The following is a 57,671-nucleotide window of genomic DNA, read 5'->3' as shown; positions in this document are numbered from 1 at the left end:
GAATGCTATTCAAAATAAAATTGATACAGCTTCTTTCTTTGCTGGTGATATGAAAAAGCTACTTACCCAAGAATTTATAGAACAACATGGTAAGCCTCAGGTCGTAATTACGGATCCACCAAGAGCTGGGATGGATGAAGATGTAGTGCGTCAACTTTTACAGGTTCGACCAGAAAAAATCGTTTATGTAAGCTGTAATCCAGCTACCCAAGCACGTGACATTGCATGGTTAGATGAGGCCTATGAGGTGGATGTGGTGCACCCAGTAGATATGTTTCCCCAAACCCACCATGTGGAAAACATCGTCCGTTTACGTTTAAGAAAAAATTAGAAAGGTTCGTTTAGCGGATCAAAGTCGGCTGGAGGCAAATTCATTTTGCTTCCTTTAAATACTGCGTCGCTATTTCCTTGTTCAAATTGAGAGGCTGTATCACCTAATTCACTTAAATTAAACACTCCGTTGCCATTTCCATCAGCAAATGGTTGAAAATCTAAGTCGCAGTATTTCGTGAACTTACCTATGAACTTCAACCATACATTTTCTAATGAACCAGAACGGTTTTTAGCCATGATGATCTCTCCCATCCCTGCAATGGAATTACCCTGCTCGTCAGTCGTTATACCATAGTATTCCGGACGATAGATAAACATAACCTGGTCAGCATCTTGCTCAATGGCTCCTGATTCACGAAGGTCAGAAAGTTGAGGTTTTTTATTGCCACCACGCGTTTCTGTTGAACGATTTAACTGTGACAAAGCAATGACTGGTACGTCTAATTCTTTCGCCAGTTGTTTTAAAGCACGAGAGATTTGAGCAATTTCTTGTTCACGGTTACCACTTGCCCCTTTCCCAGAGGTATCACCTGTCATTAATTGTAAGTAGTCAATCACAATCAGCTCAATGTTTTTCTGAGCTTTCAAACGACGGCATTTGGCCCTTAATTCCAAAATGGATAAGGCGGGCGTATCGTCAATATAGATAGGTGCTTGAAATAATTTATCAATCTTGGTATGCAATTGTTGCCATTCATGTGGCTCCAATTTCCCTTTTCTTATCTTTTCAGCTTCAATCTCCGCTTCGGCAGATACAATACGATTCACCAATTGTATGGAACTCATCTCCAGCGAGAACAAGGCTACAGCATGACCAAAGTCTAGGGCTGCATTTCTACAAGCTGAAACCACAAAGGCGGTTTTTCCCATACCTGGACGAGCCGCAATGATGATTAATTCCTGTTTTTGCCAACCTGAGGTATGACGGTCTAATTCAGTAAAACCAGATGGAATTCCAGTCAGTCCACTTTTTTGCTTTTGTTTCTTCTCTAATTCATCAATGGCCTTCTTTAGAATGTCCGACATACTCTCGTAATTCTTTCGAATATTAGATTCGGCAATGGAAAACAATTCTTGTTCCATTCGATCCAAAATTTGAAATACGTCGGTGGTATCCTCATAAGCCAATCGCTGAATTTCTGAGGATACATGAATCAATTGGCGTTTGATGTATTGCTCAATGATAATCCTAGCGTGAAATTCAACGTTCGAGGTTGAACTTACTCGAGATGTTAATTGGGCTAAATAACTCGTGCCTCCTGCTTTCTCTAGATCTCCGTTTATTTTGAGGTAATTGTTGACTGTTAGTAAGTCGACAGGTTGAGAAGCTTGAAACAAACCTTGAATGGCCTGAAATATTTTTTGGTGAGCCTCTTTATAAAAGGTTTCAGGTTTTAATAATTCAATAACATTGGCCAAGGGTTCCTTTTCCAACATCAATGCTCCCAGCAAAGCTTCTTCTAGCTCAGGCGCTTGTGGAGGAAGCTTTCCTAAGCCTAAATCACTTAATCGTGCTGGTTGATTCGTACGATTATAGCCAGAATTTGCTTTTTTAGAAATTGATGAGGGATTGTTTGATTCCATAGACTACAATTTTACAATATTTTGATAAAAATATCATTCTAATCAGCCGATTAAATTTCAATTATTCTCTATTTTAGTAAATATTTTTCACCTTAACTTTTTCATACTTGTTAGAAAAAATTATTGCCTTAACGGATGTGTCTCTGGTAGATTTTCTCGGAGTCTCAAATTCCAACTTAACCTTATTGACAGAAGCTTTTCCTCAGACCAAAATCATTGCTCGCGGAGATCAAATTACGGTTCGTGGTTCAGATGATCAAATTTCTTTGGTAGAGGCCATTGTCAATCAATGTATCAAGCATTTAGAAAAACATAGTTCTTTGTCGGCCAACCACATGAAGGCCTACATTGATTTGATCTTAAATCCCACCGGAGAGGAAAATGAAACTCCATGGGTGGAAGATAAAGACGTGTTGCTTTTTGGGACCAAAGGTTTAGTCATTAAAGTCAAAACCCCCAATCAACGAAAATTAGTAGAAGCAGCTAGTAAAAATGATATTGTTTTTGCGATTGGCCCTGCGGGAACCGGTAAGACATATACGGCAGTGGCTTTAGCTGTCAAAGCGCTCAAAAACAAAGAAGTCAAAAAGATTATCATCACCAGGCCTGCGGTAGAAGCAGGAGAAAATCTGGGTTTTTTACCTGGAGATTTAAAGGAAAAAATTGACCCTTATTTACGTCCAATTTACGATGCATTGGAAGATATGATTCCTGCAGAGAAATTGAAATTTTATATTGAGAATCGAACCATTGAAATAGCTCCTTTGGCCTATATGCGTGGTCGTACCTTGAATAAAGCATTCATTTTATTGGATGAGGCGCAGAATACCACTTCCATGCAGATGAAAATGTTTTTAACTCGTATGGGTATTCAATCAAAGACTATCATAACAGGTGATAAATCTCAAGTGGATTTACCTAAAAACCAGGTTTCAGGATTGGGGGAAGCAGCACATATATTAAAAGGTATAGCAGGGATATCATTTGTTGAATTAGACGGTTCTGACGTCGTTCGTCACCGCTTAGTTCGTGAAATCATTGAGGCCTACGGAAAACAAGAAAAATAAGATGGTTGAAATTATTCAAGCCAAATCACTAGAGGAAATTCACCAGGTTTTTGATATTAGAATCCAAGTATTTGTTGTAGAACAAGCTTGTTTGCCCTCAGAAGAATTTGATGAATTGGATGCACAAGCCCAACATTACCTACTTCTGGAGGATGGAAAACCTGCGGCTACAGGCCGTTTTCGTAAAACCGAAAAAGGAATCAAAGTCGAGCGAATTGCCACTTTGGCAGATGCTCGTGGTAAAGGATTTGCCAGTCAAATGGTTCGGCATATCCTGCAAGAAGCTCGAAATACTTATCCTGAGTGCACTTATTTCTATTTACATTCCCAACAAACTGTCATGCCCTTGTACGCAAGTTTAGGATTTGTTCCTTATGGTGAAACTTTTATAGAGGCAGATATTGTTCATCAAGCAATGGCTCTGATAATAAGTGATTAGTTCTTATGGTTTTGTGATTAGTGGTAGGTTTTTTCTCCAAATATAAAGATGAGTATGACAAAGAAAGTCGAATTAATATACCCTCCCGGAGAGGTACATTTTGTAGGTGATGGATTTAGAGTGCATAATTTTATTCCAAGCCGCTACGGTCTGGATATGCAACGAATGAGTCCTTTTATCATGTTGGATTATGGTTCCAAACATTACTTCTCTCCTTCTGCTGAAGCAAGAGGCGTAGGAGTTCATCCCCACCGAGGTTTTGAAACTGTAACCATAGCTTATAAAGGTCGTGTAGCTCACCATGATAGTAGTGGTGGCGGAGGAATCATCGGGGAAGGTGATGTGCAATGGATGACAGCAGCTTCAGGAGTATTACACAAAGAATACCATGAAGAAAGTTTTAGTGCTGAAGGAGGTGATTTTCAAATGGTACAGTTATGGGTGAATTTACCTGCCAAAGACAAGATGTCAACACCTAAATATCAGGCTATTTCGAATCAACAAATCACCAAGGTTGATTTAGGAGAAAATGTTGGCCTAGTTGAAGTTATAGCAGGTGAATACCAAGGTCATAAGGGCCCATCATCTACATTTACTCCAGTCAATATGTTGAATGCAAAACTGAAAGCAGGTGCTCAAGCGAGTTTCTCCTTTCCTGCAACCTATAACACTTGTTTATTAGTCATTGAAGGAAGTATCACCATCAATGGAACGGAAGAAGCCGAATTAGATCATTTGGCCTTGATGGAAAATGAAGGAGAAGAATTTAGTTTGGAAGCTAAAGAAGATAGTATTGTTTTGATTCTAAGCGGAGAACCTATTCATGAATCTATCGCAGCCCATGGACCTTTTGTTATGAATACTCGTCAAGAAATCATGCAAGCTTTCCATGATTTTAATTCAGGAAAATTTGGGTTTTTGGATTAGAGACCTAGCCATGCTAGGTCTCTATGATGTTATGCCAATTGATTTTTAAAAAGGAAGGTCATCTCCAGATTCAGCTTCCAATGGAGGAAACTGATAGCCACCACCAGCTGAAGGAGCTACATTAGGAGGAACTGACGGAGCCGACCCAGAACGATCTAAGCGATAAGCTCTTATTTCTGTATACCAGCGATCATTATATTCTCTAGATTCTACATTGAATTGTACTTTCACTATTTCACCTTCTTGTACCGGAGCTAAATCTTGAGTCTTGTCACCCCAGACCGACATACATACTTTTTTAGGGTATTGATCTTGAGTTTCAATAACAAATTCTTGCTTAATCCAATTGGTTCCATTGCGTCCTGTACCGGTTACCTCAGGAAGTTTTTTAATTAATTTTCCGCTGATTTCTAAAGCCATTCTGTTTATTCAGATTTGATGAAAACTTGATTTCCTTGCAAGTAAGCAAATATTTGGTAATTTTGCTAACCATTTTGGCGATGTGGTGGAATTGGTAGACACGCTACTTTGAGGTGGTAGTGCCGTTTTAGGTATGGGAGTTCGAATCTCCCCATCGTCACTTATTTTTTTATTCATAATCTGTAAATCATGTTGAAGATGAAACCTTACAGTGTGTTGCTTTACTATAACTACACCCCTGTGCCAGATCCTGAGGCTTATCGGGAAAAACATCACCTTTTTTGTATTGAAAACAATATCCTGGGCCGCATAATTGTAGCATCAGAAGGATTGAATGGTGCCGTCTCAGGCCTCAAAGAAGATTGTGAAAAATACATGAGGTGGCTGGAAAGTGATCCTATTTTTCAGGGTACTGACTTTGACTTTAAAATTGAAGAATTTGATCAGCATACGTTCAATAAATTACATGTACGTGTCAAAAAGGAAATAGTTCATTCTGACTTGCCTGTAAATCCATTAGAAAGGACTGGAAAGCATTTGAAGCCCAAGGAATTCAAAGAATTACTTAAAAACGATCCCAATGTAGTTTTAGTGGATATGCGTTCAAATTATGAACATGAATTAGGTCGTTTCAAAGGTGCTTACACTTTTGATATGGAAAACCTTCGTGACCTACCGGAACATGTACATGAAATTGAACATCTAAAGGATAAAAAAGTCATAACCTATTGTACAGGAGGTATTAAGTGCGAAAAAGCCTCTGCCTATTTATTGGAGAAAGGTTTTAAAGATGTGTACCAATTGCACGGAGGAATTATAAAGTATGGATTAGAAGAAGGTGGAGAGGATTTTGACGGTTCTTGTTATGTATTCGATAGTCGGGTAGCTACGCCTGTAAATCGTGTAAATCCAATGGTTATTTCCAAATGCCATGTATGCCAAGAACCTTCTGATCACATGGTAAACTGTGCTAATCCAGAATGTAATGAGCATTTAGCTATTTGCCCAGCATGTTTGAAGGAAATGGATGGGGCCTGTTCGCCTGAATGTAAAGATCATCCTAGAAAGCGGCCTTACAATGAAAAAGGATATTATTCCAAACAATCGGTAGGCTACTCTCCTATTCTTGGATTTAAGTCTTTCAGCAGAAATGCCAAAATTGAAGAAAAACAAAAAAAGGCTCATTCTTGAGCCTTTTTTATTTCATATAAGTGAAATTCTTGAATGAGTGCTGGGTTTTCAGGACTGAGTGTGAAACTAACCTCTAAATCCCCTTTTTCTCCTTCGATTCTGAATTTTCCTCTTAATTGGTTCTCAGGTACCATTTCATGTACTTTTTTTATTTTTCCAATTTTGCCAAATAAAGTTTCAGCCTCTTTTTTCAAAACAGGGATGAAATAATCTGAGAAAAAGTTAACGGCAAATAAGCCGCTTGATTCCGCTTGATTCCAGTGTGGCAATAATTGCATTATTTCACTTTGTCTTTGCTTCAAAATCGCCGAAATAGGTAAATCACGCTTGGGTAATGCCTTAGAATTAATCAAAGAATCAATAATTTTCAAGTTGATTCTGCCCATATTGGCATACGTCAAATTGCTGAAGGAAATAATGCCAAGTTGATAGTCAGGGAAAATTCGCCAATTACTCCCAAATCCTGGTAATCCGCCTGAATGTGATACCGAGGTTCTATTGGCATAATCTTTTGAAAAGCTTAAACCATAGGCATAGGCACTAAAGTTTAACCCTACCTGTCCGTTGGGGTATTTTTGTTGGGCATTCACTCCAATGAAATTCCACGGGAAATGCATTTCTCTCACAGAAGATCGCTTGATTGGTCCCGTTTCAGGGTCATTTCTTTCTGGCCAAGCAGATAAGTGAAAGGCTACATATCGACTAAAATCCTCCATGCTTGTAATTAAACCTCCCATGGCCCCATAAGCTCCGTCGTGTTCCAAAGGTTGCTCTACCCATGTGTCATTGATCCATCGATATCCTAATGCTAATTTGTTTTTAGGTATATCAGCATATTCCCAATAGGTGTCATTCATGCCTAAGGGCTTCAAGATTTGCTCTTTAATATAAATTTGATAGGGTTTTCCGCTTACTTTTTTTATGATGCTACCTAACAAAGCAAATCCCATATTGCTATATTCAAAACTTACCCCAGGGTTAGTTGAAAAAGAAATACCTTTGCTAAGCATCTCAGAAAAGGCTTTTTCAGAAATGCCCAATTGTCTATCGCCCCAGGGATTATCTTCTGGAAAGCCCGCTGCATGGGTCATTAAATGCCGAATGCTTATCTCTGGAGCATCTTGAGTCACATATCGTTGATTTTTTAATTCTGGAATGTAATGATGGGCCGGTTCATCCAATTGCAATTTCCCTTCATCACGTAACTTCAAAATGGCCATGGTTGTAAAACTTTTGGTCATAGAAGCTATTCGGTAATCCATCTGAGTACTTGCTGGAATTTTTTCCTTCAAATTGGCAAGTCCTATCGAATGGCTATGTATCAATTTGCCTTGATAAACTATTCCGTAAACCACACTAGGTAATTTTTCTTGCTCCGCATATTGTTTAAATAACTGGTCAATTGTTGGAATAAATGCTTTGATTTTTTCCTCTGAACCTTGTCCCCAAGCGATTTGAACACATAATGAAAGTAGGATAATACTTGAAAGTCTTTTCATCATGTTGAATTAATAAATGCCTTGAATGTGAATTTTTTGATCTCTTAAATAGATAAACTCCCCTACTTTCTTTCCTAAAAATAGGCTACCAATGGGTGATTCCGGTGAAATAACAAAATAGTCTGCCTGGTCAAAGGTCATTTTTCCAATACCCACCAACATATAATAAATTCCCTTGTCTGTTTCAATGATCGCTCCCTTATCAATGTTTTCATAATTTCGATGCAAGGGTATATGCTGGATAATTTGGAGTAAATGATTGTTTTGATCCATCAAAGCTGAGCATTTATCCATTTCTCTTTGCATCATTTCTCTACCCGTTTCATACTTGTCCCCAGCAGAACTCTTGGTGTCCGAATCCCGGGATTCCTTTGCTTGAGCATAGGCTAATTGAGCCTCTTGGATATTTTGTTCCAAACGCTGTATAACTTCTTGATAAATTTGAGATTTAATGCTTACCCAATCGCGCATATCCTTGATGTTCCAATGATTCTTTTGGGAAATTATCAATAAATTTGCTCATGACCTATTTCTCACCGACCGACTTGATTATAAATCCTGATGGAAGTTCTTACCATTTGAACATTCGTCCCGAGCAACTAAGTGATACCATTTTCATGGTAGGAGATCCTGAACGGGTTGAAAAAGTATCCTGTCATTTTGACCGTATTCATACCAAAATCCATAAACGGGAGTTTATCAGCCATTTTGGAGAATTGGCCGGAAAGCCAATTGGAGTTCTTTCTAGTGGTATTGGGGCTGATAATGTTGAGATAGTCATGAATGAATTAGACGCTTTGGCTAACATTGATTTTTCAACTAGACAAGAAAAAAAGGAAAAGCGTTCTTTGAATCTGATTCGAATGGGTACTTCTGGTTCCATTCAAGAAGACATTCCTGTAGATTCGGTTTTAATTTCTCAGGCGGCTATCGGTTTCGATAATTTGGCTCAATTTTATGATTTTAATTCAGATAAAAGCTTATCCCAGGCCGATTTACAACACTTTTGTCAGCAAATAGCTTACCCTCTACCCATTTATGGCGCGGCAGCGTCTGAAACACTATTGAATTTGTTTTCGCAGGATTCTTATTTTAAAGAAGCATATCGAGGTATAACACTAACTGCGCCTGGTTTTTATGCTCCGCAAGGACGTACTGTCCGTATGGAATCCATTTTACCCAATTTCCTGCAAGATTGCTCAGAAGCGTTTCTTGGTCCTGCTAAAATCACCAATATTGAGATGGAAACATCGGCATATTATGCTTTTTCTGGGGTTTTAGGACATGAAATGATTTCAATCAATGCTATTTTGGCAAATCGTAAAACGCATCAATTTTCACAAAATCCTGAAAAACAAATTACTCAATTGATTGAAAGAGCTATAGCACTCTTTTCATAATGTAATCATTCATGTAATAGCCCTCTCCTACGTGCAAATCAATTTCTTGGTCGATTTGAAACCCTCTTTTTATATAAAATTGAACGGATGAATTGTGGCGATTGACGTTTAATAGTAATTCCTTTTGGCCATTTTCATGCGCAAATTTGGCCACGAATTCCAGTAAGTAGGTTCCTGCGCCTTTACTTTTTTGTTGAGGCCTCAAATAGATTTTATGCAGCTTACCTTCATTTTCATTGACTGCCTCATAAGCAGCAAAACCAATGGCTCCCTCCTCCGTTTCTAACATAAAAAAATGGACATTCCCTTCCATTTGATTGCTTAAAACATCAGTTCGATACATCATGTCCAACATGTAGACACATTGCTCTTCACTCAAAATAGCACCATAGGTTGGCCGCCAAGCTTGAGCAGCTATTTCTTGTATGGTCAGAATATCAATTATTTCAGCTTTTCGGATTTGCATCGTGCAAAATTAAGGGAGCAAATTTGTAAATTCGTTAAAATTAATAAAATATGAGTCAAGAGAAACCACTTATTCTAATAGCTAATGATGATTCCATACATTCCAAAGGAATCAAAGTATTAACTGAGATTATGTCAGAGATTGGTGAAGTAGTGGTTGTGGCACCTGATAGCCATCAATCTGGCATGGGCCATGCCATCACTATGGGAACTCCTATTCGTGTGACAAAGACGGAAACTTTTGGTCCAAATATTCAATCTTATAAATGTTCTGGTACCCCTGCCGACTGTGTTAAGTTTGGTAAACACTATATTTTAAAAGGAAGAAAGATAGATTTGATGGTTTCTGGGATCAATCATGGATCCAATGCTTCCATATCAGTTTTGTATTCTGGCACCATGTCAGCAGCTATTGAGGCGGCTATGGAAGGAATTCCTGCCATTGGATTTTCTCTTTGTGATTATGCGGGTGATGCTGATTTTAGTCACTGCCATGATTTAATCATCAAAATAGCTCAGCAAGTATTAGCGCATGGTTTACATGAAGGCTTAACCTTAAATGTTAATTTCCCCGCCAAAACAGATGCTCCTATTCAAGGAATTCGGGTTGCTAGACAAGCCAAAGCTGTCTATCGCGAGTTTTTTGAAGAGCGAAAAGATCCTTATGGCCAACCCTATTTCTGGATGGATGGCTTTTTACATAATGAAGATCAAAACAATGGAACGGATTTAGATTGGCTGTCAGAAAATTATGCTACAGTTGTACCCGTTAAGTATGATTTGACTGATTATCAGGCTTTAGAAGAAATGAAACATTGGGATTTTACGATATAAGGGCTTTAACTTTTAGTATGGTTAATAGGCTTAATGCATCTTGAATTTCCCCATTTTCTGCCATTTGAAAGACCTCATGAACAGGAAGTTTCTTAATTTTTAAAGATTCTGTTTCTTCGGGTGCTGCAACTCCCATCTGTAGACCCTGAGCTAAAAACATGTACGCTTTTTCATCTGTGACCGAGTTGGATAGGTAACAAGTCCCCAATTCTTTCCAGTCTGTTGCTTTAAATCCTGTCTCTTCTTCTAATTCCCTTTTGGCAGCCTCTAATGGTATTTCTCCATCTTGAATGAGACAGCCACCTTCCGGTAACTCCCATGAATATTCGTCCAAAGTATAGCGAAATTGCCCTACCAAATAGGTATTTCCCTCTTGATCTATTGGAAAAACAGAAACGGCCGTATTTTTAAAATGTACGAGGCCATATATCCCTGCTTTATTGGATGGATTAATGACTTCATGATGTTCTATTCGAATCCAAGGATTATCATACACGGTATGCTTAGATAGTGTTTTCCAAGGCTTATCTTGTTCTTTCATTCCGTAAAAATAAGAGGAATTGATGTATCTTTGTGCATAATTTCTTCCCATGAAACAGCGGCTGCTGCTTATTACGTTTTCGGTCAGTGTCCTGATTTTAATTGGGAAGTTTTATGCCTATTACCTTAGTGGTTCCACGACCTTATTAACCGATGCCCTTGAATCCATCATTAATGTTGTCGCTGGTGCATTTGCCTTTTATTCGGTGTATTTGGCGTCTTTACCTAAGGACTTAAATCATCCTTATGGACACGGTAAAATTGAGTTTTTTGCCTCTGGATTAGAAGGTGTTTTGATTTTACTGGCTTCAGCCTATATTTTCCTTCATGCCTCGCAGCATCTTTTGACTAAGCAAGAAATAAAAAGTTTAGACTTGGGTATGGCCATTTCATTAGCTTCCTCAGCTTTGAATGGCATCATGGGGTATTTCTTGATTCAATCAGGTAAAAAAGAACATTCTCCTACCATGGTTGCTGATGGGAAACATTTAAGATTAGATGCTTATAATAGTTTATTGGTCGTATTAGCCTTGGCAATCACCTATTTTACCAATTGGCTTTGGGTCGACTCGGCTGCTTCTATCTTATTCGCAATTTTTATGTGTTGGCAAGGTATCCACCTTATTCGAACCTCGGTGGCTGCATTGATGGATGAAACCAATCCTAAGGTTTTTCGAATGGTAATTGAATGGATTACTAAAAACCAGCGCGATGAGTGGATTGATTTACATAATTTACGCGTGCAACAATATGGTGGAGATTTACATATTGACTGTCACTTAACTCTTCCCCGATATTGGGATTTACATCACGTTCACGAAGAAATTCATGCTTTTGAAGGTACCTTGTCTCAGGTTTTACCTACCCACATTGAAATTTTCGTGCACGCTGATCCATGCTTGGATGAGTGCTGTGCCCACTGTCAAATAGCAGATTGCCCTATCCGAGCTCATGCTTTTCAAGAAAAAATTGAATGGAACAATGTCAATTTAGCTTTAAACCAAAAGCATTTTTTAGAACAATTAAACCGTTCTTAAGCTTCCAATTCCTCCGTCAACACCTATTATTTGTCCTGTAATCCAAGAGTTTTCTGGTTTTAACAAGAATACCCCCAAATTAGCTACATCTTCGGCTTGTCCAACCCTACCTAGTGGATGACGTTTTCCTCCAGCCTCTACTTTCTCTGGAGTACTCAACAGGTTTTGAGCCAATGGTGTTTGCGTCAAGGATGGTGCAATGGCGTTAACACGAATTTTGAAGCTACTTAATTCTGCTGCTAAAGATCGAGTAAGACCCTCAATAGCGCCTTTTGAACTGGCTATAGATGCGTGAAAGCCCATACCCGTTTGTACTGCAACAGTACTGAACATGACTATGGAAGCACTTTCAGATTGTTTTAATGAAGGTAAAATGGCTTGAATTACCCGAACGGCTCCTAATACATTGATTTTAAAATCTAATTCAAAATCTGCTGTACTTAGTCGATGAAAAGGTTTTAAGACAATACTACCTGGGCAATAAGCCAGACCGTCGATAGGCCCTTGAATAGAAGCGAATACGCTATCATCTTCTTGGAGTGCATCCCATGTATAATTTTCAAGGCCTGGTAAATTAGATGCTTTTCTAGAAAAATTAAGTACACGATGACCAGCAGCACTCAATTGCTCGGCTATGGAGTAACCAATCCCTTGGCTAGCTCCTACTACAACATAGACTCCCATTATACCGACTGAATACTACCTAAAAATTCTTTTTTAGTAGCCTCTTCTTGAAATTTACCTCCGTAAAAAGAGGTTATAGTTGATGTAGCATCGTCTTTTACACCTCTAGATGAAACACATAAATGTTTAGCATCAATGTAAATGGCAACATGTTCTGTCTCCAACACTTTTTGCAAATGTTTGGCAATTTGCATCGTCAAGCGCTCCTGAACTTGGGGTCTTTTGGCATAATATTGAACGATACGGTTCAATTTCGATAAACCAATTACCTTACCCGAAGAAACATAAGCAATATGCGTTTTACCAACTATAGGTACAAAATGGTGCTCACAATTTGAGTAAAAACTGATATTTTTCTCAATAAGCATTTCATTGTAGCCGAATTTGTTTTCAAATAAAGCTACCTGAGGCTCATTCTTTGGATTTAAACCACTGAAAATTTCCTCTATATACATTTTAGCTACTCGCTTGGGTGTACCTTTTAAGGAGTCATCCGATAGGTCTAAACCTAAAGTCAACATGATTTCTCTGAAATGACCTTCAATTTTTTGGATTTTTTCTGCATCAGAAAGATCAAATGCATCCGATCTCATAGGCGTTTCTATCGAAGTCGCTATGTGATTATCCCCAATCTCATCATCTGTGAAATGGAAATTTTCCGTATCAATGAGCAGGGAATTCAACAAAATTTCTTTCTGTTTCATATAATCTAATTTTTAAGTCAAGGTTGGTGGCCAGTTCAGCTCTAATTTTTTGATAAATAATATAAGCAATGTTTTCAGCCGTAGGGTTCAAATGGGCAAATTCAGGAACATCCAAATTTAAATTCTTGTGATCGAATTTCTTGATAATTTCCCTTTGAACTAGATTGGAAACTTCTTTCATATCTATCACATAACCCGTTTCAGGATTAATTGTTCCAGTAATTTGCACAATTAATTCATAATTGTGTCCATGGAAATTTGGATTATTGCACAAACCAAACACTTCTTGGTTCTTTTCATCTGTCCAATTGGCATTATATAATCGATGGGCAGCATTGAAATGCTCTTTCCTAAATACACTTACACGGGGAAGCTCTATCATTTTTTTAAATTGGATATAAATTTACAGCCATATTTTGATTAAATTTCAATTTCATTTTCTAAAAACCGTTTAACTATTTATGAAAAGGCGAAACTTTATTTCTAAATCGCTGCTATATACGTCGTCTGCTGCCCTATTTCCAACTATTTTAAAAGGCATACCAACAGAACAAACAAAAGTGCGTTTAGGTTTCATTGGTGTTGGACTTCGAGGAAGAAATCATCTGGAAATGGCAATGTACCGTCCCGATGTTGAAATAGTAGCTATCTGTGATATTGATCCCAAAGCCATACAGATTTCACAAAAAATGATTCGTGATAAAGGCCGCCCAGAAGCAGCTGTTTATCAAAAAGGTGATCATGATTTTGAAAACTTAGTTAAACGAAATGATATCGATGGTGTCATTATTGCTACTCCTTGGGAATGGCACGTACCTATGGCCTTAGCCTCCATGAAGGAAGGAAAATATACGGGAGTCGAAGTCTCTGCTACCGTAACTTTGAAAGAATCATGGGATTTGGTGAATATGTATGAAAAAACAGGAGCCCATTGCATGATTTTGGAGAATGTTTGTTATCGAAGAGATGTATTGGCCGTTTTGAATATGGTTCGTCAAGGTATGTTTGGGGACTTAACCCATGTTCAATGTGGTTACCAGCATGATCTAAGAGAAGTTAAATTTAATGATGGGGTCAAAGCCTATGGCGGTGGAGTTGAATTCGGGGCTAAAGGTTTTTCGGAAGCTAAATGGAGAACCCAACACTCGATTGATCGCAATGGTGATATATACCCTACGCATGGTTTAGGTCCTGTGGCTGAGATGCTCAATATCAATCGCGGAAATCAATTTTTACATTTAACATCCATGGCTAGTCCAGCCTTGGGTTTACATAAATATGTGGTGGATAAAGGAGGGAAAGATCATCCTAATGCCAAGGTTAAGTTTAAATTGGGTGACGTAGTGACTACCTTAATTAAATGTGCGAATGGAGAAACCATCATGATTTCTCATGATACCAATTCGCCGAGACCTTATTCTTTAGGATTCCGTGTGCAAGGAACTAATGGTTTATGGATGGATGATAATAAATCGATTTATTTAGAAGGTGTTTCTTCCAAGGCACATAGTTGGGAACCGTTTAAACCTTACCAAGAGAAATACGATCATCCACTATGGAAAGCTCATGCCCAAGATGCTGAAAATGCAGGTCATGGTGGTATTGATTATTTCGTTTTAAGAGCTTTTATCGAGTCCATTAAAAATAAAGTAGCCCCTCCTATCGACGTTTATGATGCAGCTGCTTGGTCAGCTATTTCTCCACTTTCAGAAGAATCCATTGCCAAAGGATCGGCCCCTATTAAAATACCTGATTTCACTCGTGGAAAATGGAAAACGAATCAACCTATTTTTGCTTTACATGATAACTATTAAACCTTTATGACAACTACAAACAAACCTACCAACACCTCTGCTGCGCTATTAATCATCGGAATACTCTTTTTTGTATTTGGATTTGTGACATGGGTAAACTCCGTATTAATTGCTTTTTTCAAAGCAGCTTTTGACTTAAATAATTTTGAATCATTATTAGTTACCTCTGCGTTTTTTATTTCCTATTTTGTCATGGCTATTCCTTCTTCTTGGGTTTTAGCAAAAACAGGATTTAAAAATGGTATGTCCTTAGGTTTGATGGTCATGGCTGTAGGAACTATTTTGTTTGTTCCTGCTGCTCAAATGTCTAATTACCCCATGTTTCTTTTAGGACTATTCGTTATTGGTACAGGTTTAGCCCTTTTACAAACAGCTTCCAATCCTTATGTAACCATCTTAGGATCACCTGATTCCGCAGCCAAGCGTATTTCTGTAATGGGAATTTGTAATAAAGTGGCTGGTATTTTAAGTCAATTTATTTTTGGAGGTTTATTATTATCATCCACCACAGATGCCAAAGATTTAAGTATTGTGGTGACTCCTTATTTAATTATGACGGGAGTTTTGGTAGGATTAGCTTTATTGGTTCGCTTTTCTACCTTGCCCGAAGTGGAAGCAGAAGAAAGTGAAGAAGCTGCTTCAGTGCAACACGCTAGCGTTTGGGCTTATCCCAATTTAGTATTAGGTCTGGTAGCATTCTTTTTATATGTGGGTGTGGAAGTAATGGCAGGTGATACCATCATCAATTACGGTGTATCGCAAGGTATAGATATGGAAGTAGCTAAAACCTTTACCACATATACATTGTATGGTATGTTGGCAGGGTATGTAGTGGGTATCTTATTCATTCCTAAAGTTTTGTCTCAACAAAAAGCCTTGAATTACTCTGCCATTTTAGGGGTTGTGTTTTCATTAGGAACAGTTCTATTAGATGGTTATTATTCAGTGATGTGTCTGGCACTTTTAGGCTTAGCGAATGCTTTGATGTGGCCTGCATTATGGCCTTTAGCTATTAATGGTTTAGGTAAATTCACCAAATTAGGCTCTGCGTTGATTATTATGATGATTTCTGGTGGGGCTTTGATTCCATTATTGTATGGAGATATTGCCGATAGAATCCAAGATACCCAATTGGCTTATGTCATTATGGTTCCTTGTTACTTGTTTATTCTATTTTACGCAACAATCGGTCACAAAAAGAGTTCTTGGTAATAACATGAATGAAAAAGAGCCTCATCTTATTTTCATGAGATGAGGCTTTTTGTTTGTATTTCGTAAATTTGAGATAAATATACTACCTATGTCAAACCTCCTTCAGTCGTCTTCTGCTCATTTGATAAGCGATGGGAACATCTACGCTCCTACTTTATTTGGCTATCAACGGAGAGAAACGATACCTGTTTCCATTGGAGATCTGATGTTAGGTTCTGATTTTCCTATTCGAATACAATCCATGACCACCGTGGATACCATGGATACACATGGTTCCATTGAGCAATCCATCCGCATGATTGATGCTGGTTGTGAATTGGTCAGAATTACCGCTCCATCGGTTAAAGAAGCCCAAAATTTAGAGAATATTCGTAAGGGTTTACGTGCCAAGGGCTATAAAACGCCCCTAGTAGCAGATATTCACTTTACTCCCAATGCTGCTGAATTAGCTGCTCGAATAGTGGAAAAAGTACGAATTAATCCCGGTAATTATGCAGATAAGAAGAGGTTTGAAACGATTGAATATACGGAAGCTTCCTACCAGTCAGAACTAGAAAGAATTCGGGATAAATTCTTACCCTTGGTTAAAATTTGTAAAGAATACGGTACTGCCATGCGTATCGGTACCAACCATGGATCATTATCAGATCGTATTTTAAGTCGATATGGCGACACACCTTTAGGTATGGTGGAGTCAGCATTGGAGTTTTTGCGCATCTGTGAAGATGAAAATTATTTCAATATTGTACTTTCCATGAAAGCCTCTAATACTCAAGTGATGGTAGAAGCCTATCGTTTATTGAGTAAGAAGCTAGCAGACGGTCGATTTAAAGCTTATCCTTTACACCTAGGTGTTACCGAGGCTGGAGAAGGCGAAGATGGTCGAATTAAATCCGCGGTGGGAATTGGTACTTTATTGGAAGATGGTTTGGGAGATACCATACGCGTTTCTTTAACTGAAGATCCAGAATTTGAAATACCCGTAGCCAAGGATTTAGTAGAGCGTTATGTAGGTCGAAATCACGCCAATGCTCCTATCCCAAGTATTTCTAATCTAAGTCAGGGATTTGATTCTCCCATAAATCCATTTGCCTATACACGAAGAAAAAGCGTAGAGCGAGCTAATTTCGGAGGGCATCAGGTTCCACGTGTCATTGCCGACTTCTCTCATATGAAAAGTATTGGCATGGATGATCTAAAAGGTATAGGTCATTTTTATTTGCCTGAACCCGATAAATGGGCAATGAATGATTTGGGGGCGGATTATATATTTACCGGTTCGGTGGATTTGGATTTCATGCTACCCAATGGTCTAAAGCAAATTCAATCGGCCAAGCATTGGAGTCAATCCAATCCTTCAGAACATCAATTCCCTTTGTTTGAAGCAGCGGATTGGTTATCAAACTCCAAGAAGCATGAATCCCTTAATTTTGTTCATGCAGATGCTGAGGAAATTTGGACCAATGAAGTTTTAATAAATGCGCTTAAATCGGCTCAAAATGAGGTGCTTGTACTATCTTCAAGCTTTTCAAACCGAATGGCGGCAATTCGTCGAGCCTTTTTTGAATTAGAAAATCAAAGTATTTCCATTCCAGTAATTATACGGCTGAACTATCAAGATATTCCAGCCGATCAGTTTCAGCTTTATGCTCCTACCGATGCCGGTGCTTTATTGATTGATGGCTTTGGAGATGGGTTGATGTTGTCTCTAAAAGGCCTTCACGCACCAATATTCCTGATTAATTCTACCAATTTCGGTATCCTGCAAGCCTGTCGTGTTCGTATTTCAAAAACAGAATATATTTCATGTCCTTCTTGTGGAAGAACCCTATTCGATCTCCAAGAAACAACAGCAAGAATCCGACAAGTTACCGATCATTTGAAAGGTGTGAAAATTGGCATTATGGGCTGTATTGTAAATGGCCCAGGTGAAATGGCTGATGCAGATTATGGCTATGTGGGTATAGGAAAAGATAAAATTGCCCTATATCGTGGGCAAGAAGTTGTTAAAAAGTCGGTTCCAGCAGATTCTGCTGTGGATGAATTAATTCAATTAATCAAAGAAGACGGAATTTGGAAAGATCCGCAAGAAACGAACAACTAACATGAGTAGACTAAGAGAACAATTCAGAATTGGGGAGGTTTTTACTTACTTCATTCGGGTATTTCAAAAACCAAAACCAGGTGCACCAACGAATTTTAACATTCGTACGATGCACACGATTAATAAAATATCGATAGTGATGTTTCTGTTTTGTGTAGCTGTGATGATTTACCGCGCTGTATTTCGCTAGAATTATTTCATTCCATATTTGCACCACTGTGATTTAGCATAAGCCAAAGCCTTTTTATCTTTGGTTTTACCATTCACATAATCGCATAAATATTGGTACTCCTTGGGTCCTGGAGCATTAGGAAGCACAGCTAATAGTTTTTCAATCACTTGAATGGCTTGTGTGGCCTTCTTTTGTTTGAATAACAAGGAACTTTCAACCATCCACATTCTCCTTTGAATCGAACTGGCATCTAAACCCGCCTTGGTCATTTGATTCTTTATTTTTTGAATATCTGCCAAGTTGAGTTTATTTGCCTGAGAACTCGTCAAAACTATTTGAAAAATATTCTCATAACTCATTCTTACAGGATTCGCCTCATAAATTCTCTCATATGTTGGAATGTTATTGATGAAATAATCAAATAAGGCATTGTTATTATTCATCATCACCATCTGAATGGCATTGAAAGTACTTTGAGAGGTATATTGACTTGGATTTAAAGTCTTAGCAAATTCTTTAAATGCTAGGATATTCGAAGTCGTATCTCCAACAATTCGTGCGTATTCAGCGTAGTTTAATAAGAACTGTGGATTTTTATCTCCTGCCTTTAATCTTTTCCCATAATTCTGAGCATGCTCAGCAGGATTTATCGCCTTCTGAGCAATAGAATTCACATTAATGACGGAATTATCTCGCTCTCCAAAAATCTTTGCCCCTACAATTTGTAAGGTATTGGGATCTATGAAAATGAAAGTGGGAGTTGCATTAATGATGATTTTAAGCTTTTTCAACAGCTTTTGATTTTCCGGATTTCGAATATCCAACTGAAAATTGACAAATTTGGCATTGTACAATGCACCTACCTGGGGTTGAGCAAATGTGCCTTTAAATGCGTTGCAAATATGACAGTCAGGCGCATAAACTTCCATAAATAAAAGTTTATTCTGCTGTTTGGCCGCCGCTATTGCCGTATTAAAATTGCCTGTTTTAATAAAGTTTATTCCTTTTTGTGCCATGGATGGCAGGGTAAGGAATAGCAATAGGGCAATAAATGAAAATGATACTTTCATGTTGATGGATTATTGGCCTTTCTCAGCCGCAATGATTTCTTTCTTCAAATGACTCGATAAAGTCATGCACACTTGTTCAATTTCCTGAGAGAAAAAGGTATCACCAGTAGCTTGCAATGAAGCTTCTGAAACTGTCCCCAAAATTTCTATGAAAAAACGTTTCATGTCTAATACTTCCATGTCTTTGGTCCAAAGAGGCAAAGTTAGAGTGCCTTTATGATAGGGATCCCAAGTGGCCACTAATATGGCTTTGGTCTCCTCAATACCTTCGTTAGGGTTATCAGTAGCCGACCAAGATATTTGTTCAGGAATGTTATTGTCGTCTAAACTTATTTTGAAATTTATCTCAGATTGTTTCATTGCTTAATTTGAATTGTTTTTCGATTCAGGGATTAAATTCTATCCCAAATAAATCGTATTTTCGTACAAAAGTAAGAAAACTTAATGGTTCGAGCAGAAATTATTACGATTGGAGATGAGATTCTTTATGGGCAAATATTGGATACTAATACCCAATGGATTAGCCTTGAATTAGATAAAATTGGAATTAAAACCATACGGAAGTCGTCCGTAGGCGATCAAGAAAGCGAAATTTTAAGCATTTTAGAGGAAGCACAGCATCGGGCTGATATTGTATTTATCACAGGTGGCCTAGGCCCAACCAAAGACGATTTAACCAAGAAAGTCTTAGCTAATTTTTTTGGATGCGATATGGCTTATCATCCTCAAGCATTGGAAGATGTTCGTGTTTTCTTTGAAAAAAGAGGTAGAGAATTAAGCGATTTAAATCGGGATCAAGCCTTATTACCTACCAAAGCACAGTATGTGCAAAATAAACAAGGTACAGCTCCAGGTATGTGGTTTGAAGAAAAAGGAACTGTTTGGGTTTCCATGGCTGGAGTTCCCTTTGAAATGAAGGCCATCATGGAGGAATTGGTTTTACCACGTGTGGCTCAGCATTTTCAAACACCTACCATTGTTCATAAAATAGTTAAAGTAGTAGGAATCGGTGAATCCTATTTATCGGATATGATTCAAGATTGGGAATTATCTCTTCCAAGCCACATTAAATTAGCTTATTTGCCTTCATTGGGCATTGTTAAACTTCGCCTGACAGGATTTGGAGATAGTGTTGCTCAATTGAATCATGAAATACAACAAGAGATTGATCGTGTCATGCCCATCATCAAGCCATTTGTTTTTGGTTATGAAAAAGATGAATTATCTCAAGTCATTGGACAATTATTGGTCAAAAATTCGGCAACGATATCCTTAGCAGAAAGCTGCACAGGAGGTTATTTATCGCATTTATTTACAGAAATACCCGGAAGTTCTGCTTATTTTAAGGGCGCTGTCATTTCTTATGCCAATGAAGTGAAAATGGATAGTTTAGGAGTATCTCCAGAGATTCTAGAGAAACATGGAGCTGTCAGTGAAGCATGTATAATGGCCATGGCTAATGGCGTTAGAGAGAAATTACAAAGTACTTTATCATTGGCTAGTTCTGGAATCGCAGGACCAGACGGTGGAACGGAGGAAAAGCCTGTAGGTACAGTCTGGATAGCCTTATCTCACCCTCAAGGTGTGATTACTCGAAAATTACAACTAGCGGGCACCAGAAAGCAAATTATACACATGACGGCCCTCAACTGCCTGAATTTAGTTAGGAAATTTTTGTTAAACGAATTGACTCAATAGTTATGGCCATCATGGAAGTCATCATGCCTAAAATGGGTGAAAGTATCATGGAAGCGACCGTTTTAAACTGGTTGAAAAAACCAGGTGATTATGTGGAAGCTGACGAATTTATATTGGAGGTTGCTACCGATAAAATTGATACTGAAGTGCCAAGCCCCGTTTCAGGTTATTTACAAAAAATTATAATTTCAGTTGGTGAAATAGCTACCATTGGCAAGCCAATATGTGTGATTGATTCTACTGAAAATTCAGCAGACACCTCTCCTAGCCCTTCTACAGCCAATTTGTTTCCAGAACATGCGGAATTGGCTTTATTGACCGATGTAAGTTTAGGTATTTTAGGCCAGAATGAGGAAAAATCAAATCCTTGGATTTCACCTTTGATTAAACAAATTTGCCTACAGGAAAATGTCACTCAGAGAGAGTTAAGTACGATTAAAGGCTCTGGATTGGATCAACGCGTGACTAAAAAAGACGTTTTAAATTACATTGCAGTACGTAATTCCAAACGTATGATTGCCTCTGGAACACTGAGTCAAGGTCCCGGTTTACGATTACCAGGTGATGTCGTAGTGGAGATGGATCGTATGCGTAAAATGATTTCTGAGCGCATGGTTGACTCTAAGCGTATAGCTCCTCACGTTACTTCCTTCTTGGAAGCAGATATGACTGCTATGGTTACGTGGCGAGAGACAGAAAAAGCTAAATTTTTGGCTAAATATAAAGAGCCTATTACCTATACTCCTTTGTTGATAATGGCCACAGCGAAGGCCTTGAAGGATTTTCCCGGTATGAATATATCCGTGGAAGGGAATTACTTAGTTCAGCATGAACAAATTAATATTGGCATGGCAGTGGCATTACCCAATGGTAATTTAATCGTCCCTGTTATTCATGAAGTTGATAAATTATCACTTTTAGATTTGACCAAAAAAGTAAATGATCTTTCTAATCGAGCTAGGTTGAATAAATTAACTCCTGCGGATTTAGAAGGAGGTACTTTTTCTATCTCAAATATTGGATCCTTTGGTAATTTGATGGGAACACCGATCATTGTGCAGCCCCAAGTAGGTATTCTAGCCTTTGGAGTAATAGAAAAGAAACCAGCTGTCATTTCAGGTCCTCAAGGAGATCAGATTGCCATCCGTCAAAAGATGTTTATTTCCCATTCATATGATCATCGAGTGATCGATGGTTCTTTGGGAGGTGGTTTTCTGAAACGAGTTTCAGACTATTTGGAGAAATTCAATATTGACGATCACGAATTATAATCACCCATGGTTTAAAAGAAGCTCAGGATTTAATTCTGAGCTTTTTTTATGAATTTATCATGTAGTGCATAAAAAAAGCCCTGAATGAATCCAGGGCTTTCTGTGTATGTAAGGTATTAAAACTTAGCGTTCGGGTCCTTAACGTTCGGACGAATAATTTTCAACCAGGTTAATAATTTAACCATTGGATAGGTCGGATCAATTTCAAACCATTTGGTAGCAAAATTAACACGATTAGGTAATTTGTGGTGGTTATTTTGAAACAACTCTCCCATCATTAATACATCAACAACCAATGAGTTCTTGGAATGATCATGGTTGTCATAATTTTGATAACCATATTTATGTCCAGACCAATTTACAATAGCTCCGTGAACAGGCCCCATTAAAAAGTGAACAGGCAATAAAAAGAAGAATGCCCAGTGCATATCAAAATACTTATAAGCTACAATGTAAAAAGAAGAATAGGCAACTCCCCAACCAATGCGAGAAAGCCAAGAATCTCCAATTTTTTCAATTGTTTTTGAAACTGGGTAATCATGTTCAAAGCGATCTTCTACTTTTTGAGAACGGTTTAAAACAGCATTATAAATGTTTTTTGTTTTCCACATCATAGTAAAGACATTGCTTGAGAACATCGGTGAATGTGGATCTTTCTTTGTATCAGAGAACGCGTGATGCATTCTGTGTAAAATAGCATAGGCTCTAGGACTTAAAAAAGAAGAACCTTGAGATAAATAGGTAAGAAAATAGAAAAATTTCTCCCAGAACTTGTTCATTAAGAACATTTTATGCGCTGAGTAGCGGTGTAGGAAGAAAGTTTGACTAAAAAGGGATACGTACCAATGGATAATGAAAGCTGGAAGTACTAATTGCATAAATTAATAATAAATATTTGTACAAATTTAGCTACGAAAAGTTAAAGAATCTCTAGTATTTCAATATACTTTTATGATTTTTATCAGTTATGGATTCAGGAAGGCGTATTGAAGGATATTTACCCCCATTTTAAGGGCTGCCTCTCTTTTTTCAGCTGGATCATGATAAATACTTTCGTCTTCCCAGCCATTACCCAAGTCACACTCATAAGAATAAAAACAAATTAGTCTTCCTTGATAAATGAGGCCAAATCCTTGCGGAGCTTTACCATCATGCTCGTGGACTTTAGGTAAACCTTTTGGGAATGGGTAGGCTTGGGAGTAAATGGGGTGAGTAAAGGGTAGCTCAATAAAACTTAATTCAGGAAAAACTTTGGCCATCTCTCTACGAATGGATTTATCCAATCCATAGTTATCATCTATGTGTAGGAAACCTCCGCCCAATAAATATTTCCGTAGATTTTTTTGCTCTTCTTTATCAAAAAGCACATTTCCGTGCCCTGTGAGATGCAGGGAAGGATAATTCCAAAGCAAGGGGCTCGTCAATTCTACCGTCTCAGGTGTAGGATCTATACCCATTTTCTTTTGTTGATTGGCAAATTGAATGAGATTGGGCAAGGAAGTCTTATTGGCATACCAATCTCCTCCCCCTTTATATTTCACCTTGGCAATTTTAAACAAGGGATTTTGGCCATGGAGATTATTGGCAAATACGAGCAAAAAGAAGAGAAAAACCTTATTTTTCATGTAATAAATGAATGGCGTGGGTTGCGGCTAGTCCTGCTGTTTCTGTTCTTAAAATGGCCTTTCCTAGGCTAAATGGCGTCCAATCGCTCGATAATAATAATTCACTTTCTTCTTTAGAAAAATCTCCTTCCGGCCCAATCAATATATGATAAGCATGATTCAAGTGAATACTTTTTCCCAAACTGAGACTAGGAGGTTCAGAAATATAGGCAAAAAGTCTTTGTTCTTGTTCTTTTGGTCCTATCTGTTTGAGCAAATCTTTGAAAGATACAATGGGGTAAATTTGGGGCAAAAATAGATTTTTCGACTGTTTTAATGCAGAAATGACTATTTTCTCAAGGCGATGGGTTTTGATTTCTTTCCTTTCAGAGTACCTGGAATGAAAGAAACCTATGGATTGAATTCCAAACTCCGCACATTTTTCAACCATCCATTCCATCCGCTCCATTTGTTTGGTAGGTGCTATCCAAAGATGGATGGAATAGGCAGCTTTTTCCGATTTTTTAATTTCACGTAATTGATGAAAAGTCGTCTTTTTACTGGTTGATTGCTCAATTTTTGCTTCAAATTTTTGACCTAAACCATTTAAAATAAAAATCGGATCCCCCGCTTTTAGCCGGAGGACCCGATGGGCATGAATGGATTCTTCTTCGCTTAAAAAAGGGCTAGCAGTAGGATTTGGCTCATAAAAAACCGGAATACTCATGCTTACTCTTCTTCAGATTTAAACGAATATAAGGAAGTGTCTAATTGTAAAGCATTCGCGTTGAAATCAAGAATAAATTGTTCGATAACTTCATCCGTCAATGCAGGTACATAAAGAGCAGCTTCTAAGCCAATTCCAAAATCAAAATCTTTATCAACTTCTACATATTCACTAACCTTGATTTCATCATTTTCTTCCATTTCTTCGATGATTTCTAAAACCATCATTTCTACTTCTTCATCCAATGAATCGTTGGCTTGATATGTTTCATCTCTATTTTCAATAGGGACATACAGAGGGAAATGCTGGATGGCTTCTCTTTCCGCCGCTTCATATAATAAGCTAGAATAATGTAATTGAAGCGTACATAAAATTGCATCAAAGATAACCTCTTTTTGCTCAAAATGGCCCACAAATTGTATGTGGACCATTTCTCTATCATTGCTTACCGGAAGATCTTCGTCTTCGATCAAAACAAAAGTACGTTGTTCTGCAGCACAAAGCTCTTTCAAACGTTTGATTTCCTCGGGAGAAAATCCGGGATTGCTAATTTGTGTCATAAGGTGACAAACTATTTAATCATTAATAATTCTCTGTACTTTGGCAATGGCCACTCATCGTCGTCAATGATTAACTCAAGTTTATCCACTGCATAGCGAATCTCTTCGAAATAACCTTTAACCTTGGAGCCATACAAGAACGCTCTTTCTTCGATATTTTCCACATTATTTGCCTCTTTTCTTGCTTCCGTCATATCATTTTGTAATAAAACGATTTTCGAAGTGTACTCGGAGATTTTTTTAATCATTTCAATCGTCGGCGCATAATATTGAGGATTTATACCAATTTCCTTTTGTCCTTTTACATTTTCTACCAATTGAGTTTGGTATTTCAATGAAGTCGAAACAATGTGGTTAATTGCCATATCACCTAATACGCGTGATTCAATCTGGATTTTCTTGATATAGTTCTCTAATTCGATTTCATAACGAGCATGCATTTCCTCCTTGGAATAAATGCCATATTTTGTGAATAATTCGATCGATTCTGGGCGAGTATATACTAATAGGGCCTCAGGTGTGGTTTTCATGTTGGATAAACCTCTCTTTTCTGCTTCTGCTACCCATTCATCCGAATAACCATTTCCTTCGAAACGGATTTTCTTGGATTCTTTAGCATAACGCTTCAATACATTCATGATCGCCAACTCTTTCTTTACTCCTTTTTCTAATACAGCGTCGACCTCTTTGCGGAATAAGATTAATTGATTTGCAACAATCGTATTCAAAATGGTCATTGGAGCTGCTGAATTGGCAGAAGAACCAACAGCACGGAATTCAAATTTGTTGCCAGTGAAAGCAAATGGTGAAGTTCTGTTACGGTCTGTGTTATCCAAAATCAAGGAAGGGATTTTGTTGATACCCAATTTTAGGTATACGTTATCTCCTTTTTCTAATTGGAATTCCTCGATATCCTTCATGTTTTCTAGGTCATCCAAAACATTGTTCATGGTAGAACCTAAGAATACAGAAACAATCGCTGGTGGGGCTTCATTCGCTCCTAAACGATGCTCATTTCCTGAAGAAGCAATGGAGGCACGTAGTAAATCAGCATTGTCATGTACCGCCTTCACTACGTTTACGAAGAAGGTTAAGAAACGTAGATTTTCTTTTGGTTTAGATGATGGTCCTAATAAATTAACTCCCGTATCTGTTCCTAAAGCCCAGTTATTGTGTTTACCTGATCCATTGATACCAGCAAACGGTTTCTCATGGAATAATACCTTCAATTTATGTTTTACAGCTACTTTCGACATTAAGTCCATCAAAAGTGCATTGTGATCACATGCTAAGTTAGCCTCTTCAAAGGTTGGAGCAACTTCAAATTGTGCAGGAGCTACTTCGTTGTGACGAGTACGAACTGGCATACCTAATTTCAAGGCTTCAATTTCAAAATCAACCATAAAAGCATTCACACGAGTTGGAATCGATCCAAAATAGTGATCTTCTAATTGTTGACCTTTTGCAGGAGCGTGTCCGAAAACCGTTCTTCCAGCCATCATTAAATCTGGACGAGCATTATAAAGTGCTTCGTCAACTAAGAAATATTCTTGTTCGATACCAACAGTAGGAACTACCTTAGTTACATCACGGTTGAAATATTCTTTCACAACTGCAGTAGCTGCTTTATCAATTAATTCAATCGATTTCAATAATGGAGTTTTGTAGTCCAATGCTTCACCTGTATAGGATACAAATACCGATGGAATACATAAGGTAGCTGTTCCAGCAGCATTTTCCATGATAAATGCTGGCGAAGATGGATCCCATCCTGTATAACCACGTGCTTCAAACGTAGAACGAATTCCTCCATTCGGGAATGAAGAAGCATCGGGCTCTTGTTGAACTAAAGCTGAACCTTTGAATTTTTCTACCGCCTTTCCTGTACTTAAATCAATATCAAAAAATGAATCGTGTTTCTCAGCTGTAGTTCCTGTCAATGGTTGAAACCAGTGAGTATAGTGTGTCGCACCTTTAGAGATTGCCCAGGATTTCATCGCTGCTGCCACCTCATCAGCTGCATCACGATCTATTTTAGACCCCGTGTTAATGGCTGTTGTAATCTTTAAGTATGCTTCAGGTGATAATAATGAGCGCATCACCTCATCATTAAATGTCATATTGCCGTAATAATCACTTACTTTTTCAGTAGGGATTTTCACAACTGCAGTAGCTCTACTTTGAGCTAATTCAAGCGCTTTAAATCTGGTTATTGCCATGGTTGAAATTAGGTTATCAGTAACGTAAAAATAGGATTTTTGCGTGTTACTTGAAACAAATTTAATCTCTTTTTCCCGTATATCTTGTTATTTCATATAATTGCCATGTTTTTTATTTTAAGGATTACATGTGATAAAATTGTATAATTTTTATTTCAAAAAATTGTTTTTCTTAAAAACAGGTTTATTTTTGCATTGTATTTGGTACAAAAAATGAATTTTTAATAAAAACACGTTTAAAATCATGGCAAAATCTAAACTTGAATACATTTGGTTAGACGGTTACAAACCTACTCAGAGTTTGCGTTCTAAAACTAAGATTGAAAATAACTTCAGTGGTAAACTAGAAGACTGCGATATGTGGTGCTTTGATGGCTCATCTACTGAGCAAGCCCCAGGTGGTTCTTCCGACTGTCTATTGAAGCCTGTGTTCATTTGTCCAGATCCTGCTAGAAAAAATGCTTATTTAGTTATGTGCGAAGTATTGAACTCTGATGGTTCAGCACATGAGAGTAATGGTCGTGCTACTATTGAGGATGATGATAACGATTTTTGGTTTGGTTTTGAGCAAGAATATTTCTTGTGGGATCCAGAAACCAACAAGCCTTTGGGTTTCCCTGCAAACGGATATCCAGCACCTCAAGGACCATACTATTGTTCAGTGGGTGCTAAGAATGCCTATGGCCGTGATATCGTAGAGGAGCATTTAGACATTTGTTTAGAAGCTGGTTTAAATGTGGAAGGTATCAATGCTGAGGTGGCTGCTGGACAGTGGGAATTTCAAATTTTTGCTAAAGGTGCTAAAGAAGCGGGAGATCAAATTTGGGTAGCTCGTTATTTATTAGAAAGATTAGGTGAGAAATATGGTGTTGCTATCAACTGGCACTGTAAACCACTTGGCGAACTAGATTGGAATGGTTCTGGTATGCACGCTAACTTCTCCAATACTGCATTGCGTACTTGTGGTGAGAAAGGAACTTATGATGCCATTTGTTCTGCCTTTGCTCCTGTGGTAAAAGAGCATATTGAAGTTTATGGTGCTGATAACCACTTGCGTTTAACAGGTAAGCATGAGACTCAATCCATTCACCAATTCTCTTATGGCGTTTCTGACCGTGGTGCTTCTATCCGTATCCCTATTGCTACAGTAGAAAAAGGATGGAAAGGTTGGTTAGAAGATCGTCGTCCAAATTCAGCGGCAGATCCATACAAAGTAGCTTCAAGAATTATCAAAACTGTAAAATCAGCTAAGTATTAATAAAAGAGCTGTATAATTCTATAATTGCATGAAAATGGCGGATTTATCCGCCATTTTTGTTTTAAATTTGCAGCTTATTATTTTGCATGAAGAAGTTAGCTTTTTATACCTTAGGTTGTAAATTAAATTTCGCCGAGTCCAGTACCATTGCTCGCTCTTTGGAGCCCATGGGATTTGAACGGGTAGAATTCCAGCAATCTCCTGACCTATTTGTTATCAATACTTGTAGTGTGACAGATCAGGCCGATAAAAAATGCAAGAAAGTAGTCAAAGAGGCAAAAAAGATTAATCCAGATTCAGTTGTGGTTATTTTGGGCTGTTATGCTCAATTGAAACCCGAGGAAATTGTACAAATTCCAGGGGTTGATTTAGTCTTGGGGGCCAATGAAAAATTTCAATTGCCGGAAATTATTTCTCCTTATTTCTCCTCAGAAAAGAAAAGCACTTTACCCAAAGTGATCGCCTCAGAAATTCGATATGATTTAGATTACCATGCCTCCTATTCGGTAAATGACCGTACTAGAACTTTTTTGAAAGTTCAGGATGGTTGTGATTACCCTTGCTCCTATTGTACGATTCCTTTGGCGCGTGGTCAAAGTAGATCCAGTAGCATAGAAAATGTGCTAGGCTTGGTGAAAGAAATTGCTGATAAAGGTGTCAAAGAAGTTGTTTTAACGGGAGTTAATATAGGTGATTTTGGAATTCAGCAAGGTAAGCGAGTAGCTTCGTTTTTTGAATTAGTAAAAGCTTTGGATCAACAAAACGATATGCGTCGTTTTAGAATATCTTCTATTGAACCTAATTTATTGCATAGTGACTTGCTCCATTTTTTAGCTGATTCACAGCATTTTGTGCCTCATTTTCATGTGCCATTGCAATCGGGTTCTAATGCTATTTTGCGTTTAATGAAGCGTAGATACCAACGAGAACTGTATGCGGATCGAGTTCGAGAAATCAAATCACTTATGCCTCATGCTTGTATCGGAGTTGATGTGATTGTTGGCCATCCAGGTGAAACGGAAGAAATGTTTTTAGATACCTATCATTTTCTGAATGAATTAGATATTTCTTATTTGCATGTATTTACCTATTCGGAAAGGGCTAATACTTATGCGGTAGACATTCACCCTAAAGTAGATGTGAAGGTAAAGTCAGAGCGTTCAAAAATGTTACACATATTATCTGACAAAAAGCGTCGTGCTTTTTATGAAACCCAATTGGGTCTACTAGGAAAAGTGCTTTTTGAAGAAGCAAATTCGGACGGATATATGGAAGGGTTTTCAGAGAATTATGTGCGCGTTAGGGTGCCTTATGACCCTTTGCAAATCAATACCATTCAGCCAGTTCGCTACAAATCCATCAATGAGGAGGGAAACATGCGCGCAGAAATCTTAATTGAGCAATTCGTTTAATTTTTAAAACAAAAAAGCCGGAAACTAGGAGTTTCCGACTTTTTGATTGAAACAAAACCACAAGAACCATTACTTGCGGCTTTGTCTGTATGTTAGACTATTCCGAGATTGACTCGTCGTGCTGCGAAATGTCTAAACCTAATCTTTCTTCTTCCTCATTAACACGTAATGGAATGATCTTGTCCGTTACAATTAAAAGGATATAAGATACACCGAATGCAAAAGCAGAAACGATGGCAAGAGCTAAAATATGTTTTACGAATAAATCTGTTTCTCCGTAGAATAAACCGTTTCCTGCTACAGCTGAGTTAACAGCGCTTGTTGCAAAAATACCTGTCATTAACATACCCATCATTCCACCTACACCATGGCAAGGGAATACATCAAGGGTGTCATCTAAATTCGATGATGCTCTCCAGTGTGCAATGATGTTAGACACTAAAGCAGCAATAACACCGATGAAAATGGCAATGGGTAAGGTTACAAATCCAGCAGCTGGAGTGATAGCAACTAAGCCAACCACAGCACCAATACAGAAACCTAAGGCTGATACTTTTTTACCGCGAGTTACATCAAATAAAATCCAAGATAAACCAGCAGAAGCAGCAGCAATGTGCGTAGTAGCAAAAGCGGTTACTGATAAGGAGTTTGCCCCTAAAGCAGAACCAGCATTAAATCCAAACCATCCGAACCAAAGTAAGGCAGTTCCTAATAAAACGTAAGGAATGTTAGCTGGAGGCAAAATGTTAGATTCGATGTGGGACTTTCTACGACGTAAGTAAAGAGCACCTGCTAATGCAGCCCAACCTGCAGACATGTGAACTACGGTTCCACCAGCGAAATCCAATACACCTAAATTGAATAGGAATCCATCAGGATGCCATGTCCAGTGAGCTAATGGTGAATATACACAGATGCAGAAAAGCACCATGAATAATACGTAAGCTTTGAAGTTAATTCTTTCTGCTAATGCTCCTGAAATCAAGGCAGGTGTTATAACTGCGAATTTCATTTGGAAAAAGGCAAAAAGAGCAAAAGGGATAGTGAATTTTATTTGGTCAGCAGATCCTAAAGATAATTTGTGGTCAAACACGTTGTTGAACATAAAAAAGGTAGTTGGGTCACCAATCCAGCCTCCAATGGAATCTCCAAAAGCTAAACTGAATCCAAAAATCACCCAAATGACGCTGATTACACCCATAGCAATGAAAGATTGCAACATGGTAGAAATTACGTTTTTATGATTTACCATTCCTCCATAGAAATAAGCTAATCCAGGAGTCATTAGAAGAACTAAACCAGAAGCTACTATCAGCCAGGCTGTGTCACCCGTGTCAATTCCTTCAGTAGGAATTGACCCCGGAAGATCGGTAAACAATGCAAGTACCGCAACGGCAAGTAATACAAGAAGCGGAATCCAAGTTGGTTTTTGTGTTGTCATGTCCGTAAGTTTTAGTTAAATTAAAATTTGTATATAAAGACTGTTCCAAATGTGGCTTGTGATTTTTGTGCCATTCCATCACCATCGATGAATTGAGCTGTTTTGTAGGCGTCGGTTCTTAATTCAGGCTTGATTAAAAGGTGTCCCTCAGCAGTAGTGAAAGTAGCTGTTAATGTAAATGAACTTACATCTGTACCTACGGTCTCGCCAGCGGCATTGATTCCACGTAAAGCTCTAGCTCCACTCGTATTATCAAATACTTCGTAACGACCGCCTAAGCTGAAGTGATCGGTGAATGCATAGTTTGAATAAAGTGCAACACCACCCCATGTTTTGCTGTCGCCTACGCTACCACCACCTTGGAAATCTCCTGTTTGAGAACCGTAAGCGGCATTTAAGCCAATTAAATATTTAGGGCTAATTTGGTAGGATGTGGTTAAGTCTAATAAATTGTAACTGCCTGAATCGTCTTTTCCACTAGCTAAAGGAGCTGATTCGTTAGAAGTGATACCGTTGATGTATACATTCCAACCTTCTTTTGGAGCGAAAAAGAATTGGCCTATTAATCCTTTTGAAGAGTTGTTGTCATTTAAATTGTCTACGTTATTCACTATACCTAACATCAAGGCTGATTTAGAAGAGAAGGCGTAGTTGGCTTTTGCTCCTATATGGTAGAATGGACCATTGTTGAATAAGTTAGATAAGGAATAATTGTAATTCACTGGAGCGTCAATGACCTCATATCCAATGTGTGTTCCGAATTGTCCCACAGTAAAGGTCCATTTGTCGCTAGGCTTCCAGTTAAAATATGCTTGTTTGATAGCCAATGCTGTAGAAGCCTTTCCTGCTCCTAATGGTCCAACTACGTTTCCGTATTGACCAAGATCGGCATTGGGGCCGAAAGTTAAATCAACCACTACATCAGATGTTTTAGTCGAGTAGCCAAATTTGGTTTGTACTAAACCTAAGGAGAATTGACTTGATTTTTGATCAAATGCTCTTTCGTATCCTGAGGTACCTAAATTGCTACGATTAGTCGGATTGTTAAAATTTAACATATAGTACGAATCGATGTAACCCGAAAATGTAAATTTTGAACTCTCAGCTTCTTTTTCTTGGGAAAATCCCAAAAAGCTAATTCCTGACAATAAGAGGGTAAAGATTGATTTTTTCATATTCTTTAAATTTTAATGGGAAAATAAATGCTTGACTACGGGACAAATATTGTTTGAAAAAAAATACAAAACAAGAATTATTGATAAAAATTAAACCTAAAAATGATAAAAAGTTAAAAATATTACAATTTGAGGTTAAAAATTAAACCTAAAATTTGAATAATTACAAAAAATGGTAAAAATGAGATTAAAACAGAAACCTGTTTTTATGAAAATTGAAAAATTTGATTCTGTAATCTTAGAATAATATAAATTGTTAATGGGGATACTTGAAATCGCCGTTTGGATTAAACTGAGGGCAAAAAAAAAGACCCGCACTAGGCAGGTCTTTTCATTTATGCATATTGGTGTTAATTATTCCGCATGTAACCAGGCTTTTTTAGCCAATAAGGTTTCTTTATCCTCCACGTGATCTGGATCTGGAACGCAGCAATCAACTGGGCAAACAGCCGCACACTGTGGCTCCTCATGAAAACCAGTACATTCTGTACATTTGTCTGGAACGATATAATAAAATTCTTCCGAAACGGGTTCTATTGGAGCCTTAGCATCCATCGTAGAGCCATCTCCTAATTCTACTTCTGTTAAGGCGGTACCTCCAGCCCATGTCCATTCTACACCACCTTCATAAATTGCTGTATTGGGACATTCTGGTTCGCAAGCCCCACAGTTTATACACTCATCAGTAATAATAATAGCCATAATCTTTTGTTTAAGACCTTAATTGTCCTTTTTGAAAGAAATTTGTGCAATTTACATCCAAAATTTTGAATACTATATATTTTTAAAAGACTATTGCAAAATTTTTAGAACTTTGCATTCCATTTGCATGCTAAGAACCCTTTCATTTATGAGAAAAGCGTCATTTTTACAGCTCATTGCCTTTTTGGCTGACTATTTCACAAAGTCATCTAACAAGGAAAAAATAGAACTATTTATAGATAGAGCAAAAAATGAGAATCCTTGGTTTTCTGAGCACCTCATCCGAGAAGCTATGGAAGCGGTTCAGAAGCAATTTTTTGATGTGAAATCTTGGGAATTATTTTTTGAAGAACATCCTCTTCAAGTTTCAAATCCGAAAAAAGTTGGTTTGATTTTAGCTGGAAATCTTCCTGCCGTAGGAATACATGATGTTTTGATGACTTTAGCTAGTGGAAACGAGGCTTGTGTCAAATTAAGTTCTCAGGATAAATCCATCATGCTGCTTTATATACAAGCCATCCAAGAATTTAGTGTCGAAGTACCCATACAATTAATAGAGCGATTGCAAGGTATGGATGCTGTGATTGCCACGGGAAGCGACTTTTCTGGTTCTTATTTTGCGCATTATTTTGCCACAGTTCCGCATATAATTCGAAAAAATAGGACCTCCATCGCTATCATAGACGGAACAGAAAGCCAAGAGGATTTTCATGAATTAGCCAAGGATGTATTTTCTTATTACGGCCTAGGTTGTAGAAATGTATCTACCATTGCTTTACCTGCGCTTTTTGACCCAACTCCGCTCTTTGACGTATTAACTCAGTATCACTGGGTTTTGGATCACACCAAATATTCCAATAATTACCAATACCATAAAACCTTATTCCTATTAAATCAGATTCCTCATTTTGATTTAGGAAACTTATTAATTCAAGAAAGTGAGGATTTAGTCTCTCCCGTTGGTGTTGTATACCTGAAAAGATATCATTCCAAAGAGGAATTACAAACTTGGATTCAAACCTCGGAAGAGAAAATCCAATGTATCGTAGGATCTGAATCCTCTTTCACCCATCCCATAGCTTTTGGAAAAAGTCAGCAACCTGGTTTAAGTGATTTTGCGGATGGAATTGATACTTATGCCTTCCTTATTAGTTTGTCATAAATGACGTATTTCAGGAAATAAGCTCCTAAGGTACCCACTAGTGCTCCTGTTAATACATCCAAAGGATAATGTGCTCCAAGGTAAATTCTACTATAAGATACGAGTATAGCCCATACCAAAAGTAGGTTTCTGGCTTTTTTGTTCTGTGTCAATAAGTAAAATCCAATGGCTAAAGCAAAAGAATTGGCTGCATGTGATGAGCAAAATCCATAAAGACCTCCACAGCCATCCGGTAGGTGTATCCAAGACCTAAATACCTCTTCATGGCAGGGTCTTAATCTTTGAAAATAAGGTTTTAATATACTGGAAGAAACTTGGTCAGCCCAAACGATACAAAGTATCAAATAAGTAAGTGAAAGTAAAAAAATACCTTTCTTTTGTTGATATAGCGTATAAATCAAATACAAGTACAAGGGAATCCAAATCCAACGATTGGAGAATAGTACCATAATTTCATCTAAACCAGGCGCATGTGCTTGGTTGATCCATTGAAATACAATACTATCCCATTGTGGCCACATGACTAAAACTGAAAGATTTCACGTACTCGTTGGATAGTTGCTTCAGCGATGGGTTTCACTCTAGCCTCCCCTTCTTCTAATTTGGCCTCAATCTCCATTGGATTGGCCATGTAGTAGTCGAACTTTTCTCTAGCCTCTTTGAAATATACCAGCATGGCCTCAAATAAGGCTTGTTTGGCATGTCCGTATCCATAACCACCACGCAAATAATTCGTTTTCATTTCAGCCACTTGCGCTGGCGTGGCGATCAATTGATACAATTTAAAGGTGATGTCCTCATCTGGATTTTTAGGATCTTCCAATGGAGTGGTATCCGTAACAATCTTTTTGATTTGTTTTAGTAAATCCTTCTCTGGCAAAAACACATCAATGTAATTGTTCAGCGATTTGCTCATTTTTTGCCCATCAATGCCCGGGATGGTCATGACATGCTCCGATATTTCGGCTTCAGGGATGACAAAAATATCTTTTTGTGTCAATCGATTGATCACCCCTGCCATATCCCGTGTCATTTCAATATGTTGACGCTGATCTTTTCCAACCGGAATTAGCTCCGCATCATACAATAAGATATCAGCGGCTTGTAAAACGGGATAGGTAAATAGTCCTGCATTGACATCGGCCAATTTATTGGATTTGTCTTTGAAACTATGGGCATTGGCTAACATCGGGAAAGGCGTCACGCAACTTAAATACCATAATAATTCGGTATGAAATGGCGCTAGTTTCGACTGGCGATAAAAATAGGTATGTTGGGTATCTAGACCACAAGCTAGCCAAGCGGCCGCAATGGATAAGGTATTGGCACGGATGGTAGCCCCGTCTTTTAAACTTGTTAATGTGTGTAAATCCGCTATAAAAAGAAATGATTCATTGCCAGATTTCTTAGAAAGTTCAACAGCTGGAAGAATGGCTCCTAGGATATTTCCTAAGTGTGGTCGACCAGAAGATTGAATGCCCGTCAGAATGCGCATGCTTTAAAATTTATTGTTTTACAAAAATCAAGAAAATAGCGCGAAACTCCCAAAGTTTAAGGGTAAGTATTGACTTATTTATTTAAATTCGTTTATAAATTTTGTTTCAAATGCCCATGTCCATTCCTTCCTCTCTATTAAGCTTTTTATCTGATTTAAAAAATAACAATACGAGAGAATGGTTTGCAGAAAATAAGGAAAGATTCCTGGAGCAGAAGTTGGCATTTGATCAATTTACCATTCAATTGATTTCCATGTTTGCTGAGTTTGAAAACATGGATGGTGTAGAATTAAAGCATTGCTCCTACCGTATTTATCGGGATGTTCGGTTTTCTAAAGATAAGGCTCCTTATAAAACCTGGTTTTCAGCCAGTTTCTCAGAAGGTGGTCGTAAGTCGGGTTTAATGGACTATTATGTCCACATTGAGCCAGGAGGAAAATCGTTTTTGGGTGGAGGAATGTATGATCCTACTCCGGAACAATTGGCTTTATTTCGACAAGAGATCGATTATAATGCTAAGCATTTAAAAGGAATCATTCAGTCACCTACTTTTTTACAGGTATTTGGTGAACCGGTTGGTGACTCCTTAAAAAAAATGCCTAAAGGTTATGAGGTAGATCATCCCGAAATTGAATTGTTAAAAAAGAAACAATTATTTTTTTGGCGAAAATACAGTGATTCAGAGCTCACAAATCCCCTATTTGCCGATATGCTTATCAAGGATGCACAGGTCCTAAAACCTTATTTAGATTTCTTGAATGCCATTTTTTTTGATAAAGAACCCTTTTCTATTAACTAATTTATGCAGTTTTCGCATTTGCACAATCACTCTCAGTTTTCTCTTTTGGATGGTGCGTCCAAGATATCTTCCATGTTTAAAAAAGCTAAGGCTGACAATATGCCAGCGGTGGCTATTACTGACCATGGTAATATGTTTGGGGTATTCCAATTTGTAGCTGAAGCAGGAAAGCACGGAGTGAAACCCATTGTAGGATGTGAGTTTTATTTAGTGACGGATCGGCATAAACAAAGTTTTACGAAGGAACAAAAAGATAAAAGGTACCATCAACTCTTTCTAGCCAAAAATCCAGAGGGATACCAAAATTTGGTTAAGTTATGTTCCTTGGGATTCATGGAAGGAATGTATTCCAAATACCCTAGGATAGACAAAGAGTTAGTGTTGAAATACCATAAAGGTTTGATTGCCACGACTTGTTGTCTAGGAGCTAGTGTTCCTCAGGCTATCTTACGCTCCGGTGAAGAAGAGGCTGAAAAGGAATTTAAATGGTGGTTAGATTTATTTGGAGAGGATTATTACATTGAGGTTCAGAACCATCATATTCCAGAACAGCAAACGGTAAATGAGGTATTATTACGTTTTGCCAAAAAATATAATGTTAAAGTTATAGCCTCGAATGATAGCCATTATTTGGATCAAAAGGATGCCAATGCCCACGATATTTTATTGTGCATTAATACAGGAGAAAAGCAGTCTACTCCTACTTACAAGGATATAGAAGGCGATTTTGACATGAAGGGAAAGCGTTTTGCTTTTTATAATGATCAATTTTATTTCAAGACTACGGAAGAAATGACCCAATTATGGTCGCATATTCCTGAGGCCATTGACAATACCAATGAGATTGTTGGTAAGGTGGAAACCTTGGAATTGAAAAAGGATGTATTATTACCCAACTTCCAAATTCCGAGCACTTTTTTAAGTCAGGATGATTTCTTGGAACATTTGACCATGGAAGGCGCTAAAAAGCGCTATGTGGACATCAATCAGGAAATTGAGGAAAGACTTCGTTTTGAATTGCATACCATCAGAACCATGGGTTTTGCTGGTTATTTCTTGATTGTAGCCGATTTCATCAATGCCGGGAAAGATTTAGGCGTTTATGTTGGTCCAGGTCGTGGCTCTGCTGCAGGTTCCGTAGTGGCCTATTGTTTGGGAATTACCAATATTGACCCCATAAAGTATAATCTGCTTTTTGAGCGTTTCTTGAATCCAGATCGTAAATCATTACCCGATATTGATACGGACTTTGATGATGAAGGTCGACAAAAGGTGATTGATTATGTGGTTGAAAAATATGGTCGTAATCAAGTAGCACATATAGCTACCTATGGAACGATGGCTGCCAAAATGTCCATCAAAGACGTGGCTCGGGTTCTGGATTTACCTTTATCAGAATCCAATGCTTTGGCCAAACTAGTACCGGATAAGCCTAAAATATCCCTTGAACGTGTAATCAATGCACCATTAACTGGTGATGGCAGTTTGGCCGACAAAGAAAATTTGTCGAGTGAGGAATTGGAACAAGTGAAGCAATTAAGGCAAATAAAGGCTGATGGAGGATTGGCCTCAAGAGTTATAGAAAATGCTTTGGTCTTGGAGGGGTCGGTTAGAGGTACAGGTATTCATGCTGCGGGTATCATCATTGCTCCCAATGATTTGACGGACATTCTTCCTGTTGCTACCTCCAAAGACGTGAGTTTATTGATTACTCAATTTGATGGATCGGTGATTGAGAACGCAGGTGTAATTAAAATGGATTTTTTGGGCTTAAAAACCTTGTCTATTTTAAAAGAAGCCATACGATTAATCAAGCAAAATCATGGCATTACGATTGATTTAGATTCACTTCCATTGGATGATATTAAGACTTTTGAATTATATCAAAGGGCCGAAACCAATGGAACCTTCCAGTTTGAATCTCCTGGGATGCAAAAGCACCTGAAAGATTTAAAGCCCGATCAGTTTTCAGATTTGATTGCTATGAATGCCTTGTTTAGACCTGGTCCCATGGTCTATATTCCTAATTACATTGCTAGAAAACACGGTAGAGAAAAAATTGAATACGATTTGCCAGAAATGGAGGAGTATTTAAGTGATACCTACGGAATTACCGTATATCAAGAGCAAGTAATGCTTCTATCTCAGAAACTAGCCAATTTTACCAAAGGAGATGCCGATGTATTGAGAAAGGCCATGGGTAAAAAAGATAAGGCTACCATCGACAAAATGAAAGGTAAATTCATGGAGGGTGGTCAAACGAATAGCCATCCAGCTGATCGATTGGAAAAAATTTGGACCGACTGGGAAGCATTTGCTCAATACGCCTTTAATAAATCGCACTCAACTTGCTATGGATTAGTGGCTTATCAAACGGGGTATTTGAAAGCCAACTACCCTTCTGAGTTCATGGCAGCGGTACTTTCTAACTCTTTGGGAAATATTGAGAAGATTACCTTCTTTATGGATGAATGTAAACGCATGGGTATTCCTTTATTGGTACCTGATGTAAATGAATCAGAGAGGGTATTTGCTGTCAACAAAAAAGGCCATATTCGTTTTGGATTAGGAGCGATCAAGGGTGTTGGTGAGGCAGCCGTAGATGCCATTGTGGAGGAAAGAGCCAAAAATGGAGAATACACGGATATTTTTGATTTTGTTTCGCGAATCAATGTTCGCCAAGTCAATAAAAAGAGTTTAGAATCTTTAGCTTTGGCTGGTGCCTTTGATTGTTTTACGGAAATTCCTCGTTCTCATTATTTCCACGTAGATCAGGAAAATACCACATTCATAGAAAAGATTGTTCGGTATGCATCTCGAATGGCTGAATTGAAAGCTAGTGCTACCCAGTCCCTATTTGGTGAATTGGGAGCAGGAACCGGAAATGATATCGCCAAACCTAGGCTTCCCACCGCTGAACCATGGTCGGTTATGGAGCAATTGAAAAATGAAAAGGAAGTTGTAGGCGTTTATATTTCTGGTCACCCGCTGGATGAATACCGCATAGAAATCAATAATTTTTGTAATTCAAGTGTATCGCAATTGGAACTTAAAGGAGGCAATGTTCAATCAATGGCTGGAATAGTTACCAAAATGAATGTGAGAACTTCAGGGAATGGAAATCAGTTTATGATTTTTAGCTTGGAAGATTTTTCAGGAACTACGGAGTTCGCGTTATTTGCCAAGGATTATATTGAATTTGAACGCTTTATCGGCCTGGATCGATTGTTATTTATTCAAGGAGTTTATAAAAATAAAAACTCTTATTCGGATCAAAAAGCCTTTAAAATTCAATCCATTGAGCTATTGTCAGAAATTTTATCTTCGCGGACCAAGGAAATGAAACTTTCTTTGAACTTACATAGTTTAAACAAAACTTCATTGGAACAATTATTGGAGACTTTGGAAAGACATAAAGGAAACAAAAAGTTAGTGATTGAGGTTTACGATGAAGAAGAACGATTGCAACTAGATTTTATGTCGAGAAAAATGCAATTAAATATTGAAAAGTCCTTAATGGATGAATTGGCAGAAATAGACAATATTACGGTGAAATTGATATCTTAATTAGCCTGTTTTTCCAATAAAAATAATAAAAATGTTAATTTTGAATCTTAATAAAAATAAATCATGGGAAAATACGTAGAGGCAACTGATGCCAATTTTCAAGAGTTAATAGGATCTGATACACCTGTATTAGTAGATTTTTGGGCTGAATGGTGTGGTCCATGTAAAATGATTGGACCCGTTGTAGAGGAATTGGCAGGTGAAGTAGAGGGTCAAGCGATTGTTGCGAAAATGAATGTCGATTTAAATTCAGCTGTACCAGCATCTTTAGGTATTCGTTCTATCCCTACTTTGATGGTTTTCAAAAATGGTGAAATGAAAGAGCGTTTAGTGGGCGGTAACTTACCAAAATCAGTTTTAGCTGAGGCTTTGTTGAAGCACGCTTAATTTATTGATTAACTTCTTGAATAGCCTGTAGCAAAATGTTGCAGGCTATTTTTATTTCCTCTTCTGTAATCACCAAAGGTGGTGCAATACGGATGGAATAATCACAAAATAAAAACCAATCGGTTATTAAACCTTGCTCAATACAAGCATCGATCACAGCCTTGACAGTTTTAAAAGAATCTAATTCAACGGCCAGCATGAGGCCTATTCCTCGCACTTCTTTGATGCTGGGATGAACCAAAAGGTCTTTAAATAATTGACTTTTCTTTTCAACCTTCTCTAATAATGCTTCCTCAAAGATAGTTTCTAAGGTAGCCAAAGATGAGGCACAGGAAACAGGATGTCCTCCAAAAGTAGTGATATGCCCCAGAACAGGTCTTTCTGTTAAAGTTTGCATGATTTCCTCTGGAGCAATAAATGCGCCTATAGGCATTCCCCCTCCCATTCCTTTGGCTGATAATAAAATATCAGGTTCTATTTCCATGGCTTGAAATGCCCAAAAGGTACCTGTTCTTCCAAAGCCTGTTTGTATTTCATCTACAATCAATAGGCAGCCGGTTTCCTGGCAGCGCTGTTTTAATGCCCTAAAATAAGCTTTGGAAGCTAATCTTACACCTGATTCCCCTCCTACTATTTCTATGACAATAGCAGCTGTTTTATGAGTGATTTGTGTTAAATCTTCTACTGCTCCATGACGAATATGGCGAATGTCAGGAAGCAAAGGACGAAAACTATTTTTGAAATTTTCATCACCTGCCAGGGATAAAGCCCCTTGCGTAGCTCCATGATAGGCTTGAAAACATGAAATAATTTCTGTTCTACCGGTATATCTTTTAGCCAATTTCATTGCGCCTTCCACTGCTTCAGTTCCAGAATTGGTAAAATAAACTTGATTCAATCGGGTTGAATGTGTTGATTTTACTAGAGCTTGGGCAAGTAGGACTTGAGGACTTTGAATGTATTCTCCATACACCATTAAATGCATATACTGATCTAATTGCTTTTTAATGGCGGAGATCACCTTTGGATGACGGTGACCTACATTGGATACGGCAATACCCGAAATTAGATCCATATAGGATTTTCCTTGAACATCATATAAGTAAATATGCTCAGCTTTTTCAATTTCCAAGGCTAAGGGTGCATCAGAAGTTTTAGCAAGATGATCAAGAAAAAGTTGTCTATGAGTAATGGCCATAATCAAAAGAAAAACAAATTTATCTTCTTTACGTTAGGAATGGTAATTCTATTCACTACTTTATTTTACCCTTTGTCATAAATTCAGTTTACTTATCAATTCTGGAACTATTTTTGTTACAAAATCCCTAAGATGAAATTTATACAACTACTTTTTAGCCTTTCTGTTATCATTCTTTTTGGTTCTACAATACGCGCGCAGCAAATTCACGGAACGATTCGAAATAAACAAGGTGAAGTGATGCCATTTGCTACGGTTTGGGTATCGAATTTGAATAAGGGTACCGCTGCGAATGAAGAAGGTAATTATTCCATTAAAACAGGAATAGGAAAGCACACATTGGTGTTTCGGTATTTAGGGCATAGTCCAAAGACCTTCAGCATTGAATTAGAAACATCCAATTCAGATAAATTATTGGATGTGATACTAGAAGAACAAGCCGTGGCTTTGGCAGAGGTAAATGTGGGAGGTTTAAAGGAAGATCCAGCCATTGGCATTATGCGGAGGATGATTGCAATGGCGCCATTTCATTTAAAAGAATTAGATGCCTACGAAGCCAAAGCCTATGTTAAAGGCTCAGGGAAAGTAACTGAAGTAAGTTCCTTAGTGAAAATGTTAGGTGGGAAAAAAATTGAAAAAGAAATGGGTGTTAAAGTCGGCAGCACCTATGTTTTGGAAGGAATAAATCAAGTTAGTTATCAAAAGCCCAACCGATTGCAAGAAAAGGTAATTTCCAACCGGAATAACCTTCCTCCTGCTTTAAATCAAGGATTGAACTTACGCGTTACGCAAACGAACTTTTATCGACCTAAAGTATGGGGAGGTTTATGGTCGCCCTTTGGTCCACAGGCATTTCAACTTTATCGGTTTGCCTATTTAGGTAGTTTTACACAAGACGGATTGACTATCAGCAAAATACAAGTGCAACCTAAGGCCAGTTATGATGATTTATTTGAGGGGACAGTTCAAGTAGTAGAGGATACTTGGAGCATTTATTCCTTCCAATTAAGATTTAAAGATTCCAATGGGTCTTATGGATTTACACAACAAAATGCCCAGTTTCAGGGAGTTTGGATGCCTATTCAATATGATTCTCAAGTTAATTTTGATGCATTCGGGATTAAGGCAAATTTTAGATACATCACTCAAATCAAACAATATCAAATAAAGGTTAACCCTGCTTTTTTAGTAAAACCTGCCATCATAGAAGAGAGATTAAATAAAGAACTAGCCAAAGAGATAAATCGAGAAAAGATTAAAGATCCCAAAATGGCCTTGGGGAAAGAGCTGACTAGGAAAAAGTTAAAAGAGGTTTTAAAGAAAGTAGACAAGGAAGAAAAGAAGGAAAATCTGGTCAAAATGGATGGTTTGACATCTGATTATACCTTTGAAGTGGATTCTACATCAAAAAATAAACCCGAGAGTTTTTGGGAAGAAGAACGACAAGTACCACTAACCGAGGCTGAGAAAGTGGGATATAAGGAAGCAGATAGTTTATGGATTGCTGGTGCAGATAAAAGAAGGAAGGATTCTATCAATGCTTTACCCACGTTCAAATTTGGTCATTTGCTTTACGGTAAATTATATAATTATGAAAAGAATTTCATCGGTAAAAGTTTGGATTTAAGCTCCATAGGTGGGGGATTTAATGCAGTAGATGGATTTTACCTGGATAGAAGCATTGTATATAGAAATCGATTTGGTAGAAATAATTACCTGACTTTAGGGGCAAATATGCGATATGCCATAGCTCGTTATCATTGGAATGGAGATGTGTTTATGGAGCGTAATTTTGATGAGAATAGGCAGTATATCAAAGCTGAACTTGGTAGTAATGTCTTCCAAATTAATCGAAGTAACCCTATTTCGCCATTTTTGAATATGTTTTACTCTGTCATTTTATCAGAAAACTATGTTCGATTATTTCAAAAGAACTATGTGAGTTTAAATTATCAATACCAATTTACACCTAGCTTACGTTTCCTTTCCTTGTTTGAATATAGAAATAGAGAAGTTTTAAGCAACTCAGTGGAACATGGATGGTTAAATCAAGATAAACATTTTGAACCCAATATGCCTGAAAATGTAGCTTGGGGAAATCAAATTCCTGCAAGAGCTAATCAGTGGGCTAGTTCTCTTGGATTTCGATGGCAACCTAAAGCCACTTGGAATCGATTCAACGGCGTTAGGAGAATAAATAATAATGAAGGCCCATCTTTTAATTTTATCTATGCATTTGGAACGGGTGATGATCAATTTCAACGTTTGAACTTTGATTATAGTCAATTCATCAATTTAGCGCGATTAGGTACTTTGAATCTTCAAATGTCCTATACTACTTATTTACAAAAAGCTACTAATTTTTTAGATTATAGCCATTTCAATGGGAATCAAACCAATTTTATAAGTGCAAATGAACAATCATTCCGGTCCTTGCCTTATTATGCTTTTAGTACTACAGACTCTCATATTAAACTGTATATGAAATGGGAACCAAGAAAATTACTATTGAGTCAGTGGAATATCTTAACCCAATATGGCATTAGAGAATATGCCGTGTACAATCGACTTCAAATTCTACAAGGAGTCAATCAAGGTGCTTATCAGGAGCTTGTTTATGGAATTTCGGGCATCGGTAAATTTTTGGGTTTAGAGCTTGCTTATCCTATGAGCAATTGGGTTCCAGAGCGCTTCAAGCTCTTGCTTAGATTTCCTTTTTAGTTGTTTTTTACGCCAAAATTCTTATTTTTGTGACAAATTTTTTTGGAATAATCTAACACACACTTTATGGATTCAATTGTTTACTTAGTTCCTGCTTTTGGTATAGTAGGATTGTTGTACACGGCTTGGAAATTTAGCTGGGTATCGAAGCAAGATGCTGGAAATGACACAATGAAAGAGCTTTCGGGATATATCGCAGATGGTGCGATTGCCTTTTTAAAAGCCGAATGGAAAATATTAGCCTATTTCGCAATTCCCACTGCGATATTATTGGCGTGGTTAGGAAATCAGGAAGGTCCTGGATTTCACTCTTCTCCCTTAATTGCCGTTGCCTTTTTAATCGGAGCCATATTTTCAGCAACTGCTGGTTATATCGGTATGATTGTAGCTACGAAAGCTAATGTTCGTACGGCAGAAGCTGCTAGAACTTCTTTGGCTAAAGCATTATCTGTTTCATTTACAGGAGGTTCTGTTATGGGAATGGGTGTTGCAGGTTTGGCTATTTTAGGCTTAGGTGGCTTGTTTATTACATTTTATCAAGTTTTTGCTCAAGGTCAAGCTTTGACTTCGAATGAGATGAAAACAGCGATTGAAGTATTAGCAGGTTTTTCATTAGGCGCTGAGTCAATCGCTTTATTTGCTCGTGTAGGTGGTGGTATTTACACCAAAGCTGCAGACGTTGGAGCAGACTTAGTAGGTAAAGTAGAGGCAGGTATTCCTGAGGATGATGTGCGTAATCCTGCAACTATTGCGGATAACGTGGGTGACAATGTGGGTGATGTGGCTGGTATGGGTGCCGATTTATTTGGTTCTTATGTGGCAACAATTTTAGCAACCATGGTATTAGGCCAGGAAATTGAAGTAAGTGACAACTATGGTGGCTTCTCCCCTGTTTTATTACCTATGTTAATTGCAGGGGTTGGTTTATTAGCTTCTTTGGTTTCAACTTTCTTTGTACGAATTAAAAATGAAACTGATTCTGTGCAAAATGCCTTGAATACAGGAAACTACTTATCGATTGTCATCACTTTTGTAACCTCTTATTTCTTGGTGAAGAATATTTTGCCAGAAACATTGGTATTACGTGGATTCAGCTTTACTGCTATGGATGTGTTTTATTCCATCATTGTAGGCCTTATTGTAGGAACCTTGATGTCTATCATCACTGAGTACTATACGGCTATGGGAAAACGTCCAGTGGACTCCATCGTTCAGAAATCAGGTACAGGTCATGCGACTAACATCATTGGTGGTTTAGCTGTAGGTATGGAATCTACTGTTTTACCTATTTTGGTTTTAGCAGCAGGTATTTACTTTTCTTATTTCTTTGCAGGAATTTATGGTGTATCCATCGCGGCAGCTGGTATGATGGCAACTACGGCTATGCAATTAGCGATTGATGCTTTTGGTCCGATTGCAGACAATGCAGGCGGTATTGCAGAAATGTCCCAATTGCCTGCTGAGGTTCGTGAGCGTACAGACAATTTGGATGCAGTGGGTAATACCACAGCAGCAACTGGTAAAGGATTTGCTATTGCTTCGGCGGCTTTGACTTCATTGGCCTTATTTGCTGCTTTCGTTGGTATTTCTGGTATTACGCAGATTGATATTTATAAAGCAGATGTATTAGCCGGTTTATTTGTTGGCGGAATGATTCCTTTCATTTTCTCTGCATTATGTATTTCAGCTGTAGGTAAAGCAGCTATGGAAATGGTGAACGAAGTTCGTCGTCAGTTCCGTGAGATTCCAGGTATCATGGAATATAAAGCTAAACCAGAGTATGAAAAATGTGTGGCTATCTCAACTGAGGCTTCTATTCGTCAAATGATGTTACCTGGTGGTATAGCTTTGTCAGTACCAGTTATCGTTGGTTTTATTATGGGACCAGAGGTATTAGGAGGTCTGTTAGCAGGTGTAACGGTTTCAGGCGTTTTAATGGGTATTTTCCAGTCGAATGCTGGTGGTGCTTGGGATAATGCTAAGAAATCATTTGAAAAGGGTGTATTAATAGATGGTGTAACTTATAAGAAAGGTTCTGAGCCGCATAAAGCTGCGGTAACGGGAGATACAGTAGGTGATCCATTTAAAGACACTTCTGGACCATCAATGAATATTTTAATTAAGTTGATGTCCATCGTTTCTTTAGTTATTGCTCCTTACATTGCAAAAACTGACGGCAAGGTTTCCCACGTGGAGAAAGCTCCTGTTGTGATGAAAGTGATTGCCAAGAAATAGTTTTACATAAGTTGTTTGAAAAAAGGGTCCATCCAATAGGGTTGGCCCTTTTTTAGTGTTTAGTGATTAGTGTTTAGTGATTAGTGTTTAGTGATTAGTGTTTAGTGATTAGTGTTTAGTGATTAGTGTTTAGTGATTAGTGTTTAGTGATTAGTGTTTAGTGATTAGTGTTTAGTGTTTAGTGATTAGTGTTTAGTGATTAGTGTTTAGTGATTAGTGTTTAGTGATTAGTGTTTAGTGATTAGTGTTTAGTGATTAGTGTTTAGTGATTAGTGTTTAGTGATTAGTGTTTAGTGATTAGTGATTAGTGATTAGTGTTTAGTGATTAGTGTTTAGTGATTAGTGTTTAGTGATTAGTGATTAGAGATTAGTGTTTAGTATTTAGAGTTTATTGTTTAGGTTTTAAGGATTAGTGAATTTGGGATAAGTTCTTAGTATATGGTGAATGGAATTACAGGTTTTAAATTTCTTTCTCCATATTACTTCAATTAAGCTCCTCCCTTCTTTACCATTCGAATCAACAATCCCTAACCCCTAACCTCTTTACCCCTAATAAAAAACGCCTTCCAATTGGAAGGCGTTTTTTATCTCTATCAGAAAGATAACCTAGAACTAAGCAGTTAATTTACCTCTTAATGCTCTTGGAATATCGATCGTTGCAACTGGGTTAGACATTGGATTCAATATCTCACATCCTTCCACAACTAATTTGTTAACTTTTACTGTTTGTCCTAGATCTAATCCAGAAATATCAGCAGTAACAAAATCAGGAATGTTTTCAGCTAATCCTTTCAAAGTAACTTTACGTAACTTTTGGATCATTTTACCTCCTTTGATAACGCCAGGAGAGTTACCAATAATTTTAATAGGTACATCGATCTTAATAGGCTTGTTATCAACAATTTCTAAAAAGTCAACGTGTAAAATCATTTCGTTTACTGGGTGAAACTGCGCATCTTGTAAAATAGCGCGGTATTGATCACCTTCGATGTTTAATGATACTTCATAAACATCTGATGAGTAAAGTAAATCACGGAAAAGAATCATCGGAACAGCAAAGTGAACTTGCTCTTTTCCACCATACAATACACAGGGAGCTAAAGCTTCAGTACGCAAATCTTTCGCGCCCTTACTTCCGAGATTCGCTCTTTTATACCCTACAATCTCTAATTTTTTCATGTTGTTTTTGTTAAGTTTCCAGTCTTTCGCATGTGGCTATCCCCTGAAAACGGTTGAAATTAATATTTAATAAATAATGAACTGATAGATTCGTGATCTCTAATTCTTCCGATTGCCTTTGCAAATAACTCAGAAACGGTAAGAACTTTAATTTTGGCACATTCTTCTTTTAAAGGTATGGTATCCGTTACCACCAATTCGGTTAACACAGAATTGGAAATGTTTTCGTAAGCCTTACCAGATAAAACAGGGTGAGTAACAATTGCTCTCACCGACTTTGCACCTTTATCCATGATTAATTGAGCGGCTTTGCACATAGTTCCACCTGTATCAATTAAATCATCCACTAAAACAACATTGGCACCCTCTACATCACCAATTAATTGCATGGATGCAATCTCATTCGCGCGTTTTCTGTGCTTGTCGCAAATAACCATATTGGCATTAAAAAACTTTGCCATATTTCTTGTTCTCACTACACCACCTACATCTGGTGAGGCAAAAGTGAGGTTGTCAAGCCCTAATGATTTCAAATAAGGGATAAAAATCGCTGTTCCTTCCAAGTGATCTACCGGAAAATCCATGAAACCTTGAATTTGTCCAGCATGTAAATCAATGGTCATAAGACGATCAGCACCAGCCGCTGTCAACAGGTTCGCTATCAATTTGGCCCCAATTCCTACTCTTGGTCTATCTTTTCGATCTTGACGAGAATATCCAAAATAAGGGATAACAGCAGTAACGTAATGGGCAGAAGCTCTTCGTGCAGCATCAATCATCAACAATAATTCCATCAGATTATCAGCCGTTGGAAAAGTGGATTGAATGATAAATACATCGCAACCGCGAACTGACTCATCAAAACTTGGAGACATTTCTCCGTCTGAAAAGCGTAATGTCGTAGCTGCCCCCAAATCTTTACCGTAGTATTTAGCAATTTCTTTGGCCAAATAATTGGACGCTGAACCTGAAAATATTTTTACTGCATTAATCGCTGCCATTTGGGAAAATTAAGGAACAATGGTGGTGTTTATCTGAAATAAGGCGCAAAACTAGTGAATTTTGCGCCCTTTTACAATTTTATACTTTATTTAATCGAAGCACGAATGATATTCAATGCTCCTCCTGCTTTAAACCATTCGATTTGTTGGGCATTATACGTATGATTTACAGGGAAACTATCCTTGCTTCCATCAGCATGTACTAATTCAATCGTTAATGATTTTTCTGGAGCAAATTCATTCAAACCAATGATATTAATGCTATCATCTTCTTGAATTTTGTCGTAATCAGCTTCATTAGCGAAAGTTAAAGCCAACATACCTTGCTTCTTCAAATTGGTTTCGTGAATACGCGCAAAGGATTTTACCAATACAGCACGAACTCCCAAATGACGCGGTTCCATAGCTGCATGCTCACGAGAAGAACCTTCTCCGTAATTGGTATCTCCTACTACGATTGTTCCAATTCCTGCAGCTTTATAAGCACGTTGAGTATCAGGTACAGCACCATAAGCTCCTGTTAATTGGTTTTTCACATTGTCTGTTTTTTCATTGAAGAAATTCACAGCACCAATCAACATGTTGTTAGAAATATTGTCTAAGTGTCCACGGTATTTCAACCAAGGTCCAGCCATAGAGATATGGTCAGTGGTACACTTTCCTTTAGCTTTAATCAATAATTTCAATCCTTTCAAATCGGTTCCTTCCCAAGCTGAGAATGGAGCCAATAATTGTAAACGGTCAGATGTAGGCGAAACTTTTACTTGAACACCTGAACCATCCGCTGCAGGAGCTTGATATCCTGCATCTTCCACAGCAAAACCTAATTTTGGTAACTCATCTCCTGTCGGTGCCTCTAATTTCACCTGTTCTCCTTTTTCGTTAGTTAAGGTGTCAGTTAAAGGATTAAACGTTAAATCACCAGCAATGGCCAAAGCCGTTACAATTTCAGGTGAGGCCACAAAAGCATAGGTATTCGGGTTTCCGTCAGCACGCTTAGCAAAGTTTCTGTTAAATGAGTGAACGATGGTGTTCTTCTCTCCTTTTTCAGCACCTGGGCGAGCCCATTGACCGATACAAGGTCCGCAAGCATTGGAAAATACAGTTGCTCCAATAGAATCAAAGGTTGAGATAAAACCATCTCTTTCAATGGTGTAACGTACTTGCTCAGAACCAGGTGTAATCGTGAATTGGGCTTTTGTTTTTAAACCTTTAGCTGCTACTTGTTTCGCTAGTGAGGCTGCACGGGCAATATCTTCATAAGAAGAGTTGGTACAAGAACCTATCAAACCAACTTCTACTTTTGTAGGCCAGTTATTTTTAATGGCTAATTCTTTTAATTTAGAAATAGGTGTAGCCAAATCTGGAGTAAATGGACCATTTACATGTGGCTCTAAAGTATCTAAATCAATTTCAATAACTTGATCAAAATAGGCTTCAGGATTTGCATATACTTCCGGATCAGCTGTTAAGTGTTCACGAATACCATTGGCTAAGGCTGCAACATCCGCTCTTCCTGTTGACTCTAAATAACGAGCCATGGAGTCATCATAACCAAAAGTGGAAGTAGTAGCACCAATCTCCGCTCCCATGTTACAAATGGTTCCTTTTCCTGTGCAAGACATGGAAGTAGCACCTTCTCCAAAATATTCTACCACACAGCCTGTTCCACCTTTTACCGTAAGAATACCTGCTACTTTTAAGATAACATCTTTAGCGGATGTCCATCCATTTAATTTTCCTGTTAATTTAACTCCAATCAACTTAGGGAATTTTAACTCCCAAGCTAAACCTGCCATGACATCACATGCATCAGCACCACCAACACCAATGGCGATCATACCTAATCCACCAGCATTTACTGTGTGTGAGTCAGTACCAATCATCATTCCACCTGGGAAGGCATAGTTCTCTAAAACAACTTGGTGAATAATACCAGCTCCTGGTTTCCAGAATCCAATACCATATTTATCTGAAACAGATGATAAGAAATCATAAACTTCTTTATTCTTATCAACTGCCACTTTTAAGTCGGTAGAAGAAGCTACTTTAGCTTCAATTAAGTGGTCACAATGTACGGTTGAAGGAACGGCAACTTGCGGACGTCCTGCTTGCATAAATTGCAAAAGGGCCATTTGAGCCGTTGCATCTTGCATTGCAACACGATCTGGAGCAAAGTCTACGTAAGAACCTCCTCGAGTAAATGTGCTAGAAGGTGTTCCTTCCCACAAGTGACTATAAAGTATTTTTTCCGTTAAAGTAAGCGGTTTTCCTGTCAATGCACGTGCTGCGGCAATTCTAGCCGGCATGCGATCATAGACAGCTTTAATCATTTCAATATCAAAGGCCATGAGTCAATGTTGGTTTTAATAAATTGTTCGTAAAATTAATAGATTACTGCCACCTTTTTGCCACTTTTTGTAAATATCATTTCCTTTAAAGCAGTTTTTTGTGAATTTTACATTTTAATTGACTTTTTACCGAGTAATTTTTTAACCTTGATTGGCCCGAATTGAGATTTAAACTGATTTCTTCTTTTTCTTTTTTCCTGTATTTTTCCGCCTGCTACCTCGCTTTCGGTCAAAAAAGCAGTTCGATGGATTCCTTGATTAACAAGGCCATGGAATTAGCTCCTCAGCATAGTGCATTGATGGGTCAATTTTCAGCCGAGGTCATCACCAAAGAAAAAGGTCGCTTTAATCAGGTGATTGGTTTAGCTAAAAATCGACTTAAAAGAAATGAAGGTATACAAGAAGGTCAATGGTACGGAAATCAGACGCATGTTAAAGTATATGTCAAAAGCTTGAATCAAATGATTCATGAAATCATTGATGTCAAAGGTTTCCATAAAAAATTTCCAAGGCCTACCCTATTTTTCTGGCCCGATTTCTACCAGGATTTTATTGGAACCAATTGTGTATCTCCTTTAAATTACCAAGGACGAGATTATTATTCTTATGAATATTCGGGTGATACTTTAGTGAACGGACAAAAAGGTTATCAATTTCAAGTCAAACCTACCTCCACGGGAGATCGATTATTTAGTGGTAAATTGACTCTAAATCATTCAGGCTGGATCATTCGATGGGAAGCTCAAGTAGAATCTGATGCCATATTCTACTACATGGATTTGCAGCATCAATGGGTAAACCAGGCTTGGTTACCCAAGGCCGCATACTTTAAGCTATCGGGTGGGCTAATGGGTAATTACGGTGAGTTTATTTTACAAGAGGAAGTGCAGCAAGCTCCCCAAAGCTGGAAAGCTGATGCTAACTTTCAGGTTCCGAATCAGATAAATGAGCGATTAAATTTCGCAGAAATAGGTTTTGATGAAGTTTTTGCCACCCAATTATTAGGAAATTTTCATCAATCCCTATTGAGAAAATGGAAGTCGCGCCCTCAAAGTGGGCTCATTACCATGGATTCCGTTCGTTATGTGAAGCGTGAAGAAGTCCAACATAATACACAGGATGACCAATTTTTTCAAGGATCTATGAGCTCCAATCTCCTGGAGGCCTCCATCGATACCCTACGAAGAAGTCCTTTTTCTTTAAATCAATTAATTTTTTCAAAGTCCTTTTATTTCGGATCTAGACAAAAAGATTTTTATCCTTTTGAAATCTATTATAAATCGCCTGTATTTGATTCAAATTTCAATACAGCAGAAGGTTTTGTGGCAAATGCTAGTCTTTTGTTTCGGAAAAGATGGGCCCGTTATCAATTTTTGGAAGCTGAATTTTTAGGAAGACGTTCCTTTGGTTTGAATCGAAATACAGGCTATGTGAAATTAAGGTACAAGACAGATTCTTTTGATATATCCATTTCTCAGGGGGATTTTGTCCAACAAATGAATCCGGATAATTCAATTTCTCCTGAAATGAATACGCTGTCAACGCTTTTGTTGAAAAACAATCAAATGAAAATCTACCGTAAGGAGTTTTGGAATTTAGCCTTGATAAAGCGTTTTTCCTCTAAATTCTTTTTTAAAGGAAGTGTTGAATGGGCACGTAGAAGCCAAATGGATAATACGACTGACTACTATTGGTTCAATTATTTGAATCGAAAATTCACAACGAATAATCCTCAAAATTCGGAATATCCACAAGAAGGTTTCTCAACTTATAAGGCATTTATAAGTCAAGTTACCTTGGGTTTTAGACCTTTTTTAACTCAATATTATCGAAATCATATTCGTGAAAGTGAATGGGGATCTTCACCTTTAATTCTATTTAAATACCGGGCAGGCTGGAAAGGAATAGCCGAATCATCAGCTCAATTTAATATGTTAGAAGTTTCCTACTTACAAAATTTAGCGCTCTCTCCTTGGATAAAATCTGGCTTTATTATCAATGCGGGTACATTTCTTGGACAAGCTCCAGAAAATTTTATTGATTTTAAGCATTATAATGGTACCATGAATTTAGTTCTGGCAGGAGAAATGTTGGCCTCCCATCGTTTAGTGGGTTATTATCAAAATTTTACTGCAGGAGCGAATCAGCGTTTGAACGTGAATCATTATGCCTACAGCACTGCGGGTTCATATGTGGAAGGATTATCCTTATTCCAATTTTCAAATCTTTGGTTAAAGCCCTTGTTGGGTATGAAAAAGTCCTATGTAAAAGAAGTTTTAATCGCCAATACCGTGTTTATCAATAATCAAAAACTTTTATATTCAGAAGTAGGTTACGGTTTAGATGGTCTAGTTAAAATTTTCCGATTGGAGGCGATTGCTAGTTTCATCAATGGGAAATTCAATTACGTAGGTTTACGATTAAATCTTAATTCAAGAATTCGGATTGGAAACATCCCAGATTGATTGAACTAATAGATTTTTTTTCATTGCTTCAAAATCATTCGCTAGAAATTCATTTTAAGCAAGTATATTTGAGGTCATTTTTTAGTATACATAATTCAATTTAATAGAATGGCAAAAAATTTGGTCATCGTGGAGTCGCCTGCAAAAGCTAAAACCATCGAAGGGTATTTGGGTAAAGATTTTGTGGTGAAATCTTCGTTTGGTCACGTGAGAGATCTCCCAATCAAGGGTGATAAGGCAATTGATATTGAGCATGATTTTACGCCAACCTATGTGATTTCACCCGATAAAACTAAGGTGATTTCGGAATTGAAGAGTTTAGCAAAATCATCTGAGGAAGTTTGGTTAGCGACTGACGACGACCGTGAGGGAGAATCCATTTCATGGCATTTAAAAGAGGCATTAGGTCTAAAAGACGACACCAAAAGAATTGTTTTTAGAGAGATAACGAAATCGGCTATCCAAAACGCCATTTTAGCTCCTCGTAAGATAGATATGGATTTGGTGAATGCCCAGCAGGCTCGCCGAATCATGGATCGATTAATTGGATTTGAGCTATCTCCTGTTCTTTGGTCTAAGGTTCAAAAAGGACTTTCTGCCGGACGTGTTCAGTCTGTGGCGGTTCGACTGATTGTAGAAAGAGAAAAAGAAATCGAGAAGCATGAAAGTGTAGGGACCTATAAGATTTCAGCCATTTTTAATTTGCCAGGTAAAAAAGTGTTAAAAGCTGAATTACCTAAGAATTTTAACACAGAAGAAGAGGCCGTGGCCTTTTTGAAGAAATGTGTGGGGGCTGATTTTAGCATCAAGAGTTTAGAAACTAAACCCGCTAAAAAATCACCAGCGCCACCTTTTACGACATCAACCTTACAGCAAGAAGCATCTAGAAAGTTGGGCTATTCCGTGGCTACTACCATGCAAATTGCTCAGAAATTATATGAATCGGGACGTATTTCTTACATGCGTACTGACTCAACTATGTTATCCCAAGAAGCAAGAGATAAAGCTAAGGCTGCCATTGAGGCGGCTTATGGAGCTAAATTTCACCATGCTCGTCAGTTTAAAACCAAGAGTGAAAGCGCACAAGAGGCCCACGAAGCCATTCGTCCAACAGACTTTGAAGTAAATTCCATTTCTGGTGATGCACGTGAAAAACGTTTGTATGAATTGATTTGGAAGCGTGCCATAGCTTCTCAGATGTCGGAGGCTGTTATTGAACGTACGACGGCCCAAATTCAAATTTCTAGTACTTCTGAATTATTAATTGCTCAAGGTGAAGTAGTTACTTTTGAAGGGTTCTTAAAAGCTTATTTGGAAGGAAAAGATGAGGAAGAGGAGGATGAAAACAAAGATATGTTACCTCCCTTATCCATCGGACAGGTACTTGAATTGGCTGAACTAAAAGCGCAAGAACGTTTTTCTAGGCCTGCAGCTCGCTATACAGAGGCTAGTTTAGTAAAAGCCTTGGAAGAAAAAGGAATAGGTCGCCCCTCTACTTATGCACCTACCATTTCTACTATCATCAAAAGAGCCTACGTGGTAAAGGAAGATCGTCCTGGTAAAGAAAGGGAGTTTCAAACGTGGATTTTAAAGGATCAGGAGATTGTTGGTCAAAAGAATACTGAAATAGTAGGTACAGAAAAAGCTAAATTATTTCCAACTCATATAGGTACCTTGGTTACCGATTTTTTAGTCGAGAATTTCGAAGAAGTAGTAGATTATACCTTCACGGCTGAAATGGAAGATGAGTTTGATAATGTCGCCAAAGGTAAATTAGCTTGGACGCAATTGATGAAAAACTTTTATGGTTCTTTTCACCAGACCATTGAAGATAGCAAATCGATTTCTCGTAGTTCCGTAGGTGGAGGAAGAGAATTGGGAGTTGATCCTACTTCTGGAAAGAAAATTTCCGTTCGATTGGGCAAATTTGGGCCATTCGTTCAACTAGGAGAATCTGGTGAGGAGGAAAAACCTGTTTTTGCGAATCTTTCCAAAGATCAGTCCATCAGCAACCTAACCTTAGAAGAGGCCATTGCATTATTAGAGCGTCCGAAGTTACCTCGTGAAGTAGGGATTTATGAAGATAAACCTTTGATTATTGGTGCCGGAAAATTAGGTCCATACATCAAGTATGATGGTAAATTTACGAGTTTACCTGATACAGAAGATCCATTTACTTTGGATATGCCAGGGGCCATTCGTGTATTAGAATCTGCTCAAAAAGTAGCCGAAGCAGAAAGTTTGGGTACTTTTGAGAATGAATTAATCTCCACCGGAAAAGGAAGATTTGGTCCTTACGTAAAACATGCTGGCAAATACTATTCCTTGGGTAAAACGGATAATTTGGCCAGTTTAACATCCGAAAGAGCGATTGAAATTATTTTGGCTAAGCGAAATTTAGAGGCAAATAAATTCATTAAAGAATTTGCTGAAAATGACCAGGTTAAGATCGTTAATGGCATGTATGGTCCATATATTCAAATTGGTAAACGTAATGTCAAGATCCCTAAAGATCAGAATCCTGCAGAATTAACATTGGAACAATGTTTAGAGCTTGGAGAACAAGCACCAGCTCCCAAAAAAGCTAGAAAAAAGTAGTAATAACATTTAATTAAAGGGTATGAGTCAAATTATTGATGGCAAATTTGTTTCTGAGACAATGAAGGCTTCGATTGCCAAAGAAGTACAAGAATTGGTAGCAGCCGGTCAAAGAGCGCCTCATTTAGTTGCCATTTTAGTGGGTAACAATGGTGCATCCGAAACCTACGTAGCCAATAAAGTGAAGTCTTGCGAAGAATTAGGTTTCACTTCTACCCTTTTAAGATTTGACCCGACGATCACTGAAGCTGAATTATTGGCCGCCGTTCAAGGCGTAAATGATAATCCTGACATGGATGGACTGATTGTTCAACTTCCATTACCAGATCATATTAATCCGGACAAAGTCATGGAGACCATACATCCTTCAAAAGATGTTGATGGTTTTCATCCAATCAATATCGGGCGAATGGCCAAAGGTTTACCAGCCTATATTTCTGCCACGCCTCAGGGGGTATTGGACTTATTAGCTTATTACAATATTCAAACTTCAGGAAAGCATTGTGTGGTGGTTGGAAGAAGTCAAATTGTAGGTTTACCTATGTCTATTTTAATGCAAAGAAATCATCCTCAGGGGAATTGTACCGTGACCTTGACACACTCAAGAACTCCAAATTTAGAAGAAATTTGTGCTCAAGGGGATATTGTGATTGCTGCTTTAGGAAAGCCTGAATTTATCAAAGCCGCTCACATCAAAGAAGGTGCTGTGGTCATCGATGTAGGCTTAACGCGTGTAGAGGATCCAAGCAAAAAATCTGGCTTTGCATTGAAAGGAGATGTCGATTTTGCCGATGTTGCCCCTAAATGTTCTTATATCACCCCAGTACCCAAAGGAGTGGGTCCTATGACCATCGTCTCATTGATGAAAAACACTTTGCTGGCAGCTAAAGGAACGATATATCCTAAAAATTAATCTTCTTTATACTCGATTATAATAGCGATGAAAAAC

General features: G+C 37.9%; 51 protein-coding genes and 1 tRNA gene (2 of these 52 cut by a window edge). 26 read left to right on the top strand and 26 right to left on the bottom strand.

Translation table 11 applies throughout. The features are described 5' to 3' along the window. Positions 1–331, top strand: the 3' end of a protein-coding gene (gene rlmD, locus SKC36_RS02610; protein WP_459452975.1) for a 23S rRNA (uracil(1939)-C(5))-methyltransferase RlmD. The gene continues 1,091 nt to the left of window position 1, outside the view; the window shows 331 of its 1,422 coding nt (coding positions 1,092–1,422); the start codon falls outside the window, past its left edge; it ends in the stop codon at positions 329–331. Here the strand turns inward: rlmD and dnaB are convergent. After that, the gene (gene dnaB / locus SKC36_RS02605; RefSeq protein WP_459452974.1) at positions 328–1,917 is read right to left on the bottom strand and encodes a replicative DNA helicase; all 1,590 of its coding nucleotides are present in this window, start codon (positions 1,915–1,917) and stop codon (positions 328–330) included. The genes rlmD and dnaB overlap by 4 nt on opposite strands. Positions 1,918–2,024: 107 nt before the next feature. On the opposite strand from dnaB, the gene SKC36_RS02600 reads away from it, so the two are divergent. The 3 genes from SKC36_RS02600 to SKC36_RS02590 are packed head-to-tail and all read left to right on the top strand — an operon-like array spanning position 2,025 to position 4,350. Next, positions 2,025–2,984 carry a PhoH family protein gene (locus SKC36_RS02600; RefSeq protein ID WP_459452973.1) on the top strand — a complete coding sequence of 320 codons (960 nt, stop codon included), beginning with the start codon at positions 2,025–2,027 and terminating at the stop codon, positions 2,982–2,984. A 1-nt stretch (position 2,985) separates the two neighbouring features. After that, positions 2,986–3,423 carry a GNAT family N-acetyltransferase gene (locus tag SKC36_RS02595; RefSeq protein ID WP_459464418.1) on the top strand — a complete coding sequence of 146 codons (438 nt, stop codon included), beginning with the start codon at positions 2,986–2,988 and terminating at the stop codon, positions 3,421–3,423. A gap of 54 nt (positions 3,424–3,477) precedes the next feature. Next, positions 3,478–4,350 (top strand): pirin family protein, encoded by an 873-nt coding sequence (locus tag SKC36_RS02590; protein ID WP_459464416.1) that lies wholly within the window; start codon positions 3,478–3,480, stop codon positions 4,348–4,350. A gap of 45 nt (positions 4,351–4,395) precedes the next feature. Here the strand turns inward: SKC36_RS02590 and SKC36_RS02585 are convergent, their stop codons facing one another. Beyond that, positions 4,396–4,770 (bottom strand): DUF3127 domain-containing protein, encoded by a 375-nt coding sequence (locus SKC36_RS02585; protein ID WP_459452970.1) that lies wholly within the window; start codon positions 4,768–4,770, stop codon positions 4,396–4,398. 76 nt (positions 4,771–4,846) lie between these two features. Between SKC36_RS02585 and SKC36_RS02580 the strand changes: the two genes are divergently transcribed. Beyond that, positions 4,847–4,930, top strand: a tRNA-Leu gene (locus tag SKC36_RS02580). A 38-nt stretch (positions 4,931–4,968) separates the two neighbouring features. Next, positions 4,969–5,961: an oxygen-dependent tRNA uridine(34) hydroxylase TrhO gene (gene trhO / locus SKC36_RS02575; protein WP_459464414.1), complete on the top strand. Its 993-nt coding sequence runs from the start codon at positions 4,969–4,971 to the stop codon at positions 5,959–5,961. Here the strand turns inward: trhO and SKC36_RS02570 are convergent. Both SKC36_RS02570 and SKC36_RS02565 read right to left on the bottom strand, forming a co-directional pair. Then, a complete protein-coding gene (locus SKC36_RS02570) occupies positions 5,952–7,463 on the bottom strand; it encodes a serine hydrolase domain-containing protein (RefSeq protein WP_459464412.1) in 1,512 nt (503 codons plus the stop codon). The genes trhO and SKC36_RS02570 overlap by 10 nt on opposite strands. A gap of 6 nt (positions 7,464–7,469) precedes the next feature. After that, the gene (locus SKC36_RS02565; protein WP_459452967.1) at positions 7,470–7,931 is read right to left on the bottom strand and encodes a hypothetical protein; all 462 of its coding nucleotides are present in this window, start codon (positions 7,929–7,931) and stop codon (positions 7,470–7,472) included. A gap of 50 nt (positions 7,932–7,981) precedes the next feature. On the opposite strand from SKC36_RS02565, the gene SKC36_RS02560 reads away from it, so the two are divergent. Beyond that, entirely contained in the window at positions 7,982–8,860 is an 879-nt protein-coding gene (locus SKC36_RS02560) for a nucleoside phosphorylase (RefSeq protein ID WP_459452966.1), read from the top strand. Here the strand turns inward: SKC36_RS02560 and SKC36_RS02555 are convergent. Beyond that, a complete protein-coding gene (locus SKC36_RS02555; protein ID WP_459464410.1) occupies positions 8,841–9,326 on the bottom strand; it encodes an N-acetyltransferase family protein in 486 nt (161 codons plus the stop codon). The two genes, SKC36_RS02560 and SKC36_RS02555, sit on opposite strands and share 20 nt — an antisense overlap. 50 nt (positions 9,327–9,376) lie before the next feature. Here SKC36_RS02555 and surE point away from each other — a divergent pair, with 50 nt between their 5' ends. Continuing rightward, complete coding sequence (surE, locus tag SKC36_RS02550; protein WP_459452964.1) at positions 9,377–10,159, top strand: 5'/3'-nucleotidase SurE; 783 nt, start codon at positions 9,377–9,379, stop codon at positions 10,157–10,159. Here the strand turns inward: surE and SKC36_RS02545 are convergent. After that, on the bottom strand, positions 10,149–10,751 hold the full coding sequence (locus SKC36_RS02545) for an NUDIX domain-containing protein (RefSeq protein ID WP_459464408.1): 603 nt from the start codon (positions 10,749–10,751) through the stop codon (positions 10,149–10,151). The genes surE and SKC36_RS02545 overlap by 11 nt on opposite strands. On the opposite strand from SKC36_RS02545, the gene SKC36_RS02540 reads away from it, so the two are divergent. Continuing rightward, entirely contained in the window at positions 10,750–11,736 is a 987-nt protein-coding gene (locus SKC36_RS02540) for a cation diffusion facilitator family transporter (protein WP_459452962.1), read from the top strand. The genes SKC36_RS02545 and SKC36_RS02540 overlap by 2 nt on opposite strands. Here the strand turns inward: SKC36_RS02540 and SKC36_RS02535 are convergent. From SKC36_RS02535 to SKC36_RS02525, 3 genes are read right to left on the bottom strand one after another with little or no spacing between them, the layout of a single operon-like run. Continuing rightward, the gene (locus tag SKC36_RS02535; protein ID WP_459464406.1) at positions 11,722–12,420 is read right to left on the bottom strand and encodes an SDR family NAD(P)-dependent oxidoreductase; all 699 of its coding nucleotides are present in this window, start codon (positions 12,418–12,420) and stop codon (positions 11,722–11,724) included. The genes SKC36_RS02540 and SKC36_RS02535 overlap by 15 nt on opposite strands. Beyond that, the gene (gene folE, locus SKC36_RS02530; RefSeq protein ID WP_459452960.1) at positions 12,420–13,124 is read right to left on the bottom strand and encodes a GTP cyclohydrolase I FolE; all 705 of its coding nucleotides are present in this window, start codon (positions 13,122–13,124) and stop codon (positions 12,420–12,422) included. The genes SKC36_RS02535 and folE overlap by 1 nt, the downstream gene beginning before the upstream one ends. Beyond that, complete coding sequence (locus tag SKC36_RS02525) at positions 13,084–13,506, bottom strand: 6-pyruvoyl trahydropterin synthase family protein (RefSeq protein WP_459452959.1); 423 nt, start codon at positions 13,504–13,506, stop codon at positions 13,084–13,086. The genes folE and SKC36_RS02525 overlap by 41 nt, the downstream gene beginning before the upstream one ends. A gap of 79 nt (positions 13,507–13,585) precedes the next feature. Here SKC36_RS02525 and SKC36_RS02520 point away from each other — a divergent pair, with 79 nt between their 5' ends. From SKC36_RS02520 to SKC36_RS02505, 4 genes are all read left to right on the top strand, one after another. Further along, positions 13,586–14,938, top strand: a complete 1,353-nt coding sequence (locus tag SKC36_RS02520) for a Gfo/Idh/MocA family protein (RefSeq protein WP_459464403.1) — start codon at positions 13,586–13,588, stop codon at positions 14,936–14,938. A 6-nt stretch (positions 14,939–14,944) separates the two neighbouring features. Continuing rightward, positions 14,945–16,150, top strand: coding sequence for a sugar MFS transporter (locus SKC36_RS02515; RefSeq protein WP_459452957.1), 1,206 nt, complete (start codon positions 14,945–14,947; stop codon positions 16,148–16,150). Between the two features lie 88 nt (positions 16,151–16,238). After that, the gene (gene ispG, locus SKC36_RS02510) at positions 16,239–18,254 is read left to right on the top strand and encodes a (E)-4-hydroxy-3-methylbut-2-enyl-diphosphate synthase (RefSeq protein ID WP_459464401.1); all 2,016 of its coding nucleotides are present in this window, start codon (positions 16,239–16,241) and stop codon (positions 18,252–18,254) included. Position 18,255: 1 nt separating this feature from the next. Further along, the gene (locus SKC36_RS02505; RefSeq protein WP_459452955.1) at positions 18,256–18,444 is read left to right on the top strand and encodes a DUF6728 family protein; all 189 of its coding nucleotides are present in this window, start codon (positions 18,256–18,258) and stop codon (positions 18,442–18,444) included. A gap of 2 nt (positions 18,445–18,446) precedes the next feature. Here SKC36_RS02505 and SKC36_RS02500 read toward each other — a convergent pair whose 3' ends face one another. Further along, positions 18,447–19,496, bottom strand: coding sequence for a thioredoxin family protein (locus tag SKC36_RS02500; protein ID WP_459452954.1), 1,050 nt, complete (start codon positions 19,494–19,496; stop codon positions 18,447–18,449). A gap of 9 nt (positions 19,497–19,505) precedes the next feature. After that, positions 19,506–19,856 (bottom strand): gliding motility protein GldC, encoded by a 351-nt coding sequence (gldC, locus tag SKC36_RS02495; protein ID WP_459452953.1) that lies wholly within the window; start codon positions 19,854–19,856, stop codon positions 19,506–19,508. Positions 19,857–19,940: 84 nt separating this feature from the next. Between gldC and SKC36_RS02490 the strand changes: the two genes are divergently transcribed. Together SKC36_RS02490 and SKC36_RS02485 are read left to right on the top strand one after the other, a co-directional pair. Continuing rightward, positions 19,941–21,194, top strand: a complete 1,254-nt coding sequence (locus tag SKC36_RS02490) for a competence/damage-inducible protein A (RefSeq protein ID WP_459464399.1) — start codon at positions 19,941–19,943, stop codon at positions 21,192–21,194. A 2-nt stretch (positions 21,195–21,196) separates the two neighbouring features. After that, complete coding sequence (locus SKC36_RS02485; RefSeq protein ID WP_459452951.1) at positions 21,197–22,465, top strand: dihydrolipoamide acetyltransferase family protein; 1,269 nt, start codon at positions 21,197–21,199, stop codon at positions 22,463–22,465. Positions 22,466–22,581: 116 nt separating this feature from the next. Here SKC36_RS02485 and SKC36_RS02480 read toward each other — a convergent pair whose 3' ends face one another. The 5 genes from SKC36_RS02480 to SKC36_RS02460 all read right to left on the bottom strand — a co-directional run bounded on the left by SKC36_RS02480 (position 22,582) and on the right by SKC36_RS02460 (position 27,575). Then, positions 22,582–23,343 (bottom strand): acyl-CoA desaturase, encoded by a 762-nt coding sequence (locus tag SKC36_RS02480; protein WP_459452950.1) that lies wholly within the window; start codon positions 23,341–23,343, stop codon positions 22,582–22,584. 87 nt (positions 23,344–23,430) lie between these two features. Continuing rightward, positions 23,431–24,090: a DUF4159 domain-containing protein gene (locus SKC36_RS02475; protein ID WP_459464397.1), complete on the bottom strand. Its 660-nt coding sequence runs from the start codon at positions 24,088–24,090 to the stop codon at positions 23,431–23,433. Then, complete coding sequence (locus tag SKC36_RS02470; protein ID WP_459464395.1) at positions 24,080–24,796, bottom strand: RsmE family RNA methyltransferase; 717 nt, start codon at positions 24,794–24,796, stop codon at positions 24,080–24,082. Before SKC36_RS02470 ends, SKC36_RS02475 begins: the two co-directional genes overlap by 11 nt. Before the next feature lie 2 nt (positions 24,797–24,798). Continuing rightward, on the bottom strand, positions 24,799–25,356 hold the full coding sequence (locus tag SKC36_RS02465; protein ID WP_459464394.1) for a hypothetical protein: 558 nt from the start codon (positions 25,354–25,356) through the stop codon (positions 24,799–24,801). Between the two features lie 11 nt (positions 25,357–25,367). Beyond that, positions 25,368–27,575: a glutamine synthetase III family protein gene (locus SKC36_RS02460; RefSeq protein ID WP_459464392.1), complete on the bottom strand. Its 2,208-nt coding sequence runs from the start codon at positions 27,573–27,575 to the stop codon at positions 25,368–25,370. Positions 27,576–27,819: 244 nt separating this feature from the next. Between SKC36_RS02460 and SKC36_RS02455 the strand changes: the two genes are divergently transcribed. Then, complete coding sequence (locus SKC36_RS02455; RefSeq protein WP_459464390.1) at positions 27,820–28,833, top strand: glutamine synthetase beta-grasp domain-containing protein; 1,014 nt, start codon at positions 27,820–27,822, stop codon at positions 28,831–28,833. Positions 28,834–28,919: 86 nt separating this feature from the next. Continuing rightward, positions 28,920–30,245 carry a tRNA (N(6)-L-threonylcarbamoyladenosine(37)-C(2))-methylthiotransferase MtaB gene (gene mtaB / locus SKC36_RS02450; RefSeq protein ID WP_459464388.1) on the top strand — a complete coding sequence of 442 codons (1,326 nt, stop codon included), beginning with the start codon at positions 28,920–28,922 and terminating at the stop codon, positions 30,243–30,245. Positions 30,246–30,342: 97 nt separating this feature from the next. On the opposite strand, the gene SKC36_RS02445 is transcribed toward mtaB, so the two are convergent. The 3 genes from SKC36_RS02445 to SKC36_RS02435 all read right to left on the bottom strand — a co-directional run bounded on the left by SKC36_RS02445 (position 30,343) and on the right by SKC36_RS02435 (position 33,563). Further along, complete coding sequence (locus SKC36_RS02445) at positions 30,343–31,686, bottom strand: ammonium transporter (RefSeq protein WP_459452943.1); 1,344 nt, start codon at positions 31,684–31,686, stop codon at positions 30,343–30,345. A gap of 20 nt (positions 31,687–31,706) precedes the next feature. Continuing rightward, the gene (locus tag SKC36_RS02440; RefSeq protein WP_459464386.1) at positions 31,707–32,861 is read right to left on the bottom strand and encodes a porin; all 1,155 of its coding nucleotides are present in this window, start codon (positions 32,859–32,861) and stop codon (positions 31,707–31,709) included. Between the two features lie 354 nt (positions 32,862–33,215). Then, entirely contained in the window at positions 33,216–33,563 is a 348-nt protein-coding gene (locus tag SKC36_RS02435) for a 4Fe-4S dicluster domain-containing protein (RefSeq protein ID WP_459464384.1), read from the bottom strand. Between the two features lie 148 nt (positions 33,564–33,711). Here SKC36_RS02435 and SKC36_RS02430 point away from each other — a divergent pair, with 148 nt between their 5' ends. Then, positions 33,712–34,725 (top strand): acyl-CoA reductase, encoded by a 1,014-nt coding sequence (locus SKC36_RS02430; RefSeq protein WP_459464382.1) that lies wholly within the window; start codon positions 33,712–33,714, stop codon positions 34,723–34,725. Here the strand turns inward: SKC36_RS02430 and SKC36_RS02425 are convergent. Then, a complete protein-coding gene (locus SKC36_RS02425) occupies positions 34,698–35,246 on the bottom strand; it encodes a phosphatase PAP2 family protein (protein ID WP_459464380.1) in 549 nt (182 codons plus the stop codon). The two genes, SKC36_RS02430 and SKC36_RS02425, sit on opposite strands and share 28 nt — an antisense overlap. Positions 35,247–35,248: 2 nt before the next feature. Then, complete coding sequence (gene trpS, locus SKC36_RS02420; protein WP_459464378.1) at positions 35,249–36,220, bottom strand: tryptophan--tRNA ligase; 972 nt, start codon at positions 36,218–36,220, stop codon at positions 35,249–35,251. A 116-nt stretch (positions 36,221–36,336) separates the two neighbouring features. Here trpS and SKC36_RS02415 point away from each other — a divergent pair, with 116 nt between their 5' ends. The 3 genes from SKC36_RS02415 (at position 36,337) to trxA (ending at position 40,974) form a co-directional block, all read left to right on the top strand. After that, positions 36,337–37,020, top strand: a complete 684-nt coding sequence (locus SKC36_RS02415; RefSeq protein WP_459452938.1) for a DUF2461 domain-containing protein — start codon at positions 36,337–36,339, stop codon at positions 37,018–37,020. Positions 37,021–37,023: 3 nt separating this feature from the next. Further along, positions 37,024–40,587, top strand: a complete 3,564-nt coding sequence (gene dnaE / locus SKC36_RS02410; RefSeq protein ID WP_459452937.1) for a DNA polymerase III subunit alpha — start codon at positions 37,024–37,026, stop codon at positions 40,585–40,587. Between the two features lie 63 nt (positions 40,588–40,650). Then, positions 40,651–40,974: a thioredoxin gene (trxA, locus tag SKC36_RS02405; protein ID WP_109323049.1), complete on the top strand. Its 324-nt coding sequence runs from the start codon at positions 40,651–40,653 to the stop codon at positions 40,972–40,974. Position 40,975: 1 nt separating this feature from the next. On the opposite strand, the gene SKC36_RS02400 is transcribed toward trxA, so the two are convergent. After that, positions 40,976–42,172, bottom strand: a complete 1,197-nt coding sequence (locus SKC36_RS02400) for an aspartate aminotransferase family protein (RefSeq protein WP_459464376.1) — start codon at positions 42,170–42,172, stop codon at positions 40,976–40,978. 132 nt (positions 42,173–42,304) lie between these two features. Here SKC36_RS02400 and SKC36_RS02395 point away from each other — a divergent pair, with 132 nt between their 5' ends. Next, positions 42,305–44,893, top strand: a complete 2,589-nt coding sequence (locus SKC36_RS02395) for a DUF5686 and carboxypeptidase regulatory-like domain-containing protein (protein WP_459464374.1) — start codon at positions 42,305–42,307, stop codon at positions 44,891–44,893. Positions 44,894–44,959: 66 nt separating this feature from the next. Continuing rightward, positions 44,960–47,128, top strand: coding sequence for a sodium-translocating pyrophosphatase (locus tag SKC36_RS02390; RefSeq protein WP_459464372.1), 2,169 nt, complete (start codon positions 44,960–44,962; stop codon positions 47,126–47,128). Between the two features lie 612 nt (positions 47,129–47,740). On the opposite strand, the gene SKC36_RS02385 is transcribed toward SKC36_RS02390, so the two are convergent. The 3 genes from SKC36_RS02385 to SKC36_RS02375 form a co-directional block, all read right to left on the bottom strand. Beyond that, a complete protein-coding gene (locus SKC36_RS02385; RefSeq protein WP_459452933.1) occupies positions 47,741–48,307 on the bottom strand; it encodes a 50S ribosomal protein L25/general stress protein Ctc in 567 nt (188 codons plus the stop codon). Between the two features lie 59 nt (positions 48,308–48,366). Then, positions 48,367–49,308, bottom strand: a complete 942-nt coding sequence (locus tag SKC36_RS02380; RefSeq protein WP_459464370.1) for a ribose-phosphate pyrophosphokinase — start codon at positions 49,306–49,308, stop codon at positions 48,367–48,369. Between the two features lie 86 nt (positions 49,309–49,394). Beyond that, a complete protein-coding gene (locus SKC36_RS02375) occupies positions 49,395–51,659 on the bottom strand; it encodes an aconitate hydratase (protein WP_459464368.1) in 2,265 nt (754 codons plus the stop codon). Between the two features lie 245 nt (positions 51,660–51,904). On the opposite strand from SKC36_RS02375, the gene SKC36_RS02370 reads away from it, so the two are divergent. The 3 genes from SKC36_RS02370 to SKC36_RS02360 all read left to right on the top strand — a co-directional run bounded on the left by SKC36_RS02370 (position 51,905) and on the right by SKC36_RS02360 (position 57,635). Continuing rightward, entirely contained in the window at positions 51,905–54,124 is a 2,220-nt protein-coding gene (locus SKC36_RS02370) for a DUF5686 family protein (RefSeq protein ID WP_459464366.1), read from the top strand. 108 nt (positions 54,125–54,232) lie between these two features. Further along, positions 54,233–56,722: a type I DNA topoisomerase gene (topA, locus tag SKC36_RS02365; RefSeq protein WP_459464364.1), complete on the top strand. Its 2,490-nt coding sequence runs from the start codon at positions 54,233–54,235 to the stop codon at positions 56,720–56,722. A 22-nt stretch (positions 56,723–56,744) separates the two neighbouring features. Then, positions 56,745–57,635: a bifunctional 5,10-methylenetetrahydrofolate dehydrogenase/5,10-methenyltetrahydrofolate cyclohydrolase gene (locus SKC36_RS02360; protein ID WP_459452928.1), complete on the top strand. Its 891-nt coding sequence runs from the start codon at positions 56,745–56,747 to the stop codon at positions 57,633–57,635. A 6-nt stretch (positions 57,636–57,641) separates the two neighbouring features. Here SKC36_RS02360 and SKC36_RS02355 read toward each other — a convergent pair whose 3' ends face one another. After that, positions 57,642–57,671: the final stretch of a class I SAM-dependent methyltransferase gene (locus SKC36_RS02355; protein WP_459464363.1), read on the bottom strand. 876 nt of this gene lie beyond the right edge of the window; the window shows 30 of its 906 coding nt (coding positions 877–906); its start codon lies off the right edge, out of view; it ends in the stop codon at positions 57,642–57,644.

It is taken from the genome of Aquirufa sp. OSTEICH-129A (assembly GCF_054558355.1).
The sequence above is the reverse complement of the archived record's forward strand: the minus strand, read 5'-3'. Positions and strand labels throughout refer to the sequence as shown.

Bases quoted from the DNA above. Each gene is read 5' to 3' on its own strand.
- mtaB (WP_459464388.1), top strand. From the start codon at position 28,920: ATGAAGAAGTTAGCTTTTTATACCTTAGGTTGTAAATTAAATTTCGCC.
- SKC36_RS02380 (WP_459464370.1), bottom strand. From the start codon at position 49,308: ATGGCAGCGATTAATGCAGTAAAAATATTTTCAGGTTCAGCGTCCAAT.
- SKC36_RS02490 (WP_459464399.1), top strand. From the start codon at position 19,941: ATGGTTCGAGCAGAAATTATTACGATTGGAGATGAGATTCTTTATGGG.
- SKC36_RS02390 (WP_459464372.1), top strand. From the start codon at position 44,960: ATGGATTCAATTGTTTACTTAGTTCCTGCTTTTGGTATAGTAGGATTG.
- trpS (WP_459464378.1), bottom strand. From the start codon at position 36,220: ATGCGCATTCTGACGGGCATTCAATCTTCTGGTCGACCACACTTAGGA.
- SKC36_RS02360 (WP_459452928.1), top strand. From the start codon at position 56,745: ATGAGTCAAATTATTGATGGCAAATTTGTTTCTGAGACAATGAAGGCT.
- SKC36_RS02470 (WP_459464395.1), bottom strand. From the start codon at position 24,796: ATGAGTATTCCGGTTTTTTATGAGCCAAATCCTACTGCTAGCCCTTTT.
- trhO (WP_459464414.1), top strand. From the start codon at position 4,969: ATGAAACCTTACAGTGTGTTGCTTTACTATAACTACACCCCTGTGCCA.
- trxA (WP_109323049.1), top strand. From the start codon at position 40,651: ATGGGAAAATACGTAGAGGCAACTGATGCCAATTTTCAAGAGTTAATA.
- gldC (WP_459452953.1), bottom strand. From the start codon at position 19,856: ATGAAACAATCTGAGATAAATTTCAAAATAAGTTTAGACGACAATAAC.
- topA (WP_459464364.1), top strand. From the start codon at position 54,233: ATGGCAAAAAATTTGGTCATCGTGGAGTCGCCTGCAAAAGCTAAAACC.
- dnaE (WP_459452937.1), top strand. From the start codon at position 37,024: ATGCAGTTTTCGCATTTGCACAATCACTCTCAGTTTTCTCTTTTGGAT.
- SKC36_RS02585 (WP_459452970.1), bottom strand. From the start codon at position 4,770: ATGGCTTTAGAAATCAGCGGAAAATTAATTAAAAAACTTCCTGAGGTA.
- SKC36_RS02485 (WP_459452951.1), top strand. From the start codon at position 21,197: ATGGCCATCATGGAAGTCATCATGCCTAAAATGGGTGAAAGTATCATG.
- SKC36_RS02455 (WP_459464390.1), top strand. From the start codon at position 27,820: ATGGCAAAATCTAAACTTGAATACATTTGGTTAGACGGTTACAAACCT.
- SKC36_RS02440 (WP_459464386.1), bottom strand. From the start codon at position 32,861: ATGAAAAAATCAATCTTTACCCTCTTATTGTCAGGAATTAGCTTTTTG.
- SKC36_RS02570 (WP_459464412.1), bottom strand. From the start codon at position 7,463: ATGATGAAAAGACTTTCAAGTATTATCCTACTTTCATTATGTGTTCAA.
- SKC36_RS02500 (WP_459452954.1), bottom strand. From the start codon at position 19,496: ATGAAAGTATCATTTTCATTTATTGCCCTATTGCTATTCCTTACCCTG.
- SKC36_RS02385 (WP_459452933.1), bottom strand. From the start codon at position 48,307: ATGAAAAAATTAGAGATTGTAGGGTATAAAAGAGCGAATCTCGGAAGT.
- SKC36_RS02515 (WP_459452957.1), top strand. From the start codon at position 14,945: ATGACAACTACAAACAAACCTACCAACACCTCTGCTGCGCTATTAATC.
- SKC36_RS02375 (WP_459464368.1), bottom strand. From the start codon at position 51,659: ATGGCCTTTGATATTGAAATGATTAAAGCTGTCTATGATCGCATGCCG.
- SKC36_RS02565 (WP_459452967.1), bottom strand. From the start codon at position 7,931: ATGCGCGATTGGGTAAGCATTAAATCTCAAATTTATCAAGAAGTTATA.
- surE (WP_459452964.1), top strand. From the start codon at position 9,377: ATGAGTCAAGAGAAACCACTTATTCTAATAGCTAATGATGATTCCATA.
- SKC36_RS02430 (WP_459464382.1), top strand. From the start codon at position 33,712: ATGAGAAAAGCGTCATTTTTACAGCTCATTGCCTTTTTGGCTGACTAT.
- SKC36_RS02480 (WP_459452950.1), bottom strand. From the start codon at position 23,343: ATGCAATTAGTACTTCCAGCTTTCATTATCCATTGGTACGTATCCCTT.
- SKC36_RS02425 (WP_459464380.1), bottom strand. From the start codon at position 35,246: ATGTGGCCACAATGGGATAGTATTGTATTTCAATGGATCAACCAAGCA.
- folE (WP_459452960.1), bottom strand. From the start codon at position 13,124: ATGAAACAGAAAGAAATTTTGTTGAATTCCCTGCTCATTGATACGGAA.
- SKC36_RS02395 (WP_459464374.1), top strand. From the start codon at position 42,305: ATGAAATTTATACAACTACTTTTTAGCCTTTCTGTTATCATTCTTTTT.
- SKC36_RS02525 (WP_459452959.1), bottom strand. From the start codon at position 13,506: ATGATAGAGCTTCCCCGTGTAAGTGTATTTAGGAAAGAGCATTTCAAT.
- SKC36_RS02435 (WP_459464384.1), bottom strand. From the start codon at position 33,563: ATGGCTATTATTATTACTGATGAGTGTATAAACTGTGGGGCTTGCGAA.
- SKC36_RS02555 (WP_459464410.1), bottom strand. From the start codon at position 9,326: ATGCAAATCCGAAAAGCTGAAATAATTGATATTCTGACCATACAAGAA.
- SKC36_RS02505 (WP_459452955.1), top strand. From the start codon at position 18,256: ATGAGTAGACTAAGAGAACAATTCAGAATTGGGGAGGTTTTTACTTAC.
- SKC36_RS02545 (WP_459464408.1), bottom strand. From the start codon at position 10,751: ATGGGAAGAAATTATGCACAAAGATACATCAATTCCTCTTATTTTTAC.
- SKC36_RS02465 (WP_459464394.1), bottom strand. From the start codon at position 25,356: ATGACACAAATTAGCAATCCCGGATTTTCTCCCGAGGAAATCAAACGT.
- dnaB (WP_459452974.1), bottom strand. From the start codon at position 1,917: ATGGAATCAAACAATCCCTCATCAATTTCTAAAAAAGCAAATTCTGGC.
- SKC36_RS02595 (WP_459464418.1), top strand. From the start codon at position 2,986: ATGGTTGAAATTATTCAAGCCAAATCACTAGAGGAAATTCACCAGGTT.
- SKC36_RS02535 (WP_459464406.1), bottom strand. From the start codon at position 12,420: ATGGGAGTCTATGTTGTAGTAGGAGCTAGCCAAGGGATTGGTTACTCC.
- SKC36_RS02540 (WP_459452962.1), top strand. From the start codon at position 10,750: ATGAAACAGCGGCTGCTGCTTATTACGTTTTCGGTCAGTGTCCTGATT.
- SKC36_RS02460 (WP_459464392.1), bottom strand. From the start codon at position 27,575: ATGGCAATAACCAGATTTAAAGCGCTTGAATTAGCTCAAAGTAGAGCT.
- SKC36_RS02475 (WP_459464397.1), bottom strand. From the start codon at position 24,090: ATGAAAAATAAGGTTTTTCTCTTCTTTTTGCTCGTATTTGCCAATAAT.
- SKC36_RS02445 (WP_459452943.1), bottom strand. From the start codon at position 31,686: ATGACAACACAAAAACCAACTTGGATTCCGCTTCTTGTATTACTTGCC.
- SKC36_RS02400 (WP_459464376.1), bottom strand. From the start codon at position 42,172: ATGGCCATTACTCATAGACAACTTTTTCTTGATCATCTTGCTAAAACT.
- SKC36_RS02415 (WP_459452938.1), top strand. From the start codon at position 36,337: ATGTCCATTCCTTCCTCTCTATTAAGCTTTTTATCTGATTTAAAAAAT.
- SKC36_RS02370 (WP_459464366.1), top strand. From the start codon at position 51,905: ATGGATTCCTTGATTAACAAGGCCATGGAATTAGCTCCTCAGCATAGT.
- ispG (WP_459464401.1), top strand. From the start codon at position 16,239: ATGTCAAACCTCCTTCAGTCGTCTTCTGCTCATTTGATAAGCGATGGG.
- SKC36_RS02520 (WP_459464403.1), top strand. From the start codon at position 13,586: ATGAAAAGGCGAAACTTTATTTCTAAATCGCTGCTATATACGTCGTCT.
- SKC36_RS02560 (WP_459452966.1), top strand. From the start codon at position 7,982: ATGACCTATTTCTCACCGACCGACTTGATTATAAATCCTGATGGAAGT.
- SKC36_RS02590 (WP_459464416.1), top strand. From the start codon at position 3,478: ATGACAAAGAAAGTCGAATTAATATACCCTCCCGGAGAGGTACATTTT.